The 44731-nt window shown below is 62.9% G+C and carries 45 protein-coding genes and 1 tRNA gene (1 of these 46 cut by a window edge); 21 read left to right on the forward strand and 25 right to left on the reverse strand.

Features of this window, described 5'->3' with window-relative positions; all coding sequences use genetic code 11:
- Window positions 1-416, reverse strand: partial view of a UxaA family hydrolase gene (locus tag NIM87_RS14805; protein WP_254675460.1) — the 5' portion only. The gene continues 1123 nt to the left of window position 1, outside the view; 416 of the gene's 1539 nt are visible here — the first part of the coding sequence; its start codon is at window positions 414-416; the stop codon falls past the left edge of the window.
- A 135-nt stretch (window positions 417-551) separates the two neighbouring features.
- On the opposite strand from NIM87_RS14805, the gene NIM87_RS14810 reads away from it, so the two are divergent.
- From NIM87_RS14810 to NIM87_RS14820, 3 genes are all read left to right on the forward strand, one after another.
- A complete protein-coding gene (locus NIM87_RS14810) occupies window positions 552-1301 on the forward strand; it encodes a GntR family transcriptional regulator (RefSeq protein ID WP_254675461.1) in 750 nt (249 codons plus the stop codon).
- Between the two features lie 20 nt (window positions 1302-1321).
- Window positions 1322-1756 (forward strand): RbsD/FucU family protein, encoded by a 435-nt coding sequence (locus tag NIM87_RS14815; protein WP_254675462.1) that lies wholly within the window; start codon window positions 1322-1324, stop codon window positions 1754-1756.
- A 90-nt stretch (window positions 1757-1846) separates the two neighbouring features.
- A complete protein-coding gene (locus NIM87_RS14820; RefSeq protein WP_254675463.1) occupies window positions 1847-2698 on the forward strand; it encodes a fumarylacetoacetate hydrolase family protein in 852 nt (283 codons plus the stop codon).
- Between the two features lie 43 nt (window positions 2699-2741).
- Here NIM87_RS14820 and NIM87_RS14825 read toward each other — a convergent pair whose 3' ends face one another.
- Both NIM87_RS14825 and NIM87_RS14830 read right to left on the reverse strand, forming a co-directional pair.
- On the reverse strand, window positions 2742-3908 hold the full coding sequence (locus NIM87_RS14825) for an FAD-dependent monooxygenase (RefSeq protein WP_254675464.1): 1167 nt from the start codon (window positions 3906-3908) through the stop codon (window positions 2742-2744).
- Window positions 3905-4480, reverse strand: a complete 576-nt coding sequence (locus NIM87_RS14830; RefSeq protein ID WP_254675465.1) for a TetR/AcrR family transcriptional regulator — start codon at window positions 4478-4480, stop codon at window positions 3905-3907. Before NIM87_RS14830 ends, NIM87_RS14825 begins: the two co-directional genes overlap by 4 nt.
- 157 nt (window positions 4481-4637) lie before the next feature.
- Here NIM87_RS14830 and NIM87_RS14835 point away from each other — a divergent pair, with 157 nt between their 5' ends.
- A complete protein-coding gene (locus tag NIM87_RS14835) occupies window positions 4638-6224 on the forward strand; it encodes an L-aspartate oxidase (protein ID WP_254675466.1) in 1587 nt (528 codons plus the stop codon).
- Here the strand turns inward: NIM87_RS14835 and NIM87_RS14840 are convergent, their stop codons facing one another.
- The 4 genes from NIM87_RS14840 to NIM87_RS14855 form a co-directional block, all read right to left on the reverse strand.
- Window positions 6225-7100 carry a c-type cytochrome gene (locus tag NIM87_RS14840; protein WP_254675467.1) on the reverse strand — a complete coding sequence of 292 codons (876 nt, stop codon included), beginning with the start codon at window positions 7098-7100 and terminating at the stop codon, window positions 6225-6227. It lies immediately after the preceding gene.
- Between the two features lie 69 nt (window positions 7101-7169).
- A complete protein-coding gene (locus NIM87_RS14845) occupies window positions 7170-7580 on the reverse strand; it encodes a thioredoxin family protein (protein ID WP_254675468.1) in 411 nt (136 codons plus the stop codon).
- Window positions 7581-7592: 12 nt separating this feature from the next.
- Window positions 7593-8309 carry a cytochrome c biogenesis CcdA family protein gene (locus NIM87_RS14850; protein WP_254675469.1) on the reverse strand — a complete coding sequence of 239 codons (717 nt, stop codon included), beginning with the start codon at window positions 8307-8309 and terminating at the stop codon, window positions 7593-7595.
- A gap of 85 nt (window positions 8310-8394) precedes the next feature.
- On the reverse strand, window positions 8395-9339 hold the full coding sequence (locus tag NIM87_RS14855) for a carbohydrate kinase family protein (protein ID WP_254675470.1): 945 nt from the start codon (window positions 9337-9339) through the stop codon (window positions 8395-8397).
- Window positions 9340-9601: 262 nt separating this feature from the next.
- Here NIM87_RS14855 and NIM87_RS14860 point away from each other — a divergent pair, with 262 nt between their 5' ends.
- From NIM87_RS14860 to NIM87_RS14870, 3 genes are all read left to right on the forward strand, one after another.
- Complete coding sequence (locus NIM87_RS14860) at window positions 9602-10180, forward strand: TRAP transporter small permease subunit (RefSeq protein WP_254675471.1); 579 nt, start codon at window positions 9602-9604, stop codon at window positions 10178-10180.
- Window positions 10180-11568, forward strand: a complete 1389-nt coding sequence (locus NIM87_RS14865; RefSeq protein ID WP_254675472.1) for a TRAP transporter large permease — start codon at window positions 10180-10182, stop codon at window positions 11566-11568. Before NIM87_RS14860 ends, NIM87_RS14865 begins: the two co-directional genes overlap by 1 nt.
- 201 nt (window positions 11569-11769) lie before the next feature.
- On the forward strand, window positions 11770-13968 hold the full coding sequence (locus NIM87_RS14870) for a putative bifunctional diguanylate cyclase/phosphodiesterase (RefSeq protein WP_254675473.1): 2199 nt from the start codon (window positions 11770-11772) through the stop codon (window positions 13966-13968).
- 12 nt (window positions 13969-13980) lie between these two features.
- On the opposite strand, the gene NIM87_RS14875 is transcribed toward NIM87_RS14870, so the two are convergent.
- Together NIM87_RS14875 and NIM87_RS14880 are read right to left on the reverse strand one after the other, a co-directional pair.
- Window positions 13981-15603 carry an ABC-F family ATP-binding cassette domain-containing protein gene (locus NIM87_RS14875; protein ID WP_254675474.1) on the reverse strand — a complete coding sequence of 541 codons (1623 nt, stop codon included), beginning with the start codon at window positions 15601-15603 and terminating at the stop codon, window positions 13981-13983.
- A 262-nt stretch (window positions 15604-15865) separates the two neighbouring features.
- On the reverse strand, window positions 15866-16966 hold the full coding sequence (locus tag NIM87_RS14880; protein ID WP_254675475.1) for a TRAP transporter substrate-binding protein: 1101 nt from the start codon (window positions 16964-16966) through the stop codon (window positions 15866-15868).
- A gap of 245 nt (window positions 16967-17211) precedes the next feature.
- On the opposite strand from NIM87_RS14880, the gene NIM87_RS14885 reads away from it, so the two are divergent.
- From NIM87_RS14885 to NIM87_RS14895, 3 genes are all read left to right on the forward strand, one after another.
- Window positions 17212-17604 carry a COG4315 family predicted lipoprotein gene (locus tag NIM87_RS14885; protein ID WP_254675476.1) on the forward strand — a complete coding sequence of 131 codons (393 nt, stop codon included), beginning with the start codon at window positions 17212-17214 and terminating at the stop codon, window positions 17602-17604.
- 96 nt (window positions 17605-17700) lie between these two features.
- Window positions 17701-18207 (forward strand): sigma-70 family RNA polymerase sigma factor, encoded by a 507-nt coding sequence (locus tag NIM87_RS14890; RefSeq protein WP_254675517.1) that lies wholly within the window; start codon window positions 17701-17703, stop codon window positions 18205-18207.
- On the forward strand, window positions 18204-19004 hold the full coding sequence (locus tag NIM87_RS14895) for an anti-sigma factor family protein (RefSeq protein ID WP_254675477.1): 801 nt from the start codon (window positions 18204-18206) through the stop codon (window positions 19002-19004). Before NIM87_RS14890 ends, NIM87_RS14895 begins: the two co-directional genes overlap by 4 nt.
- Here the strand turns inward: NIM87_RS14895 and NIM87_RS14900 are convergent.
- The 4 genes from NIM87_RS14900 to eda are packed head-to-tail and all read right to left on the reverse strand — an operon-like array spanning window position 19001 to window position 22267.
- On the reverse strand, window positions 19001-20173 hold the full coding sequence (locus NIM87_RS14900) for an alpha-hydroxy acid oxidase (RefSeq protein ID WP_332017529.1): 1173 nt from the start codon (window positions 20171-20173) through the stop codon (window positions 19001-19003). The genes NIM87_RS14895 and NIM87_RS14900 overlap by 4 nt on opposite strands.
- 56 nt (window positions 20174-20229) lie before the next feature.
- Complete coding sequence (gene modB / locus NIM87_RS14905; RefSeq protein WP_254675479.1) at window positions 20230-20907, reverse strand: molybdate ABC transporter permease subunit; 678 nt, start codon at window positions 20905-20907, stop codon at window positions 20230-20232.
- Window positions 20907-21626, reverse strand: coding sequence for a molybdate ABC transporter substrate-binding protein (modA, locus tag NIM87_RS14910; protein WP_254675480.1), 720 nt, complete (start codon window positions 21624-21626; stop codon window positions 20907-20909). Before modA ends, modB begins: the two co-directional genes overlap by 1 nt.
- A gap of 5 nt (window positions 21627-21631) precedes the next feature.
- Complete coding sequence (eda, locus tag NIM87_RS14915; RefSeq protein WP_254675481.1) at window positions 21632-22267, reverse strand: bifunctional 4-hydroxy-2-oxoglutarate aldolase/2-dehydro-3-deoxy-phosphogluconate aldolase; 636 nt, start codon at window positions 22265-22267, stop codon at window positions 21632-21634.
- Window positions 22268-22441: 174 nt separating this feature from the next.
- Here eda and nadA point away from each other — a divergent pair, with 174 nt between their 5' ends.
- The gene (nadA, locus tag NIM87_RS14920; RefSeq protein ID WP_254675482.1) at window positions 22442-23509 is read left to right on the forward strand and encodes a quinolinate synthase NadA; all 1068 of its coding nucleotides are present in this window, start codon (window positions 22442-22444) and stop codon (window positions 23507-23509) included.
- Between the two features lie 284 nt (window positions 23510-23793).
- Here the strand turns inward: nadA and NIM87_RS14925 are convergent, their stop codons facing one another.
- A complete protein-coding gene (locus tag NIM87_RS14925; RefSeq protein WP_254675518.1) occupies window positions 23794-24180 on the reverse strand; it encodes a RidA family protein in 387 nt (128 codons plus the stop codon).
- A gap of 134 nt (window positions 24181-24314) precedes the next feature.
- On the opposite strand from NIM87_RS14925, the gene NIM87_RS14930 reads away from it, so the two are divergent.
- Both NIM87_RS14930 and NIM87_RS14935 read left to right on the forward strand, forming a co-directional pair.
- Window positions 24315-24884, forward strand: a complete 570-nt coding sequence (locus NIM87_RS14930) for a tetratricopeptide repeat protein (protein WP_254675483.1) — start codon at window positions 24315-24317, stop codon at window positions 24882-24884.
- Between the two features lie 16 nt (window positions 24885-24900).
- A complete protein-coding gene (locus tag NIM87_RS14935; RefSeq protein ID WP_408640083.1) occupies window positions 24901-25203 on the forward strand; it encodes a GNAT family N-acetyltransferase in 303 nt (100 codons plus the stop codon).
- Here the strand turns inward: NIM87_RS14935 and NIM87_RS14940 are convergent.
- The 3 genes from NIM87_RS14940 to NIM87_RS14950 all read right to left on the reverse strand — a co-directional run bounded on the left by NIM87_RS14940 (window position 25200) and on the right by NIM87_RS14950 (window position 28747).
- On the reverse strand, window positions 25200-26246 hold the full coding sequence (locus NIM87_RS14940) for a DUF3298 domain-containing protein (RefSeq protein WP_254675484.1): 1047 nt from the start codon (window positions 26244-26246) through the stop codon (window positions 25200-25202). The two genes, NIM87_RS14935 and NIM87_RS14940, sit on opposite strands and share 4 nt — an antisense overlap.
- A 66-nt stretch (window positions 26247-26312) precedes the next feature.
- A complete protein-coding gene (locus NIM87_RS14945) occupies window positions 26313-28016 on the reverse strand; it encodes a sensor domain-containing diguanylate cyclase (RefSeq protein WP_254675485.1) in 1704 nt (567 codons plus the stop codon).
- Window positions 28017-28153: 137 nt separating this feature from the next.
- Entirely contained in the window at window positions 28154-28747 is a 594-nt protein-coding gene (locus NIM87_RS14950; RefSeq protein ID WP_254675486.1) for an alpha/beta hydrolase, read from the reverse strand.
- Window positions 28748-28886: 139 nt separating this feature from the next.
- On the opposite strand from NIM87_RS14950, the gene NIM87_RS14955 reads away from it, so the two are divergent.
- On the forward strand, window positions 28887-30281 hold the full coding sequence (locus NIM87_RS14955; RefSeq protein WP_254675487.1) for an L-serine ammonia-lyase: 1395 nt from the start codon (window positions 28887-28889) through the stop codon (window positions 30279-30281).
- A gap of 5 nt (window positions 30282-30286) precedes the next feature.
- Here the strand turns inward: NIM87_RS14955 and NIM87_RS14960 are convergent, their stop codons facing one another.
- The 3 genes from NIM87_RS14960 to NIM87_RS14970 form a co-directional block, all read right to left on the reverse strand.
- Entirely contained in the window at window positions 30287-31255 is a 969-nt protein-coding gene (locus NIM87_RS14960; protein ID WP_254675488.1) for a PDR/VanB family oxidoreductase, read from the reverse strand.
- 306 nt (window positions 31256-31561) lie between these two features.
- Entirely contained in the window at window positions 31562-32296 is a 735-nt protein-coding gene (locus NIM87_RS14965; RefSeq protein ID WP_254675489.1) for a GntR family transcriptional regulator, read from the reverse strand.
- A complete protein-coding gene (locus NIM87_RS14970; protein ID WP_254675490.1) occupies window positions 32293-33339 on the reverse strand; it encodes an aromatic ring-hydroxylating dioxygenase subunit alpha in 1047 nt (348 codons plus the stop codon). The genes NIM87_RS14965 and NIM87_RS14970 overlap by 4 nt, the downstream gene beginning before the upstream one ends.
- A gap of 125 nt (window positions 33340-33464) precedes the next feature.
- On the opposite strand from NIM87_RS14970, the gene NIM87_RS14975 reads away from it, so the two are divergent.
- The gene (locus NIM87_RS14975) at window positions 33465-34586 is read left to right on the forward strand and encodes a 5-methyltetrahydropteroyltriglutamate--homocysteine S-methyltransferase (protein WP_254675491.1); all 1122 of its coding nucleotides are present in this window, start codon (window positions 33465-33467) and stop codon (window positions 34584-34586) included.
- A gap of 404 nt (window positions 34587-34990) precedes the next feature.
- On the opposite strand, the gene NIM87_RS14980 is transcribed toward NIM87_RS14975, so the two are convergent.
- Window positions 34991-35067 (reverse strand) — tRNA-Met (locus tag NIM87_RS14980).
- A 245-nt stretch (window positions 35068-35312) separates the two neighbouring features.
- On the opposite strand from NIM87_RS14980, the gene NIM87_RS14985 reads away from it, so the two are divergent.
- The 5 genes from NIM87_RS14985 to NIM87_RS15005 all read left to right on the forward strand — a co-directional run bounded on the left by NIM87_RS14985 (window position 35313) and on the right by NIM87_RS15005 (window position 38640).
- Window positions 35313-36350 (forward strand): aldo/keto reductase, encoded by a 1038-nt coding sequence (locus NIM87_RS14985; RefSeq protein ID WP_254675492.1) that lies wholly within the window; start codon window positions 35313-35315, stop codon window positions 36348-36350.
- A gap of 111 nt (window positions 36351-36461) precedes the next feature.
- Entirely contained in the window at window positions 36462-37154 is a 693-nt protein-coding gene (locus NIM87_RS14990; RefSeq protein ID WP_254675493.1) for a DUF599 domain-containing protein, read from the forward strand.
- 165 nt (window positions 37155-37319) lie between these two features.
- Window positions 37320-37631, forward strand: coding sequence for a (2Fe-2S)-binding protein (locus NIM87_RS14995; protein ID WP_254675520.1), 312 nt, complete (start codon window positions 37320-37322; stop codon window positions 37629-37631).
- Entirely contained in the window at window positions 37597-38082 is a 486-nt protein-coding gene (bfr, locus tag NIM87_RS15000; RefSeq protein ID WP_254675494.1) for a bacterioferritin, read from the forward strand. The genes NIM87_RS14995 and bfr overlap by 35 nt, the downstream gene beginning before the upstream one ends.
- A gap of 144 nt (window positions 38083-38226) precedes the next feature.
- Window positions 38227-38640 (forward strand): VOC family protein, encoded by a 414-nt coding sequence (locus NIM87_RS15005; protein ID WP_254675495.1) that lies wholly within the window; start codon window positions 38227-38229, stop codon window positions 38638-38640.
- 630 nt (window positions 38641-39270) lie between these two features.
- On the opposite strand, the gene NIM87_RS15010 is transcribed toward NIM87_RS15005, so the two are convergent.
- The 4 genes from NIM87_RS15010 to NIM87_RS15025 form a co-directional block, all read right to left on the reverse strand.
- Window positions 39271-40218 (reverse strand): alpha/beta hydrolase, encoded by a 948-nt coding sequence (locus NIM87_RS15010; RefSeq protein ID WP_254675496.1) that lies wholly within the window; start codon window positions 40216-40218, stop codon window positions 39271-39273.
- A 274-nt stretch (window positions 40219-40492) separates the two neighbouring features.
- Window positions 40493-41707, reverse strand: a complete 1215-nt coding sequence (locus tag NIM87_RS15015) for a lytic murein transglycosylase (RefSeq protein WP_254675497.1) — start codon at window positions 41705-41707, stop codon at window positions 40493-40495.
- Between the two features lie 124 nt (window positions 41708-41831).
- On the reverse strand, window positions 41832-44069 hold the full coding sequence (locus tag NIM87_RS15020; protein WP_254675498.1) for a mechanosensitive ion channel domain-containing protein: 2238 nt from the start codon (window positions 44067-44069) through the stop codon (window positions 41832-41834).
- 52 nt (window positions 44070-44121) lie between these two features.
- Complete coding sequence (locus NIM87_RS15025; RefSeq protein WP_254675499.1) at window positions 44122-44436, reverse strand: hypothetical protein; 315 nt, start codon at window positions 44434-44436, stop codon at window positions 44122-44124.
- Between the two features lie 48 nt (window positions 44437-44484).
- On the opposite strand from NIM87_RS15025, the gene NIM87_RS15030 reads away from it, so the two are divergent.
- Window positions 44485-44731 (forward strand): hypothetical protein (locus NIM87_RS15030; RefSeq protein ID WP_254675500.1); only part of this gene is annotated, 247 nt, incomplete at its 3' end.

Consider the following 44731-nt stretch of genomic DNA (forward strand, 5'->3'; position numbering starts at 1 on the left):
CAGTTCACCGATGTCAGGATGCCCACATAGTTGCGCGTGCCCACATCGCCGTTTGCCCGCTTGTACCCCTCGAAGGTCGCGCGCTGGTTTGCCGCCAGCATCTCGACCGGCACCGCGCCTTCGGCAAAGGCATAGTCATGGATCAGCGAGCCATCCTTGCCGCCCATGCCGCAATTGTGCTCATGCACCCAGTCGCCGGGGGCAATGCCGTCCTTGGCAAAGCCGATGATCTGCCCGAATTTCATGACCGCCTCACCGGCGGCAATCGCGCGGGTCGCAAACTTGTGGCCGCGCGGCACCCGCCGGACAATCGCAACACCCTGCGCGGTTTCGGTGCCAATCTCGAGGTTGGCCAGAGCCACCGCAATATTGTCGGCGGCATGGAGCACAAGCGTCTTGCCTTGCGGGCGCGTCATGGTTTCGGTCATCTGCGGGGGGCCTTTGCAGTCGATTTTGGGGCGCTTTACCTTGATGCCGAATACCGCCAGATTGCACCCGCATTGGAGAGAACCGGCATTGTCATTCAGCACCGCACTAACTAACATGTTAGCATGAAAACGGAAGCCAGTCCCTACCAATTTCTGGGTGACGCCGGCGATTTCTCGCGCGGGACGGTGACGCTCGACGTTACCAATGCGCTGCGCCAGGCCATTGTCACCCTGGCCCTGCCCCCGGGTTTCACGCTCGACAAATCGGCAATCTGCACGCAATTGGGGGTGTCGCGCTTCCCGGTCAGCGAAGCCCTGGCGCGCCTGGCCGATGAAGGTCTGGTCGATATTGCCCCCCAGCGCGGCTCCACCGTCTCCCTGGTCAAAATTGCCGATGTCCGCGAATATATGCTGATCCGCAAAGGCCTCGAAAGCGAGGCCTTGCGCGTTCTCATCGGCAAGCACGACCAGGAGGTCATCGAAGCGCTGCACGCCAATATGGCGGCCCAGCGCGAGGCCGCCTCGCGCGACGATGCCGAAACGTTTCATCAGATCGATGTCGATTTCCACGACATCATCTTCCGCGCCATGCGGCTGACCAAGGTCAAGTCGATCATCGACAAGGCCCGGGCCAATCTTGATCGCGCCCGCCGCCTGATCATCACCCCGCGCCGCCTCAACCACACCATTGCCGAGCATCAGGCGATCTTTGACGGCATCCTCGCCGCCAACGCGCCCCAGGCCATTGCCGCCATTCGCGCCCACATCGACGCGGTGATGATCGAGTTGTTCGCCTTCGCCCAGGAGCGCCCCACCCTGTTCGCCGATGGCGCCGAATTCACCGCCCAAGACAACGATTTCCCCTACGGCTGATCTGCCAGAGACCTTGTAGAATGCTCAAGAATATCCCCGCCTTGCTCGGCCCCGATCTGCTCTCGACCTTGCGCGCCATGGGCCATGGCGACGAGATCGTCATTGCCGATGCCAATTTTCCGGCCGAATATCTCGGCCCCGAGGTCATTCGTGCCGACGGCATCTCCGCCACCGACATGCTCGACGCAATACTGACGGTGCTGCCGCTCGATGACTTTGTCGAGGAGGCCGCCATTGGCATGGCCGTGGTGGGTGACCCCAACGCCGTTCCCCCCATTTTCGGGGAATTTGAAGCCATTCTGGCGCGGCATGAACCAGGTCGCCGCTTCTCCACCGTGGAGCGCTTCGCCTTTTACGCGCGCGCCAAATCAGCCGCCGCCGTCATCCAGACCGGCGAGGCGCGACTTTATGGCAATATCATCCTCAAGAAGGGCGTCATCCGTCCCAAAGGCTGACCCCGACCGAACGGATCGCCCGCCAACTGCCCTCGACAGACTAACATGTCAGCGTTTATGACGCGCTCATACCCTCAGAAGGACCCCGCCATGAAACTGCTTCGCGTCGGCGCCAAGGGCGCTGAAAAGCCCGCCATCATCGCCGCAGACGGCTCCATCCGCGATCTTTCGGGCGTGGTCATGGATATTGGCGGCGACACCCTCACTCCTGAGGGGCTGGCGAAAATCCGCGGCACCGACATCGATATGCTGCCCAGGCTGGACGCCGGTCAGCGCATCGGCCCCTGCGTGGCCAATGTCGGCAAGTTCATCTGCATCGGCCTCAACTATGCCGACCACGCCGCCGAAACCGGCGCGAAAATCCCCGAAGAGCCGATCATCTTCATGAAGGCCACCAGCGCCATCATCGGCCCCAATGACGATGTCATCATACCAAAAAACGCTATCAAGCCCGATTGGGAAGTCGAGCTGGCTGTGATCATCGGCAAGGAAGCCCGCTATGTCGATGAAGCCGACGCCATGGATTATGTGGCCGGCTATTGCGTCTGCAACGACGTCTCCGAACGCCATTTCCAGACCGAGCGCGGCGGCACCTGGGACAAGGGCAAGGGCGCCGATACCTTTGGCCCCATCGGCCCGTGGCTGGTGACCAAGGACGAAGTCGCCGATCCGCAGAACCTTTCCATGTGGCTCGAAGTCGATGGGCACCGCTACCAGAACGGCTCCACCAGGACCATGATCTTCGGCGTCGCCAATGTCGTCTCCTATGTCAGCCAGTTCATGAGCCTGCAGCCGGGCGACATCATCACCACTGGCACCCCGCCGGGCGTTGGCATGGGAATCAAGCCCGAACCCGTCTGGCTCAAGCCGGGCAATGTCATGCGTCTGGGCATTGAGGGCCTGGGCGAGCAGACCCAGAATGTGAAGGCTTACAGCGCCTGATACCCCTCTTCTTCCTCTCTCCCTTTGGGGAGAGAGGAAGCCATCACTTCAAAGAAAACCCTTTTGAGCTGACCGCGAAATAACGGCCGATCACCCCGGCAAATGGCGGCCAGTTCATCACCTTTACCGTCACATCCCGCAGCCAGGCGTGGCGTGCGCTGGCTGGAACGAACCAGTCGGCCATGCGTCGACCTGCGGCCTGCTTGTCCGTGACCAATGGGCGCAATTGGGCCTCAAAGTGCTCCAGGGCAAGGTCCACATCATCGGTTCCTGTCAGAACCTGTCCCAGCGCCCGCCCGCCGGCAATGGCCAGCGATGCGCCCTGTCCGGCCACGAGCGAGACCGCGTGGGCCGCGTCGCCGATCAGGACGACTCTGTCCTGATGCCAGCGCGGCATGACGATCTGGGCCACCACATCGTAATAAATCTCCTGAGGGTCAGGCATGGCCGCCAGCACCTCGGGCACCACCCAACCGAGATCACCAAACCGCGCCGCCAGGATCGGCCCGGGATCGCGTGGGCGATCCAGCCCATCGGCGCGCAGCACGAAAAAGGCCATGATCCGGTTTGGCTCTACCTCAAATAGCCCCATCAGCCGTTGCTTGATCGCAATCATCTTGAAGTCGCCCGCAAGCGCCGTCGCGACGACGGGACTGTCGAAGAAATAGGCAGCCGTGTGATGGCCGAGCGGTCGGATGAACTGGCTTTCATCACCGAACACCATCTGCCGCATGGCCGAATGAATACCCTCGGCACCCACCAGCAGGTCCGCCTCCAGTGTCTCGCCACTGTCCAGCGTAACAGTCACACCGTCGCTGCGATTGTTAAGGCTGGCTATCTCGCACGAATAGCGCAAGCCGACCCGGTCCGGCAGCGCCGAATGCAATACCCGCTCGATATCGCCGCGCAGGATTGGAAAGAGCTTGTCTCCCGTCGCTCTTCGGATCTGCTCATAGTCCATGGACGACCCGGCGCGCCCACTTTCATTGACAAAATCGATCTTCCCCACCCTACGGGCGCGCGCCGCCAGCGCATCGATCACGCCCAGGTCCGCCGCGGCGTCAAAGCCGGGGCCGTAAAAGTCCAGCATATAGCCCCCGGCCCTGAGGCCCGGCGCCCGTTCAAGCACCGTCACCGCCCAACCGGCCCGGTCAAGCGCCAAAGCGGCCGACAGCCCGGCAATACCCGCCCCCGAAATGATCGCCCTCATGTCGCAACCTCCCCGGCACAGACCATCTCGACAAATCCGCTCCATGCCGCGGCCTGGGACGCAGCCTGATCGGGAAAGAGGTGTCGATGCAAAGCCAGCCCATCACCGGTCATCAGGATCAGTGCCGCCAGCGCTGCCCGCTCCTCGGGGGCAAAGCGCCGAGGGGCCAACAGGTCCAGTGACGCCTCGAATTGCCTGCGGGCCGCCGCGGCAATTTCGGCCAGCCGTGCGTTCAGTTGCGCGTCCGTCCGTGCCTTGGCGACAAAACCGAAATAGGCCGCTGCCAGGTCTGGCTCGGTATCCATGCTCGCTGTCGTTTCCCGCCCCAAGGCTTGCAGCCAGCTGCGCAGGTCCATGCCCGATTGTGGCTGCATGCTGGGCATGCCCATCACAAACAGCTCGAAGGCTTCGAGCACAATCTCGTCCAGCCGGGGAAAATGGTGGAACACATTGGCCTTGCTGACCCCGGCACGGGCCGCCAGCGCCCCTGCTGTCAACGCTTCGCTCCCGCCCTCGGCCAGCAACTGAATTGCCGCCGCCACGAGATCCTGCCTTTTGCTTGGCTTGGTCATGTTCAATGTCCTTTCGCACCACCCAATATACTAACCGATCGGTCGGTCAGCAAGGACGAAAGGAGGTTTTTTTGCCCTTGCGCAAGCTGAGCGCACCTGTTGGCTTGTCCTGCGCGGGTGGGAACGCTATGGCGCTCATGGGTATGGGAGGACGCACGTGACCACCTTTGACAACACGCTCAATGCCGACGGAGCGCTGATCGTCGGTGCTGGCCTTGCGGGTCTGTTTACGGCCCTCAAGCTTGCGCCACGTCCGGTCACCGTGCTCTCGCCCAAACCGCTGGGCATGGGCGCCTCCTCTGCCTGGGCCCAGGGCGGGGTCGCGGCAGCCATTGGCGCGGGCGACAGCCCGCGTGCTCATGCCCAGGACACCGAAATGGCCGGCGCCGGCATTGTCGATCATGGCACCGCCGAGGGCGTCACTGCCGAAGCCGTCGCGCGCATCGAAGATCTCGCCCGCTGGGGGACGCCCTTTGATCGCGATGATTTCGGCAATTTCGAGCTGGGGCGAGAGGCCGCCCACTCGGCCAATCGTATCGTCAAGGTCGAGGGCGACCGGGCCGGTTGGGCGATCATGCAGGCCATCATCGCCCAGGTGCGCCGCACGCCCTCGATTCGCGTGGTCGAAGGCATCACCGCGCTGAGCCTGGCGCGCGACAATGGCCGCATCGTCGGCATCTACGGGCGCCGCCTGGGCGACCGCTATTCCGAACCCATCTTCATCCGCGCCCGTGCCACCATATTGGCCGCCGGCGGTCTGGGCGGGCTCTATGCCGTCACCACCAATCCCCCGGGCGTGCGCGGTCATGCCATGGGCATGGCGGCCCGCGCCGGCGCCATCATCGCCGATCCCGAATTCGTGCAGTTCCATCCCACTGCCATCGCCACTGGCGCCGATCCGGCGCCCCTTGCCACCGAGGCGCTGCGCGGCGAGGGGGCCATTCTGGTCAATGATCTTGGCGAGCGCTTCATGCCCGCCATCCATCCTGATGCCGAACTGGCGCCCCGCGACATCGTCGCCCGCGCCAATTTCCGCCAGATCCAGTCTGGCCGGCAGGTGTTTCTCGACACCCGTGCCGCACTGGGCGACACTATTCTCAACCGCTTTCCGACCGTTTCCAGATATTGCCGCGAAGCCGGGATCGACCCGGTCAATGGCATGATCCCGGTGACGCCGGCTGCCCATTTCCACATGGGTGGCGTCAAGGTGGACGAACGCGGCCGCTCCTCCCTGCCTGGTCTATGGGTTTGCGGCGAAGCCTCCTGCACCGGCCTCCACGGCGCCAATCGGCTCGCCTCCAATTCCCTGCTCGAAGCCGTGGTTTACGGCGCCCGCATCGCCGAAGACATTGGCGGCCTCGAGCCGCAGCGCGATCTTGCCCCGTTCAAGGGCATTGAATGGAACGAGGCCGAAGGCAACCAGGCCGAGACCGTGTTGCGCAATACCGTTGCCGTACAGGACCTGCGCCGGGTCATGAGTGATCTGGTCGGGGTCGAACGCGATGCTCAAGGGTTGAGGGAAGCGCTCCGGCGCATCGCTCATCTCGAAGTCTCCGCCGAGCAGGTCACCAGCGCCTATCTCAACATGACCACATCGGCCACACTGGTCGCCGCCGCTGCCCTCAAGCGCAACGAAAGCCGCGGCGGCCATTTCCGCACCGACTTCCCCGAGCCCAGTGAGCGCTGGGAACATCACACCGAAATGACCCTGGATGAAGCCCTCGCAATCCGCGCCGGGGCCTGATCACTCTGTTAGAAGATAAGTGGCCAGCGCCGTCAGGTCCTCATCGGTCCAGTGCGAGGTGGAATTGGTAATCACCTCGCCCATTGTGCCGCCCAATACATCGAAGCCGGGCGTGAACCCGTCCTTGAGCGTCTGCACCAGGGTTGCGACGTCGTAGCCTTCTTCCATCAGGGCTGCGGCGGTGATGTCGGGCGCTCGTCCGCCCGTGCCGCCTGGCGAACCGGTCAGGGCCTTGTCCCACTCCAGGGCGCCAAGACCATTACGCGGCGTATGGCAGGCGACACAATGGGCGGGCCCGAAGGCCAGGTATTTTCCGCGATTATACGTGTCCGACTGTCCCACTTCGGGCACGAACCGCTCCGGCGTAAAGAACAGGGTCTGCCAGCCGGCCATGGCGAGGCGAATGTTGAACGGGAAAGGGATCTGGCTCTCGGCCGCCGGCGCGCTGACCGGCTCGGTCGCCATCAGCGCTGCATAGAGATCGACAATCTCCTGGTCGCTCATCAGCGTATAATTTTCGTAGGGGAAGGCCGGATAAAGGTGTCCCTCGGGACCCATGCCATTGCTCATGGCGTCGGAAAATTGCTGCACCGTCCAGGCCCCGATCCCGGCAACCCGATCCGAGGTGATATTGGGCGGCACAAAGGTACCAAAGGGCGTGGCCAGACCGGCGCCACCCGAAAGTTCCGCACGACCGCTCTGGGTATCGGTGTGGCAGGCGACGCATCCGCCCAAGCGAATGAGATCATTCCCCCGCGCGACATCGCCGACCAGGGTCAGGTCACGCTCTGGCCCTGTGACAGGCCTCAAAAAGAAAACCGCTGCGGCGGCGCCGATCACCGTCAGAGCCGCCAGGGCCCACCAGCTCTTCTTCATGCCACCCCCGCATCTGCCTGATTGCCCGACCAGACCAGATGTCATCGCGCGGCGCAATCACCCGCCAAATCAAGAGCTTGCGAGGTCAAGCAATTCAGCAATTCTATCCTTGCCGGTTTCTGCCACCAGGCGCCCCAGTTCCGTTGTGCCGCGCATCAGCACCAGCGTCGAGCGCCGGGGAATAGTCATGTTCCGCGCCAGCTCGCCATTTCCATAAGTGTCCCAATCGACCCGCAGGATCGGAATGGCGCGATAGGCGGCGTTCTCGGCCTGAAGCGCGTCCAGCACCCGCTGCTGGGCAGCGCAGGTTACGCACCAGGTGGCATAAAAATCGATCAGATACGGCGTCCCGCTCTGCGTCAGGCTCTCAAGCTCGGGGCCGGTATAGTCGATGACCTCCAGGCCGAGGCTTGGGCCGGCAAAAAGCCCCAGGGCGCTGATGCCCGCAAGACCGGCCAGCAGATGACGTCGGGGGATCATGGATGGTTTCTCCTAAAGACTGACGGAAAGATCGACGAGCCAGGTCGGCAGGGCGCCAAGGGCCCAGGCTTCAAGCTGGCGATCGATGCGGAAGACAATGGCGATCCCCACCGCAACAAGGCCAAGGCCCAGTACAGTCTTGGCATGCGGCGCGAGTCTCATCAGCAAGGCCCTGCGCCCCGAGAGCGCTGCACGCGTGCCATAGGCCAGCCCCAGCACGACGCTCGCCGCGCCCAGCGCGAAAAAGCTCATGACCAGCCCGGCGTAAAACAGGTCCTCGCCCTGCGCGGCCAGCCCGATGGCGCCACCCAGGGTTGGCCCGATGCAGGGCGACCAGGCCAGGCCCAGGAGCGCCCCGGCTGCCGCCTCGCCCCACAGCCCCCGGCCCTCGACCTGTCCCAGCAGTCGCGTGCTGCCGCTGGCCGTTGCCCCGGCCAGCCGCGAGAACCGCGCCTGTAGCGGTGGGGTCAGCATAATAAGGCCAAAGCCCAACATCGCCCATCCGGCGCCCAGCGTAATGGCGTCCTGCGGCAATCCCAGTGCCCGGGTCAGCGCAAAGGCCCCGAGCCCCGCCAGCGTAAAGCTGATCGCCATCCCCCCGGCCATGGCCAGCGGCGCCAAACGGTGTCGCGCCAGCGCACTGGCGCCGATCAGCGGCAAAAGCGGCAACACGCAGGGATTGATCAGCGTCAACAGACCGGCAGCAAAGGCCAGCGCCAGATCAAGCAAATCCGCCTCCCGAAAATATGCGTTCCATTGCCATACGGCAAAACGCGCTCTTCGGTTACAGCGCGGGGTTCAATTGGGTGTGAATTCAGCCGGCCAGCACGGCGTCAACTTCGGCGCGGCTGGGAGGCTGGCAACCCTTCCGGCCGCAATTGATGCCCGCAACGACGGCTCCAAAGGCCAGCATGTCCTTGAGCTGGCTTTCGTCCAATCCAGCAAGCCCACCAACCTTGAGTGCGCCGGCCTCGCCCAGCCAGGTGAGAATGCCGGCCATCAGGCTGTCGCCTGCACCCACCGTGTCACCAAATACCGGCGGCGAAAAAATCGGCGCCTGCGCAGTGGCGCTGCGCGAAAACGCCCGGCTGCCCTCTTCGCCCAGTGTCACCACAACCAGTTCGCAATTGGGCCGCGCCAGCAGTTCTGCGGCATGGTCTTGGATGCTCATCCCCGGCCGCAGCCATTCGTGGTCCTCTTCGGAAAGCTTGACCAGATGCGCCAGATCGAGAAAGCCCGACAGCCGCGCGCGATAGCCGGCCTCGTCGTCCACCAGCTTGTCGCGGACATTGATGTCGAACGATAGCGTCGCGCCGCGCTGGGCTGCCGCCTTGACCACGTCGGTCCAGATCGCTGCATCCTCGGCCAGGATCGGGCAAAAGCCGCCAATCTGATAGAGCTCGACCGTCTCGGGCAATGCCGCCATCAGGCTCTCTCGGGTAAAGGCCCGGTCGGCGCCCCGCTCGAATATATAGCTCGCCTGCATCTTGGCGTTGAAGCTGACGATGGCCTTGGTGGTGGGCGCAGCGACACGCTCGTCGAGCAATACGGCGACCCCGGCGTCGGCCAGGGGCCTGAGCAGCAGGTCGCCATATTCATCCTGGCTGATTGGACACAAGAATCCGGTGGGGTTTCCAAGCCGTGACAGGGCAATGGCACAATTGAACGGCGAGCCACCCGCATGGGCCACGCGCTCCGCTCCCGGCGCTGCCGAGACCGGCACCAGATCAATAAGGCTCTCCCCCCCGACAACAAACATGCCCAACTCCCTTTGCCTCATGTTTGCCGGTGCATACCACTTTGGTATCAGAAGTCACCACTTTGGTGCGGCAAAGGCCCGCTTTTCCGCCGTATCAAGTTGACCCACCGAACGGATAATGCTCAATCGGTTCATCGAAAAGGCGCGTCAAAGCGCCGACGATGGAGCACTTCGGGAAAACGGTTGCTGGTTTGGTCGTCAGACCTGACCGGGGATCGGAAGCGCAACAACGGGAAAGAGTCTGGAAACGGGGGAGGCGCAGATGCAGGCGCTCGCTGTGCTGGTCCGGTTGATCAGCGCTATCAACTGGCTGGTCGGTCAGGTTCTCAGCTGGCTGGCACTGGCCTGTGTGCTGGTCTGCTTCACCGTGGTGGTGCAGCGCTATGCGTTCAGCACCTCGACCCTGTGGATGCAGGATCTTTATGTGTGGCTGGGCGGCGCCATGTTCACCGGCGTTGCCGGCTTTGCCCTGATGCGCAACGACCATGTGCGCGTCGATGTGTTCTACCGTCCCGCCAGCGTACGCCGCAAAGCCATCTCCGACCTGATCGGCGTTTTCCTCTTCCTGCTGCCCTTCGTCTATGTGGTCTGGACCTATGCCTTTACGGCGGTAGCCCGCTCTTGGGGCTATCACGAGGGCTCGGCCAATATCGGCGGCATGCCGGGCCTGTTCATCCTCAAGAGCTTCATTCTGCTGTTCGCAGTGCTCGTCGGCCTGCAGGGTCTTGCCATGGCGGCTCGTTCCATTCTGGTGCTGGCCGGCAAGGAAGATCTCCTGCCCGCGCACCTGCGCTATGAAAACCCCGACGACAACGATCATCCTGCCGGAGAGATTGCCTGATGGATCCCGTACTTCTTGGCGAGATCCTCTCCGCCGTCATGTTCTTTGGCGTCATCGGCGTGCTCATGCTGGGCTTTCCGGTGGCCTTTTCGCTTGCCGGCACGGCGTTGATCTTCGGTCTCATCGGCTGGTGGCTGGGCGTCTATGATCCCTCCAACTACGGCTCGCTCGCCGGGCGCTATATTGGCCTGATGACCAATGAAGTGCTGGTCGCCGTACCGCTTTTCATCTTCATGGGCGTCATTCTTGAGCGCAGCGGCATTGCCGAGCAATTGCTGCTCACCATGGGCAAGCTCTTCGGCAATCTGCGCGGAGGCCTGGCGCTGTCGGTGATCGTGGTGGGAGCGCTCCTTGCGGCCTCCACCGGCGTCGTCGGCGCCACCGTGGTCACCATGGGCCTGATTTCTTTGCCCGCCATGCTGCGCGCCGGCTACGATCCCAAGCTCGCCACCGGCGTCATCGCGGCCTCCGGCACCCTGGGCCAGATCATTCCACCCTCGACCGTCCTCATTTTCATGGGCGACATGCTGGCCGGCATCAATGCCCAGGTACAGATGGAGAAGGGCAATTTCGCGCCCGAGCCTGTCTCGGTCGGCGCGCTCTTTGCCGGCGCCATTCTGCCCGGGCTGCTGCTGGTCGCCCTCTACGCCATCTTCATCATTTTCAAAGCGATCACCGACCCTGAATCGGCCCCCGCCACGCCGGTACCGGAGGCCGAGAAGGCCGGTCTGCTGCGCGAGGTTTTTGTCGCTCTGGTACCGCCGCTCTTGCTGATCATGGCCGTGCTCGGCTCGATCCTGGGCGGCGTCGCCACGCCCACCGAGGCCGCCTCGGTCGGGTCGGTCGGCGCCATGCTGCTGGCCGTGCTGCGCCGCCGCATCAACTTCTCGATCCTGCGTCAGGCCGTCATTTCCACCGCCACCATCACCTCGATGGTCTTCATCATCCTTTTTGGCGCGGCGGTGTTTTCCATCGTCTTCCGCATGATGGGCGGCGACAATCTGGTGCATGAATTCCTCTCCGCCATGCCGGGCGGCGCCATGGGGGCCATGGTCATCGTCATGCTGATCATGTTCCTCCTCGGCTTCATCCTCGACACCTTTGAGATCATCTTCATCGTCATCCCGATCACCGCCCCGGTGCTCCTGGCGCTCAATGTCGATCCGATCTGGCTCGGTGTCATGGTGGGCGTGAACCTGCAAACCAGCTTCCTCACCCCGCCCTTCGGCTTCGCCCTCTTCTACCTGCGCGGCGTGGCACCCAATTCGGTCTCCACGGGCTCGATCTACCGCGGCGCCGTCCCCTTCGTGATCCTGCAGCTGATTGGCATCGGCATTCTCTTTGTCTTCCCGCAGCTGATCACCTGGCTGCCTGACTTGCTGTACTAGGAACCGCGCGCAAGGCTGCGCTCAGGGGAGCGCGCAGCGCTGAAATGAACGAGGGCCGGATGGAAAACCGTCCGGCCCTCGGCCTTTGAAATAGGCGCAATTGCCGTAAAACTGCGCGGGGACCATTAACCAGGCTCACAGAGCACTTCTTAAGTTCCGCTCGGGCACAATAGGCCAAAGACAGTATTGGCTGGTTGCCCCGTGTTTCAGAAATCGTTCTCACGCCGCCTCAGATCGCTCATCCTGCTGACGACAGTCGTGTTCGTTGCGCTGGTTTTTGCGGTCAGTTTCTGGGCTGCAGGTCGAATTGACGAGAATGCACTGCAACGCCAGGCCCATTTGCTCGCGGCCGGGCTGGAGGAAATCGAAGAACGCATTCCCATTGAACAGGATTCGTCCGCCATCTGGGACGACGCAGTCCTCAACCTGCGCGAAAACAACGATGCCTGGCTTGCCGAGAACCTTGCCGAATGGGTGAGTGAGTACTTTGCCCACGACCGGGTCTATATCCTGGGGCCGAACGATGAACCGATGCGGGCCGTGCGCTATGGGACAAAACAGCCCTTGTCCGCCTTCGAGTTTGACCGCGCTGCCGTTGCCCCGCTGGTCGAAGAACTGCGTGCCGAAATGCAGGCGGCCTCTATCGGCCTAACCGAGTCAACGCCGGCCATCACCGGTCTGGGAATCCTGGACCGCGTGCCGCTTTCCGATGGCTCGGTTGCCATCGTCAGCATCCGCCCCGTGGTTCCCGGCGACGCCACGGCGGTGCCGCAGGCTCCGGGCACCGAATTCCTGCATGTTTCCATCAAGCAGATCGATCAGAGCGTAACCGACGCAATCGCGGAGCATTTCGGCATCGACAATGTTTATTTCGAGACCGCGCCGATCCTGGGCCCCGACCAGGCCAGCATCCCGGTTTTGAACTCTGCGGGCAGCAAGGTCGGCGAATTGGTTTGGACCCCCTTCCGGCCTGCCTTGCAGATGCTGGTTGAAACGCTGCCGGTCATGGTCCTGACCGCCGTATTTATCGTGATTGCATTGACCCTGCTGCTGTTCCGCCTGCAGCGGACCGCGGCACGACTGGAATTGAGCGAAGCCGAGGCCCTCTACCTCGCCTACCATGACCCGCTCTCGCGCATTCCCAATCGCGCCTTGTTCGAGGACCGGCTCGAACGCGCCATCGCCGAACATCGCAAGTCCGGTATCAAACTGGCCTTGCACATGATCGATCTTGATCGTTTCAAGACCATCAACGACACGCTCGGCCACCCCTCGGGCGACGAACTCATCCGAACAGTCGCCATGCGCCTGTCCAGCCTGATTTCGGAAGCCGACACCGTGGCCCGGCTGGGTGGCGACGAGTTTGCCATCATCCAGGTCAATGTGACCCGCATCGAGGATTCGTTGCATCTTGGCGATCTGATTCTGGAAGAACTGAGCCGCCCCTTTGACCTTCATGGGCATGAAGTCTCCATCAGTGCCAGCGTAGGCATTGTTTGCTGCGGCGAGCTCAAGGACGACGCAGCCGACCTGGTGCGCAAGGCCGACATCGCGCTCTACGAGGCCAAGGCCAGCGGCCGCAACCGGGTCGAAGTCTTTGCCGGAGAGCTCGATCAGATCGTGCGGGAACGGCGGAGCATCGAGATTGATCTGCGGACCGCGCTGCACGATGGCACCGGCCTGAACCTGGTCTACCAGCCGATCTTTTCCAGCCAATCGGCACGGATCCTGGGCGCCGAGGCACTGGTGCGTTGGGATCATCCCACCAAGGGCAGATTGTCGCCCGACGTCTTCATCAACATCGCCGAGGAGCGCGGCCTGATCGACAATCTGGGACTTTGGGTGCTGCGCGAGGCCATCGGCTTTGTTAAGCACTCCACCCTGCCCTGGGTCGCGGTCAATGTCTCGCCCGTGCAGTTCCGCGATCCGCGCTTTGCCGATGAAGTGTTCGCCCTGCTCAAGGACCTGGCCGTCACCCCTGAGCGTCTTGAACTCGAAATTACCGAGGGACTGCTGCTGCAGAACTCGCAAAGCGTGCAACACACGCTCCGGCGGCTGCGTCAGCATGGCATCCGCGTCGCCCTGGATGACTTTGGGACCGGCTATTCCTCGATCAGCTATTTGCGCACCTACGGCGTGGACAAGCTCAAGATCGATCAATCCTTCGTGGCGCAGATGGGCATCGATATGGAAGTCGACAGCATAGTGCGCTCGATCATCGATCTGGCCCGGGCGATGCGCATGAAGGTGACCGCCGAGGGCGTCGAAACCGAGCAGCAGCGAACGGCACTGACGGACCTCGCCTGCGATCAGCTCCAGGGCTATCTTCTGTCCCGCCCTGTCACCGCCGACAGGCTTGAGGAATTGATCGAGGAAGCGGACTGGGCCAAGGCGGGCTGATCGGCCCGCTGCCTATCCCCGCAGCCCCGGCGCTTCCTGCCCGGTGGCCTGTACATATTCGGTGTAGCCACCACCATAGGCATGCGGCCCTTCTGGCGTCAGCTCCAGCACGCGATTGGAAAGCGCCGCCAGGAAGTGCCGGTCGTGGCTGACGAACAGCATGGTGCCCTCGAAATTGGAGAGCGCCTCGATCAGCATCTGCTTGGTCTGGATGTCGAGATGGTTGGTCGGCTCGTCCAGCACCAGGAAATTGGGCGGATCGAACAGGATCAGCGCCATGGCCAGTCGCGCCTTTTCGCCCCCCGACAGCACCCGGCACTTCTTTTCGATATCGTCGCCCGAAAAACCGAAGCACCCCGCTAATGCGCGCAGCGGCGCCTGCCCTGCCTGCGGGAAGTGTGTCTCCAGCGTATGGAAAATCGTCTGATCGCCGTCGATGACATCCATGGCATGCTGGGCGAAATAGCCCAGCTTGACGCTTGGCCCGCGTGAAATGCTCCCCGCGTCCGGCTGCGCCGCCCCGGTCACGAGCTTGAGCAGGGTCGATTTTCCGGCGCCATTGACGCCCAGAATGCACCAGCGCTCGCGCCGCCGCACATGGAAGTCGAGCCCGTCATAGATCGAACGGCTGCCATAGGCCTTCTTGACCCCCTCGACCCGCACGATGTCCTCGCCCGAACGCGGCGCCGGGCGGAATTCGAACGCCACGACCTGGCGGCGCTTCGGCGGTTCCACCCGGTCGATCTTGTCGAGCTTCTTCACCCGGCTCTGCACCTGGGCGGCATGGCTGGCGCGCGCCTTGAAGCGCTCGATAAAGGCGATTTCCTTGGCCAGCATCGCCTGCTGCCGCTCGAACTGGGCCTGCTGGTTGCGGTCCGCAATCTCGCGCTGGCCCTGATAGAATTCATAGTCGCCGGTATAGCTGGTGAGCGTGCCGGCATCGATCTCGATGATCTTGTTGACGATGCGGTTCATGAAGGCGCGGTCATGCGACGTCATCAACAATGCGCCCGTATAGGCGCCGAGGAAATTTTCCAGCCAGATCAGGCTTTCAAGGTCCAGATGGTTGCTCGGTTCGTCGAGCAGCAGCACATCGGGCTTCATCAGCAGGATCCGCGCCAGCGCCACCCGCATTTTCCAGCCGCCCGAGAGCGCGCCCACGTCGCCATCCATCATCTCGGCTGAAAAGCCGAGACCCGCCAGCACTTCGCGCGCCCGCCCATCCAGCGAATAGCCGTCCAGCTCCTGGAAACGCCCCTGCACCTCGCCATAGCGCTCGATGATGGCGTCCATCTCGTCGGCCTTGTCCGGGTCGGCCATGGCCGCTTCCAGTTCGGCCATTTCAGCCATCATCTCGCTGACCGGGCCGGCCCCGTTCATCACCTCATTGACCACCGGGCGCCCGTGCATATCGCCGACGTCCTGGCTGAAATAGCCAATGGAAACGCCGCGATCGACCGAAACCTGGCCCTCATCGGGGGCTTCCTCGCCCGTCATCATCCGAAAAAGCGTCGTCTTGCCGGCCCCGTTCGGGCCTACCAGACCAATCTTTTCGCCCTTTTGCAGCGACGCAGACGCTTCAATAAAGACAATCTGCTTGCCGTTCTGCTTGGAGATATTGTCGAGCTTGATCATGGGGGAGGACGTCTCTCAGTCACATCATGGCACCGCACGTTGGGCACCTGCGTCTTCCTCCCCTTGCAGGGAGGGATTGAGGATGGGGGATGCCGATCACGATGATGCGATGGATCGACAGGATGCGCTCCTAAAGCATTCCCAGCCGCGCGCGGCAAGCCGCCTCACCGCCAGGCAGCCATGCCTCAAGCAAAAAGCCCCACCGCCGAAGCGATGGGGCCCTGAGAGCGTAGATCAAAGGGCGGTAATCTGCCCGGCGCGATTATTCGTACTTGATGTACTTTTCGCGAGCCACCAGGAACGGCATGTCCGTGCCCTCGGTGCGGGTGCGCAGCAGGTTGAGCGCGGAAATGAAGCTCTCGGCGGTTTCCTTGGTGAGAGCGTCGCCGCCTTCACGGATTTCCGAAATCAGCTCCATCGACGCCTTGGCGCCGGCTTCGATGATTTCCTCCGGGAACTGGCGCACATTGACGCCGTGCTCGGAAACAAGGGCCTGCAGCGCGCGCGGGTCGTTGGCATACATGTCCGAGGACACGTCGTCATACGAGGCCTGGGCGGCGATACGGACGATTTCCTGCAGATCTTCGGGCAGCTCGGCCAGCTTGGCCTTGTCGACCACCACTTCGGTGGCCAGACCCGGCTCGACGAAGCTTGGGAAGTAGTAGTTCTTGGCAACCTGGTGGAAGCCCAGGGCCAGATCGTTATAGGGGCCAACGAATTCGGCAGCGTCGAGCGTACCCGACTGCAGCGCCGCAAAGATTTCGCCCGCGGCAAGATTGGTCACCGAAGCGCCCAGCTTTGCCCACACCTGGCCACCAAGGCCGGGGGTGCGGAAGCGCAGGCCCTGCACATCGGCCACGCCGGTCAGCTCGTTCTTGAACCAGCCGCCGGCCTGAGTGCCGGTATCACCCGAGAGGAAACCCTGCAGGCCGAACTGGTCATAAATCTTGTCCCAGATTTCCTGGCCGCCGAGATAGCGCACCCAGGCGCCCAGCTCACGGTTGGTCATGCCGAAGGGCACGCCGGTAAAGAACGAGAGCGCCTGGCTCTTGTTCTGCCAGTAATAGGCGGCGCCATGGCTCATTTCGGCCGAACCGTCGATGACGGCGTCGAGGGCCTGCAGGCCCGGCACCATTTCGCCAGCGGCAAACACCTGCACGGTCAGACGACCGCCCGAAGCCTTGGTGATGCGATCAGCCAACTTCTGGGCGCCAACGCCCAGGCCCGGAAAGTTCTTGGGCCAGGTGGTGACCATGCGCCAGGTGATATTGCCCTGGGCAATCGCAGGCGTGGCCAGCGTTGCCGCAGCGGCGGCGCCGATGGTAGCAACCGATGCCTGCTTGAAGAACTCGCGTCTTTTCATTGGGTATCCTCCCGATAGACTGACAAAATATTGTTTCACCAGGGGCTCTGGCACGAGCTCAAGGCGCTTGGGCGCTAACAAATCAATCCGCGTCCCATCTGTCCAGCATGTTGTTGCGCGCCATAGCAATTTCCCGAACATCACGCTGACAGGAAAATATTCGCCGCCCTCGGGATTAATCGCCGCCCGGCGGTGTTTGTCCTTCCGAGGCCGCAATCGTGGCCCGCAACAGGAGGGACTACCCCATGCATTTCCGTTCGCTTCTCGCTGGCGCCGCTGCGCTCGCTTTGCTCGCCACCCCGGCCCTGTCCGCCGAATATCTGGGCGGCGATGTCGTGTCGACCGACATCGGTGGTCAGATGGTGCTCACCGATTTCAACGGCATGACGCTCTACATCTTCGACAAGGACACCGCCGGCGTCTCCAATTGCTATGACGCCTGCGCCGAAAAATGGCCGCCGCTGTTTGCCGATGCCGATGCCGTGGCCGAGGGTGACTTCTCCGTGGTCGAGCGCACCGATGGCACCAAGATGTGGGCCTATAAGTCCATGCCGCTCTACTACTGGGTCGAGGATGCAGCCCCCGGCGACATCAAGGGTGACGGCGTCGGCGGTGTCTGGCATCTTGCCATTGAATAGTGAGACGCGTCTCGCAGTGAGAAACGGTCCGCTGGACCGTTTCTAGCGCCGAACGCCCGCAGAGCTACGCTCGAAGGGCCAATGCCGAGTGATCTCGTGGCCGATTTTCTGGATGAGCTCGAAACCTGTGTACCGGCCCTGCGCCGCTACGCTCGCGCGCTCACCCGCAATATCGACCGCGCCGATGATCTGGTTCAGGATTGCCTGGAGCGCGCCATTTCGAGGCGGGGGCTGTTTCGCCCCACCGGCCCGATGCGCTCCTGGCTCTTCACCATCCTGACCAATCTGCACCGCAATGCGCGTCGCAGCGAGTACCGCCGCGGCGAGACCCTGGATCTTGATGCCCTGCCCGAGCTGGGTACGCCCGCACCGCAGCCGGGCTATGTTGCCCTGGCCGAGCTGTCGCGCGCCATCGACACCTTGCCGCTTGAACAGAAGGAAGTGCTCCTGCTGATCACTCTTGAAGGCCTCGCCTATGCCGAGGCTGCCACTATTCTCGATATTCCCCTCGGCACGCTGATGAGCCGGTTGGGGCGTGCTCGTGCCACCCTGCGGCAATTGACGGGCGCAGCCCAGGAACCGCATCTGAGGTCGGTCAAATGATGGAAATCACCCGCGACACATTGATGGCATTTGCCGATGGCCAACTCGATGCCGATGCCAGCGCCCGGGTAGAAGCCTATCTGGCCGCCAACCCGGAGGCGGCAGCCGAACTGGCCCAGTTGCAGCGCCAGAACAGTGCCATCCAGGCTCTGTTCGCACCAGCCGCTGCCGAGCCCGTCCCGTCCCGGCTCGATCCGCACCGCCTGGCGCTGGCGCAATCTCGCAACCGCTGGCAGACCGCCACGCGCGCCGCCATGATTGTGGGTGTGCTTGGCATCGGAATGGCCGCCGGCTGGCTGCTGCGCCCGGTAACCGACAATCCCGCACTCTACAATCGCCTCATCGCCGATGCGGTCAGCGCCCACACCGTTTTCGTGGCCGAAAACCGCCATGCCGTGGAAGTGAGCGGGGACGAGACCGAACATCTCTCGAGCTGGTTGTCCAATCGCCTCGGGACAGGCCTTGCCATGCCCGATCTGGCCACCGCCGGCTTCAGTTTCCTGGGTGGGCGGCTCTTGCCGGCGCCCGCCATTCCCGGCGGCCGCGCTGCGCAGCTCATGTATGAGGATGCTTCGGGTGAGCGGGTAACGCTCTACATCACGCCCGCCACCGGCGTCGATGGGCCGGCGCTGGAACTGGTGCGGCTGGGCGACGACAATGCGCTTTATTGGGCCAGCGCCATCATCACCTGCACCATTGTCGGCCCGCAGCCGGCCGAATCGCTCAAGGCCATGGCCAATGTGGTCTTCGCGCAGTTGACGCCCGCGTCCCCGGCGCCGGTCTATCGCGAGCTTTAGCCGCGCCTGGGTGCGTTCCGCGGCGGCAGGTCGTTGGAATAGATATTGTGCAGCCCGACATCGAGAATGTCGCGCTCGCCGCAGAGCGCCATGGTCGTATCGATCTCCTTGCGGATGATCTCGAGCACCCGGGTCACCCCCGCCTCGCCGCCAGCGCCCAGGCCATAAAGCATGGGCCGGCCGATAAAGGTCGATTTCGCCCCATAGGCCAGCGCCTTGATCACATCCTGGCCCATGCGAATGCCGCTATCGAGATAGACCTCGGTTTTATTGCCCACCCGGTCGACAATCTCTGGCAACACCCGAATGGTCGACGGCGCCCCGTCGAGCTGCCGCCCACCATGATTGGAAACCACGATAGCGTCGGCCCCATTGTCAACCGCTGCCTGCGCGTCATCGGCGTCGAGCACGCCCTTGACGATCACCGGGCCGCCAAAGCGCTCCTTGATCCATTTGACGTCGGCCCAGTTGAGCGTCGGATCGAACTGGCTGGCCGTCCAGGCCGAGAGCGAGGCGAGGTCGTGATCACCACTGACATGCCCAACGATATTGCGGAACGTGTGGCGCTTGGTGCCCAGCATGCGCATGCACCAGAGCGGATGCTGCATCATCTGCCAGACGGAATAGGGCGTGAACTTGGGCGGGGTGGAAAGCCCGTTCTTGATGTCCTTATGCCGCTGCCCGAGGATTTGCAGATCCATGGTCAGCACCAGCGCCGAACACTTTGCCGCCTTGGCCCGGTCGATCAGCCGGTTGATGAAGTCGCGGTCGCGCATCACGTAAAGCTGGAACCAGAACGGCGCGCTGGTGTTCTCGGCAATGTCTTCGATCGAGCAGACGCTCATGGTCGAAAGCGTAAACGGGATACCGAATTTCTCGGACGCTTTTGCCGCCTTGATCTCGCCATCGGCCGTCTGCATGCCGCCGGTCGCCGCCGGGGCAATGGCCACCGGCATGGCGATTTCCTGACCCAGCATCTTGACCTTGAGATTGCGGCCCTCAAGGTTCACCGCCACCTTCTGGTTGAGCTTGATCTTGGAAAAATCGCTCTCGTTCTCCCGATAGGTCCCCTCGGTGTAGGACCCGCTATCGGCATATTCGAAGAACATCTTGGGCACCCGCCGCCGAGCCAGGCGCATCATTTCCTCAACGGTGAGAACTTTGTCGATGGCAGTCATTGCGGGCGCTCCGGGGCTATCTGCGGACTGCTCTAGCAACTAACATGTTAGTGGTCAATGCGGCGATCTCGCCCGACCACGAGCGTCGCGAACACCACCACAAACCCCAGCAACACCATGCCACCGGCCAGCACATGGGCCTTGTCCCATTCAAGCCGCTCGACAAAGTCGTAGATGGCAATGGACAGCACCTTGGTCTGGCCAGGGATATTGCCCCCGATCATCAGCACCACGCCGAATTCGCCCATCGTATGCGCAAAACTCATGATTGCGCCGACCAGATAGCCGGGCCGCGCCAGCGGCAGGGCGATCCGCCAGAAGCGTTGCAGCCATGACGCCCCCAAGGTCGCTGCCCCCTCCAGCACCTCGGTCTCGATGGCCCCAAAAGCGTTGCGCAATGGCTGCACCATGAAGGGTAGCGAGGCAATCGCCCCGCCAATCACCAGCCCGGCAAAGGAAAACGCCAGCGTCCGCGCACCCGACAGCCCAGCCAGCCAGCCGCCCGGCCCGCTCGGCCCCAGCGCCAGAAGCAGGTAAAAACCCAGCACCGTCGGCGGCAACACCAGCGGCAGCGTCACCAAAGCGCCGATCACCTCCCGCCCCCTGCTGCGCCCCTGTGCCAGCCACCAGGCAATCGGCGTCGCCACGACCACAAGGATCACCGTGACACACAGTGCCATCGCCAAAGTCAGCAGGATTGGAGAGAGGAGCGGGCCGATATCCATCAGGGCACCCCATATCCCGCCGCCTCGATCACCGCCACCGCCGCGTCGCTGCGCAGGAACGCCAGAAACGCCAAAGCCGCTCGATTGCCCTCGCCTGCCTTGAGCAGCACCGCCCCCTGCGCGATGGGCGCATGCAACTCGCCTGGCACCAGCCATTGATCGGCCTTGCCCATCACCTGGCTTGCGGCCACCAGCCCCAGTTCGGCGTTGCCGCTGTCGACAAATTGCAGGGTCTGCGAAATGGTCTCGCCTCGTACCAGCCTGGGTTCTATGGCGTCATAAAGCCCCAGCGCCTTGAGCGTCTCCACCGCCGCCACGCCATAGGGCGCTGCCCCCGGATCGGCGATCGCGAGCTTGTCATAGTCGCCGCCCAGCGCCACCTTTCCGTCTCCCAGATCGCGCCCTGGCCCATAAAGCGCCAGCCGCCCCTGGGCATAGACGAAAAAGCTCCCCTCGACCGCCAACCCCTCGGCAATCGCCCTTTCGGGGCGCTCGGTGTCGGCCGCCAGAAACACCCCGAACGGCGCCGCCTGGCTGATCTGGGCATAGAGCTGACCGGTCGAACCGAAGCTCAAAACCACTTCATGCCCACTCGAGGCCGCGAACGTCTCGGCCAGTTGCTCCGACACGGCCGTGAAATTGGCGGCCACCGCGACATTGACCATCTCGGCCACGGCCGGCGCTGGCACCAGGGCCAGCAGCGCAACTAGCCGCAGCATGGGGATCACCCCCTGAGCGCACTCGCTTCCTTGGCCAGCGCTTCGATGCGCGCGAAATCGCCGCTCGCCAGCGAGTCCGCCGGCATGATCCACGATCCGCCCACGCAGATCACATTGGGCAGGCCGAGATAGACCTTGGCCTTTTCCGGGTCGATGCCGCCGGTCGGGCAGAAGGTGATGTCCGGCAGCGGCGAAGCAAAGGCTTTCAGCACCGGCGCGCCGCCCAGGGCCTCGGCCGGGAAGAATTTCAGGAACGAATAGCCCCGCTCGGCAGCGGCCATGGCCTCGGTCGGGGTGCCGATACCGGGAAGCAGCGGAATGGCCACGTCCTCAGCCGCATCGAGCAGGCGCGGCGAAGCACCGGGCGACACCATGAAGCGGCAGCCGGCATCCACCGAACTTTTCATATGCGCGCCATTGCGCACCGTGCCCGAGCCGACGATGGCGCCGCTCACCTTGGCCATTTCTTCCATCACCTTGAGCGCATTGGGCGTGCGCAAAGTCACTTCCAGCACGGGCAGGCCACCGGCCACCAGCGCTTCGGCCAGCGGCCGCGCCTGCGCTACATCGTCCAGGATGATGACCGGCACCACCGGAGCGAGCGAAAGAATGGAGCGGATGGCGTTGGCGTCCTGCGGCATGGCTTTGTCTCTTGGCTATGGCGAATTCGCTGAAGGGTTAGGCGTCCGACCAATTTCCTGCAAGCTCCTTCATTGAATTAGGGCGAGAAAATACCTAGGTTCCGCCCGCTGGAGCGTTGACCATCCACCGCTTCACGGAGCCAGCAGGTCGGATGGGGGGCAGAGGGATAGCCGATGGTACAGACGATCAACGCGGTGACCCCGCTTGCCGAGGCCCGCGCCATCCTGGCCGACAGTTTCGATCTCAAGTTTTCCAAGGCGGTGGAGCGTGCCACCGACAAGGTCTTTGATCGGGTCAAGGACAAGATTCCCCAGATCGAATGGCCCTTCTATGCGCCGCTGATTTTCCAGATCAACCGGCTCAAGGCGGAAAAGGACGCGGTCATCCTCGCCCACAATTATCAGACACCGCAGATTTATCACGGGGTCGCTGATGTGGTGGGCGACAGCCTGCAACTGGCCATTGAGGCCACGCGGGTCAAGCAATCGGTCATCGTCCAGTGTGGCGTCCATTTCATGGCCGAGACCTCAAAGCTGCTGAACCCCGACAAGACCGTCCTCATCCCCGACAGCCGCGCCGGCTGTTCGCTGTCCGAAAGCATCACCGCCGAGGATATCCTGGCCATGCGTGCCAAATATCCCGGCGTGCCGGTCGTCACCTATGTGAACACCTCGGCTGCGGTGAAGGCCGTCACCGACGTTTGCTGCACCTCGTCCAACGCGCTCGACATCGTCAATCGCGTCGAAGGCGACAGCGTCATCATGATCCCCGATCAATATCTGGCGCAGAACACCGCCAAGAAGACGCACAAGAAGGTCATCACCTGGGCCGGCGCCTGCGAGGTCCACGAAACCTTCACCGCCGAAGACATTTCCGAGCTGCGCCACGCCTATCCGACGGCCAAGATCATCGCCCATCCCGAATGCCCGCCCGAGGTCATCGACGCCGTCGATTTTGCCGGCTCCACCGCCGCCATGATCGACTGGGTCAAGACCAACAAGCCGCCGCGTGTGGTGATGGTCACCGAATGCTCGATGTCGGACAATGTCGCCTCCGAAACCACCGGCGTCGACTTCCTGCGCGGCTGCAACATCTGCCCGCACATGAAGCGCATCAATCTCGAAAACGTCCTCTGGTCGCTGCACACCATGACCGAGGAAGTCACCATCCCCGCCGATATCATTGCCCCCGCCCGCCTCGCGGTCGAACGCATGATCGAATTAAGCCGCAAGGGCGACTAGACCGTTTCACGTTTAGCTGAACGCGCTGCCCTTTTTCCTCCCTCCCCCTAGCGACGCTAGGCCGACAGGCCCAGGCAAAGCTGGGGTGGGGGTGACGCGACCTCCAAAGACACCGAGCCAGTGTACATGCCGACACCCCCACCCTCGGTCCTTCTCTCCTCAAACCTCTCCACCGGAGAGGTTTGCCCTTCGGGAAGGGTCGAAGCCCACAAGGGGGAGGGAGGCGATGGAACCGCGTCAGCCTGAGTGTGAAATGATCTAACCACTAGCAGGCACGATGCCCATCACGGCCGCTTCACCACCAGATCAATCTCCACCAGCGCCCCCACGGCCAGCGCCGTCACCCCCACAGTGGTGCGGGCAGGCAGCTTTCCAGCTTCAAAATAGGTCGGCCAGATAGCGTTGAACGCCGCATAGTCGCGCTCAAACTGAGTGAGATAGATCCGCGCCATGGCAACATGTTCGAGCCCCAGCCCGATTCCGTCCAGCACGATCTCAAGGTTTGCCATTACCCGCCGGGTCTGCGCTTCGATCCCTTCGGGCAGCGGCGCATCCGGCGCTTCGGGATCCGTCGGCATCTGCCCGGTGACGAACACAAAGCCATTGGTCTCCACCGCATGGCTGAAGGGCGCGACCGGACGGGGGCCGGATGAAATCATGTGATGGAGCAAGTCGCTCATGCCGGGATAGTCTCCAATAGAACCAGGCTCCAACCCACATGCCGCCGCGCGCCCTGTCAACCGCTCGTGAGCGGGCGCGAATGCGCTTGCCGGGCGCCCATTATCGGGTCAGACTTGCTTTCGAGATGCACAAATTGACTGCTCTGGTGATCGCTGCTCTGCTGCTGGCCGCTGTGCCCGCACCCATGGTTCTTGCACAGCCCTATACCCGCGGCGCGGCCCAGTCCGCCGAGCTCGACCGTCTCTTTGCCCAGCTGACGGCCGCCACCGATGAGCCTGCGGCCCGCGCCATTGCCGTCCAGATATGGACCATCTGGACCCAGCCCGACGATCCCGTTATCGCCGCCCGCGTCGCCCAGATCATGAGCGCTGGGGGATTGTCCGGCCCGGCCAGCCAATTGCCGCTGATCGACGCATTGATCGAGGATTTCCCCGACTATGCCGAAGGCTGGAACCTCCGGGCCACCGCACAGTTCCTCAATGGTGCCTATGAAGAGTCACTGGCCGACATCGAACAAACGCTCCTGCGCGAGCCACGCCATTTTGGCGCCATGGCCGGGCGGGCGCTGATCCTGCACACGCAAGGCAAACGGGAAGAGGCGCTCGAGGCGATGAAGGAGGCTCTCAAGATCCATCCATTCCTGCCCGAACGCGCCCTCTTCCCCGAGCTGGTGCCGCCACCAATCCGCAGTTGAACGCCTAAGGAAATGCATGACCATGGTCGAAGACGACTACAAGATCACCCGTGAGGAAGGTCCGACCCGTGGCCGCTATGTCATTCGCCTCGCCCCCGGCGCCGAGGCGGAAATGACCTATCGCAAGTCAGGCGACGGCCCCATGATCATCGACCACACCGGCGTGCCGCCGGCCTTTGAGGGCCGCGGCATTGCCCTGCAACTGGTCAAGGCCGCCATCGCCGACGCCCGCGCGCAAGGCTTCAAGATCACGCCGGTCTGCCCCTATGTCGTGGTGCAGTTCCGCCGCCACCCCGAGTGGAATGACCTGCTGGGCTAATAGCCGTAGCGATATTTGTCGGCTGTCTCGGCCAGGATTGGGGCCAGCGCCTCCCAGCTCACCCGGGCCGTCGGCGCGCCATAGGCATAGGCCGAAATCTCGTAGGGCTGGAACTGGATCAGCAGGCCATAGGCATCGGAAAGATCCCAGCGCTCGGGGTCCGTAACCACTTCCGTCAGGTCGCCCAGATCATCGGGCCAAAGCGCGTCGCCATGCTCGATCCTGGCCGCCTCCACCGCCAGCTCGAGCAGTTTCTTCTGCCAACCCTTTCCGGCAAAGATGTCCCGCGCCTCCAGCCAGCGGTCTTCCGCCTGCAGGTAATGCCGGAACGAGATGGAATAGTTTCCATGCGCCGCGCCGTGCCCATACCAATAGGTTTCAACCCGCAGGGTGGCGCGATTGCCCGACACGTCATCAAGGGTTATCGCGTAATTGGTGTCGCTGCTGTCGTCGCTCGACACCTCTTCGGATCCCTCCGCCGAAACGCCCGCCAGGTCATCCGCCTCGGCCCTCACGGCCGCATTGAATGCCGCGGCAAGGGCGTCATCGCCATCAATCTGCACAATGGACATTTCATGCTGGGCCACCGGCCAGTATGACTCTGGATTGTCCGCCTCATAGGGGTCAGGGCGGGCCGAATAGCGCCCGAGCGGATAGACCCTGATCCCGTTCAGCATCCGCGAGGTTTCCAGCGCCCGGCTCCGGCTGTTGAACAGGTCGACAAGGCACGATGTTCCGCGCGCATCATAGCGGCCACTGGACAGCGGCTCCGCCGTACGGGTGCAGGCGCGTCGCGCAAAGCCGAGCCAATCACGTTGGCTCGTCCGAATTGCGCCGAGTGCCTTTTCCGACAAGCCGCCAACGGCCGTCGCATAAGTCCGCGCCAACCGGTCATCGGCGGCCGACAGTTCTGGCGTGTCGCAGATCGCATGCTCGAACGGCGTGCCGGCCTTGGTGCAGTCAAAACTGGCGGCAAGGGCCGGCGAGCTGGCCGTCGCCATCCCACCCAGAAACAGCACCGCACCAAATATCAGTCGGATCATCGCCCACCCCCAAAAAGCCTGTAACCCTGGGACGATAGCGCGCCGCAACCGGTCCGTCACCCGGCCTCAGTCCTTGGCATTGCGCGCGCTCACCATCAGGTCGGCGTCAAATACCACCACCATATTGCGCCCCTGCGACTTGGCCATATAGAGCGCGGTGTCCGCCATATCGGTTGCGACGTCGAGGCTATCCCCCGCATCGGCAAGGCAGGCACCAACGCTCACTGACGTCACGATAGACCCGTCTTCTTTATCAAGACCAATCGGGCGCTCGTCGATTGCGGCCATGACCCGCGCTGCGATCGTGCGCAACTGCTCGGGCGTGCATTGGGGCAGGAGCACTATGAATTCGTCGCCGCCCCATCGCGCACACCGATCCCCGCTCCTGATGGCCGCGCTGATGCGGCGGGCCACTTCAAGCACCACGGCGTCGCCTGCGGCATGCCCATAGCGGTCGTTGATGGATTTGAACCGGTCGATATCGACCAGCAGCAGTCCATACCCCGCCGAAACCACCACCTCGGCATGCGCGGCGATAAAGCCGCGCCGGTTGAGAATGCCGGTCTGTCCATCCTTGAAGGCCAATTGCTCGAGTTCGCTGGTGCGCTCGCGCACCCGAGCCTCGAGCAGACGCGTATTGTCGTCAACCGCCGCCGCCATTTCGGTGAACGAAGCGGCCAGCCGCCCGATTTCATCCTGTTGACCGCTGCCCATCCCGATGGCCGGTCTGTAATCGCCTTGGCGCGCGCTGCGCACCACGCCCTCCAGCGCCGCAACCCGGTCCAGCACCGCCCGCTTGAACACCAGCATCAGCAACACCGCGACCAGCACCATGACGGCCAGCAGCAACAGCCCGATGGGCAGGAATAGCCGCCGGTCGATGATCGCGTCGAGGTCCATCAGCGTGACATTGAACCACCCGAGCTTGTCGAGATAGCCGACGCCCACCAGCGTCTGCTGGCCGCCAACCGAGACAAAGGCCGATCGTGCCAGCGCGCCGCCCGCGGCCACACTGGTCATCAATTGCTGCAAGGTTTCTTGGTCGGCCGGGGTATCGACCAGCGAATAGACCGTGCGCTTGTCGCGCATGTCCGAGGACAGGCTGGCCAGATTGACCAGGTTTTCGTCGCGATGCGCCTGCACCTGCCCCTGGCGGTCAACGAACATCGAGGTCACCCCGACCTGGGGGATATTGACCACTTCCTGGATGAACGCCGACAGATCAATGCCCGTGCCCAAAACACCGAGCACATGGCGCCCCTCGCGGATGACGCAGTTCATCCAGACCTTGGTCACCCGCAGATTGGCGTCGTTGTCGACATTGAGGTGGCACCCTTCGCCCAGCGCCTTGGTGGAAAAATACCAGGCGTCGCGGGGATTGCCGGGAGAGACGGCATAGCGCAGTTGATCCCCCGCATAGCCGTTTGCAGCGTCATTGAAATAATAATTGCCGCTTTGGTCGATGACGAAGAAATAGGAATGATCGGCAAAGCTCTGCCGATAGTGCTCCAGCTCCGCGATACCGCGCTGCTTCAGCGCCAAATTGCTCTCATCGAGCGCCCAGTCGCGGATCGCCTGACTGCCCGCCAGCGTCTCGGCCAGCGACACCTCGCGCAGGAGCGCCTCAAGCCCACGGTGCCGGTCGTAGAGCACCTGCTTTTCAGCAAACAGCGTTCCAAGCTGGATGACGGTGGAATTGACCACCCAATTGAGCGCAACAAAAGCCGGCGCGGCCACGGCGGCAAAGCCGAGCAGCACAAACAGCAACACCCTCAGGGACAGGGTATCGGCAATGCGACGACCAATCTTGAGAATGATCGACCCTTCCTCAACCAGCGCAAAGTCTGCTCCAACCCTGCCCGCTAACGCCTCAAGATCGTCTTAACGGATCCGCCGGTTTTTCGCCCTCACACGAACCGCTGCAAGGCCAGCAATTCTTCATTGCGCACCTCGTGGCCGCCCTCATGCCAGGCCAGTTCCGTCGTGGCGCCATGGGCCGTGAAATAATCCGCCAGCGCTTGCGTGGCCCCGGCCGGAGCAATCGGATCACGCCGCCCCGCCGTGATCAGCACCTTGCGACCGGAAAAATCGGCAGTTGGCGGCGCAAACGGGATCAGCGGGTGCATCAGCATGGTCGCATCAAACAGCTCGGGCGCAGCAAACTGCACCGACGCCAGGATATTGGCGCCGTTGGAATAGCCCAGTCCCAGCACCCGCGCCGGCCTTTCGGCCCCGATCTGCTGGCGCACGAAGTCCGTCATCGCCTTGGTTCGTTGCGCCAGGTCGGCCATGTCGTAGACGCCCTCCCCCGTCCGCTTGAAATAGCGCAAGGCCCCATGCTCGCTGACATCGCCCCGCGGTGCCACCCGCCGCGCGCCCGGCAGCAACTGACCGGCCAGATCGAAAAACTGGTTCTCGTCACCACCGGTGCCGTGGAAGAGAAAGATCACCGCTGCGCTGGCATCGCCAAGCGGATCGGCGCGAAACTGATAATGGGACATGGCGGAAACTCCTTTGCCCCGATATTGGCCGTTTGCCGCTTTAGGGCAACCGGCCGCCCACGCCACACACTGTTGCCCATTGCGAAACAGTGACCGCCACCCCCGATTGCGCAAAACCGGGTTCGGGTTAGTATGGCCCATGTTTTTGTCCGTCTTTGACGTCTTCAAGATCGGCATCGGCCCGTCCAGTTCCCACACCATGGGACCGATGACGGCTGCCCGGCGCTTTCTCGATGATCTGGCCCGGGGCACCTGGCCACGCGCCGCCCGGGCCCGCCCTGCCGCCATCACGGCGAGCCTGCACGGCTCGCTCGCCTTTACCGGCATTGGCCATGGCAGCGACCGGGCGGTCATCCTCGGCCTTGCGGGCCAGGACCCGCAAACGGTCGACCCCGACGCCATGGACGCCATCATCACAAAGGTGCGCGAAACCGGCCATGTCACGCCGCCGGGCCACCCCGCCTATCGCTTCCGCCCGGCGGTTGACCTCGTGCTCGACAAGGCGACGCCCCTGCCCGGCCACCCCAATGGGTTGCAGTTCTGCGCCTATGACACCGACGGCCAATTGCTGCTCCGCCGCATCTATTATTCCATCGGCGGCGGCTTTGTCGTGACCGCCGAGGAGCTCGACGCCTTGCGCCATGCCTCGCCCGCCGACGCCGATGTGCCCTGGCCCTTCGCTGACGCCGCCGAAATGCTCGACATGGCCAAGCGCTCGGGCCTTTCCATTGCCGCCATGAAGCGCGCCAACGAGGAAGCAAGGCTGTCCCCGGCCCAGCTCAACCAAAAGCTCGACGCCATCTGGCAGGTCATGTCGGGCTGCATCGACCGCGGCCTCGAGCAGCGCGGCGAATTGCCCGGCGGCCTCAAGGTCAAGCGCCGCGCTGCCGCCATCCATGCCCAGCTGGCCGAAAAATGGCAGCGCAACGAGCTCGACCCCTTGATGGCCAATGATTGGCTCTCGGTCTTCGCCATGGCCGTCAACGAGGAGAACGCCGCCGGCGGCCGTGTTGTCACCGCCCCCACCAATGGCGCCGCCGGAGTCATCCCCGCCGTCATGCGCTATGCGATCCAGTTCAATGCCGGCACCGGCGACGCCGCCATCCGTGATTTCCTGCTGACCTCTGCCGCCATTGGCGGCATCATCAAGCATCGCGCCTCGATTTCGGGAGCCGAAGTCGGCTGCCAGGGCGAGGTCGGCTCCGCCTCGGCCATGGCCGCCGCCGGCCTTTGCGCCATCATGGGCGGCACACCGGCCCAGGTGGAAAACGCCGCCGAAATCGCCCTCGAACACCATTTGGGCATGACCTGCGACCCGGTTGGCGGTCTGGTGCAGATCCCCTGCATCGAGCGCAATGCCTTTGGCGCGGTCAAGGCCGTCACCGCCGCCTCCCTGGCATTGAAGGGCGACGGCACCCACGCCGTGCCGCTCGACGCCTGTATCGAAACCATGCGTCAGACCGGCCATGACATGAGCGAGAAATACAAGGAAACCAGCCTTGGCGGCCTCGCCGTCAATGTCGTGGCCTGCTGATCAGCTCAGGCCCGATACCCCACATCGATCACCGCATGCCCCTCGCTCAAGCGCGAAACACAGGCGCACATCCGCTGCCCCTCGGCCTTTTCCTCATCGCTGAAGAAAACGTCACGATGGTCGAGCTGGCCATCCCGGTCCAGCACCCGCACCGCGCAAAGCCCGCACTCGCCTCGCCGGCAATCCGAGATCATCTCGACCCCTGCCGCGCTCAGCGCATCGAGCAGCGACTGGTCCGAGCGCACCGGCACCGTCACGCCCCGATTGAGCACTTCCACCGTGAACGGCTTTTCGGCGAACAGCCCGCTGTCCCCGAACACCTCATAGCGCAACCGGCTGACCGGGCGGCCGCTTTCGGCCCAGGCCCGCTTGGCCGCTTCAAGCATGCCGATAGGGCCACAGAGATAGCATTCGGCATTGGCCGGCAGCGCCGCGAATTCAGCCTCCAGATCGACATGCTGGCCCTGCGCATTGTCGCGCAGGATCAAGCGATCTCCCAGCAGCGACTGCAATTCCTCGGTAAAGGCCATCAGCCCGCGTGAGCGCGCGCCATAGACCAGCCGCACCGATGCGCCGCGCGCTGCCAGCGCCCGCGCCATGCCATAGATCGGGGTAATTCCGATGCCGCCCGCCAGCAGCAGATAATGCTCCGCCCGCCAGCTCAGCTCAAACCGGTTCTCCGGCAGCGTCAGCCGTACCGCATCGCCGGCTTCCAGCCCCCACATGTAGCGCGAGCCGCCCCGGCTTTGCGGATGGAGCTTCACCGCCACCGCAATCTGCCCGACCGGCGCCGGGATCACCGTATAGGTGCGCGTTGCCGCCTCACCCTCGATCTCCACCCGGAAATTGCTATGCGATCCGGGATCGAACCGCGGCACCGCGCCATCCACGGCAAAACTGATCTGGCGCACGTCCTCGGCAATCTGCCGCACCTCGGCGACGCGCGCGTCCCGCCATTCCACCCGATTGCGCATGTTCTTCTTCTCCAAATCATCCCGGCCGGCTCAGGGGCACTGGCGCCAGTGTTCATCGTCTCCCTCCCCCTTGTGGGCTTCGACCCGTCCCGAAGGGCAAACCTCTCCGGTGGAGAGGTTTGAGGAGAGAGGGACCAAGGGTGGGGGTGCTTCGGACGCCCACCACCGAGGATGGTGCAGACCGGTCCAGCCGGGCGACTACCCCACCACCAGAGACAGCGCCGGAACGCGGCGAATNGGGACCAAGGGTGGGGGTGCTTCGGACGCCCACCACCGAGGATGGTGCAGACCGGTCCAGCCGGGCGACTACCCCACCACCAGAGACAGCGCCGGAACGCGGCGAATGAGGCTGCGGTCCTGGTCCAGCACGAATTCCAGGTTCTGCCGCGCCAGTCGCGCATGTTCGCGTGCCAGCGCTTCCGCCCGCGTCCCCTCGCGCAGCGCAATGGCAGAGACCATGGCGCGATGCTGTGCCTGCGCTCCATAGAGCGAGCGGCGGAATTCGAGCACCCCGGCCTGCTTGTCGAGAAAGGCGCTGGGCGAGGCAAAGGGCAGGCTCGTCACCCTCTCGATCTCGCGCCGAATGGTCTGGCTGGCGAGGCCCCAGAGCTTTTCGTGGAACGTCGCATTCAGATCCACATAGCGGTCGAAATCCATGTCCTCGACATCGCCGCGCAGCGCCTCGTCAATGCCATCGAGCAGGCGCACCAATTCGCCCATGCGCGCCGGGGCCACGCCACGCTCCGCTGCCAGTCGCAGCGCCAGCCCTTCGAGCACGCCGCGCAATTCGATGGCGTCGATCACGTCCTCGCGTGAAAAGCTGCGCACCGCATAGCCGCCCGAGGGAATGGCCTCCACCAGCCCCTCCTGCCCCAGCTGCGCCAGCGCCGCGCGCAGGGGCGTGCGTGAAATCCCCAGGCGCTCAACCAGGGCCAGTTCGGAAAGGCGCGAGCCGGCGCGGATTTCGCCGGAAATGATCAGGTCGCGCACCCCCATCAGGGCTCGCTGAGATTGGGCGGCGCGTGCTGACTTCCCGCTCATTCCGCCGCCTCCTGCATGGCGTTTTCCTCGGCCACCATCCGCTCGATCAGCCGCCGCGCCCACATCGAACCGGCATCGATATTGAGGTTGTAGATGACGTGGTCGGGGTTATCGTCGATGGCCTTCTGCTGGGCTTCCAGAATGCGCTCATCCTCGCGGAAGATCGAGGAGACGCCCTCGCGCAGGTCATGGGTGCGCGCCTGCTCGTCAATCTTGTAATTGCGCGCAAAGGCCCAGAAATAGTGGCAGGTCTTGTCGGTTTCGGGCGTCATCGTATTGAGCACGAAACCATTGACCCCCTGGCTGCGGTCCCCTTCGGGCGCGCCGGTGCCGGCGGGCGCAACGCCCACATCAATGGCAATGGTCGATGGCGCCTGGAAATTGATGATCTGCCAGCGGTCGACATTGCCCGGCTTGCCCAGCTGCCCGCGCCAGAACGGTGGCGCATCGATGTCACGCATCCAGCGCGTGATGGTGGCGGTCTTGTCGGTATGGGTGGCCTCGAAGGGCGCTTCCGCCACCGCCCGATTGCCGATGGACGAGCCATGCACATAGGTCTCGTGCGTCAGGTCCATCAGATTGTCGACCACCAGGCGATAGTCGCATTTGGCGTGGATATATTTGCCGTCGGCGGCCCAGTTCGGATCATTGTTCCAATGCAGGTCCGGCACCAGCGCCGGATCGGCCAGCGAGGGTTCGCCCATCCACAGCCAGATGAAGCGATGCCGCTCCACCAGCGGATACGACTTGACGCAAGCCGAGGGATTTATCGTGTCCTGTGAGGGCATGTATACACAGCGCCCGGTGTCGTCGAATTCCAGCCCGTGATAGCCGCAGATGACATTGTCGCCATAGAGCTCGCCCATCGACAGCGGTAACAGCCGGTGCCAGCAGGCGTCGGCCAGCGCCGCGGCCGTTCCATCCTGCTTTCGATAGAGAACCACGGGCTTGTTACAGATGGTGCGGGCCAGCAGCTCGCGCTTCACCTCGACATCCCAGGCAATCGCATACCAGGCATTCAGCGGAAATGTGGGTTCGCCCATGGTCTCGATCCTCCTTCTCGACAGGGGCCACTAAATACAAGTTGTATACATTTTACAAGCCCACGATTGCCAAGCGCGCTGGTTCGGGCCATCACTCGCTCCAACCGGAAACGAGGAGAATTTCCATGGCCGTTGCGAAACCGCCCTATCACGCTGATGTCGTTGGCAGCTTTCTGCGCCCCGATTCGATCAAGCAGGCCCGCAAGGCGCGCTTTGAGGACAAGTCCATCAGCGCCGAAGAGCTCAAGGCCATCGAGGACGAGGCCATTATCGAGGTCATCCGCATGCAGGAAGACGCCGGCCTCAAGGCCGTGACCGATGGTGAATTCCGCCGCGCCTGGTGGCATTTCGATTTCATGGGCATGCTCAATGGGCTCGACATCATCCAGCGCGAAGGCGGCGGCATCCAGTTCCATGGCGTCCACACCAAGCAGGACGTGCCCGTGATCTCGGACAAGCTCAGCTTCCCCGCCGATCACCCCATGCTCGAGCACTACAAGTTCGTCGCCGCCAATTCCAAGGTGACACCCAAGATTTCCATCCCCGGCCCCAGCGCCATCCACTTCCGCATCGCCGACGACGATATTGCCGTCAGCGAATACAAGCACGATGCCGAAGCCTATTTTGAAGCCATCACCGCAACCTACAAGGACGCAGTGAACGCCTTCTACGCCGCCGGCTGCCGCTATCTGCAGATGGACGACATTTTCTTTGCCTATCTCTGCGACGCAAAAATCCGCGCCGAGCGCAAGGCCCGCGGCGAGGACCCCGATTGGCTGATCGGCCGCTACGCCAAGATGATGCACGACGCCATCGTTGACCGCCCCGATGACATGCTGATCGGCATGCACATGTGCCGCGGCAATTTCAAATCCACCTGGGTGGCCGATGGCGCCTATGACCCGGCGGCCGACGCCATCTTCAACCAGACCGATGTCGACATCTATTTCATGGAATATGACGACGAACGCTCCGGCGGCCTCGAACCGCTCCGCCTCCTGCCCAAGGGCACCAAGCGCGTGCTGCCCGGCTTCATCACCACCAAGACGCCAGAGCTCGAAGACCTCGACGATCTCAAGCGCAAGTTCGAGGCGGCCTCAAAATATGCCGATCTCGACCAGCTCGGCATCGCCCCGCAATGCGGCTTCGCCTCCACCGAGGAAGGCAATGACCTGACCATGGACGAACAACGCCGCAAGCTCGACCTCTTGGTCAAGACAGCGGAAGCGATCTGGGGCGAGGTGTAAGAACCTCACCCCGATGAGCCAAACGGCGCGTGCCCGTTGTGGGCATGCGCCGGCCTCGTCACCAACGAGAGCGGACAGTTTTCTTTAACCATCAGGCGCGAGTCCGCCGGGGCCTCGCAACCTTGCCGCCGCCAATACGTAATTGCCTCTATGGACACCGGCCCCGAAACTTCCTGCCAGCCCTATGAGCTATTCATGTTTGCGCGCAAGCACGCAATTCCAGTCGAACGCGCCCGCGCGATCCTGGCACGCCGCGGCGCCGACCGGCATGCTGCCGATCTGGACGCCAGGAACGTCAACCTGGCGCAGCGGCCCCATCATGCCCCCGGCCAAGAGGATTGCTTGACTTGCGCCGCGCCCCAAAAGGAAAACCCCAGCAACTCGGATGAGTTACTGGGGTTCTTTGGTTGCGGGAGCAGGATTTGAACCTGCGACCTTCAGGTTATGAGCCTGACGAGCTACCGGGCTGCTCCATCCCGCGTCAAACACTGGCCTTGCGGCGCGGTGTGACGGCTATATAGGGGGTGAGCGCCCAGACCTCAACCCCTCCCGCACATTCCATGACGGTTTTTTGACCCTGGCATCAAAACCGCCCCAAAAGGGCGCCCCGCCCTGTGGATAAGCCCGTCCATCGGCAAATGCCGCTGAACGGCTTCCATACCAGGTCGAGCTGGTTTAGGGTCCGGCCCAACCCGCCTCACACACGCTTCCAACGGAAAATTCTTCATGCAATTCAAGACGCTTGGCCGCACCGACCTCAAGGTCACCGATATTTGCCTGGGCACCATGACCTGGGGTAGCCAGAACAGTGAAGCCGAGGGCCACGCCCAGATCGCCATGGCGCGCGACGCGGGCATCAATTTCATGGACACTGCCGAACTCTACGCCGTTCCCGGCAGCCGCGAGACCAGCGGCCGCACCGAGGAAATCATCGGCAATTGGTTCGCGGCCCAGGGGGATCGCGACAAATGGGTGCTGGCCAGCAAGATCGGCGGCGGCGGCAGTGCCCATATCCGCAATGGCTCCCGCCCCGGCGCCAAAACGGTGCGCGAAGCCCTTGAGGCCAGCCTCAAGCGTCTCAAGACCGATTATCTCGACCTCTACCAGATCCATTGGGCCAGCCGCGGCCACTATCATTTCGAAAATTACTGGACCTACCGCCCGGACAAGCAGGACACCGCCGACACTCTCGCCAATATGCACGACGTGCTCGGCACCATGGGCGACCTGGTGCGCGAGGGCAAGATTCGCCATTTCGGCCTCTCCAACGAGACCACCTGGGGCATCAGCCAATGGCTCAGGCTCTCCGAACAACATGGCCTGCCCCGCGTCGCCTCGGTGCAGAATGAGTACAACCTCATCCGCCGCATTTTCGACCATGACCTGGCCGAGCTGAGCCACAATGAGGACGTTGGCCTGCTCGCCTATTCACCCCTCGCAGGGGGGCTGCTCACCGGCAAATATTTCGACGGCGCCACGCCCAAGGGCAGCCGCAAGGATTATCAGAAGGGCTTCTGGCGGCTCAACGAGCATTCCGAGCGCGCCACCCGCGCTTATCATGAGGTCGCCGCCCGCCATGGCCTCGATCCGGTGCAGATGGCCATCGCCTTTTGCCGCAGTCGCCCCTTCATGGCCGCGACCATTATCGGCGCCACCAGCACCGGCCAGTTGGCTCAGGTCCTTGGCGCCATGGATCTGACCCTCTCGCCCCAAGTGCTGGCCGATATCGATGCCACCTACCGGCAGCACCCGCGCCCGATTTAACTGTCGCGCAGGCGGCCGGCACCACGCCCGGCCGTCCCGCCATCTCCGGCATGGCTATCCACGAAGGCGGCGCTATAGTGCGCTCACTTTTGCGTCGCCCGGAGCCGTGTCGTGACCGCGCTTTTCACCTCTGTCTTTCCGTTGCTGGCCTATCTTGGCTACAACATCATCGTGCCGCAGGTGGAAAAGCTGCGCCCGTCGCTCTCGGTGATCATGAACATGCAGCGCCGCCGCTGGGTCGCCAATGCGGCGCGGCGCGAAAGCCCGTTCGACGCTATCCTTTCGGGCAATATCATGGGTTCGGTCAGTTTCCTGGCCTCCACAGCCGTGCTGCTGGTCCTGGCCGTCTTCGCCGTCTTCGGACAATTGCCCACCGTGATGGAAGCGCTCGATTCTCTTTCGCTGGACCGGATCTACACTGTGGTGGATGTGCAGCTGCATCTGGTCATCATGCTGACCATGTTCGTAATGGCCTTTTTCGCCTTTACCCTGTCGCTGCGCCAGTTCAATCACTTCTGCATCATGCTCGGGGCGCTCGACCATGATCGCGTCACCACGGACGAGGAAGTCGACGCCATCGCGCGCATGAATGCCCTTGGCGCCAAGAACTTCAACAGTGGTATTCGCGCCTATTACTTCTCGGTCTCGGCCGCGGCTTGGTTCGTCTCGGAATGGCTGGCCGTGGCGGCCTGCCTTGTGACCGTGCTGGTGCTGGCCCATCGCGAGTTCTTCTCCTCGGCGCACCGCACCGCCGCATCCGCCGCGGTCATTGCCGCCCGGCTTCGGAAGGATGCAGCGTCCTGAGGTCAGCCGGGCCGCCGGTTCGGTTACCGCAGCCGAAAAATCCGCGCCCTCGCGCAAAGGCGCGGCACTTTTCCGCGGACCCGCCGCGCGACAATTTATGACGTTGACATTCAGGAATGAGCGGCGTTTATTCCGCGCCGTTGAGAACCTTTTGTGGCCCCCGCCATGCTTGTCTGCCAGTGCAACATGATTACCTCCCGCGAGATTGAGGACATCGTTCTCGATCTGCTCAAGGCCGATCCGTGGCAGCTGGTGGTTCCCGCCAAGGTCTATGCCGAACTCAACCGTCGCGCGAAATGCTCGGGCTGCGTGCCGAATGTGGTGGACATTATCGTCCGCGTCACCGAAAATTATCACGCACAGCAAGCCCATCAGCCTGCGGAGCTTATCGAGCTCCAGTCAGGGCTGGACAAGCTCAAGAAGCAACGGAACGGAGTACGTCGTGAAAGGCGAAGCACAAGTCATCGAGCGGCTTAACGAGGCCCTTTTCCTCGAGCTCGGCGCGGTCAACCAATATTGGGTGCACTACCGCCTGTTGGACGATTGGGGCTACAAGCGCCTCGCCGCCAAGGAGCGCGCCGAATCCATCGAAGAGATGCACCACGCCGATAAGCTCATCGAGCGTATCATCTTCCTTGAAGGCCACCCCAATCTGCAGCGCGTTGCGCCGCTGCGCATCGGCCAGACCATCAAGGAAGTGCTCGAAGCCGACCTTGCCGGCGAATACGACGCCCGCGCCGCCTACAAGGCCAGCCGCGAACTCTGCGAAGAGCTTGGCGACTATGTCTCCAAGAACCTGTTCGAGGCCCTGCTGACCGACGAGGAAGGCCATATCGACTTCCTCGAAACCCAGCTCGAACTGCTCGAAAAGATCGGGCCGGAAAAATACGGCCAGCTCAATTCGGCCCCGGCCGACGAAGCCGAGTAGGTTTGGAGCGTTTCCAGCAAAAGTGGCAACGGTTTTGCGGTTCGGAAAACGCGACCACCAGGAATTCAACTGCCAGCAATTGTCCAGCCGCCCGGTCAATCTCCGGGCGGTTTTGTTTTGTCCAAAAGAGCAAGAGGACCTCGCATGCAATTTCACACCGGCCGTTTGATCGATCACGTGCACCTGCGCGCCCGCAACATCGCCAATACCCGCTATTTTTATGAGAAGTGCCTGGCGGTCCTGGGCATTCCCATCACCGCCAAGGGCAATGGGTGGTTTCAGATCGACGAACTCTTCGTCGATGCCGCCGATGCCAAAACCATCCCCAGCCACGTTCATCTGGCCTTCCAGGCCAGGGACCCGCAGATGGTCGACGCCTTCTACAAGGCCGCCCTCGCCGCCGGCGGCACCGACAATGGCGCCCCCGGCCCCCGCGACTATCACCCCGGCTATTATGCCTGCTTCGTCCTCGACCCCGATGGCAACAATATCGAAGCCGTCTTCCACGGCCCCAACACCCGCTCCGCCCCCTCGGTGGTCATAGAGCCGACATCCTGAGCCGCCTCTCGTTCCACCTTCGGGAAGGGTAGCCGGCCTAACCACAATCGCCGCGTGGATCGAGGCTGCGCTGTGCGCAGCACCACGCCGTTTGGACATAGAGAGTAAAGCGCCGCTCTTTTCAGCACTCAGCCTGAAGCGCCCCGAAGGGACCCCGTCGAACAAGGGCGTATCACGCCTCGACAACCCCACTTATCCCCGCGGCAAAATCTTGTGCCACAATGCACCCGTCCTCACCGACAACACGCGATGCCGACGAAGCATCGGGTGAGGAGACGGGCTGGTTGGGGTCGCCTAGCCGGATGCGTGTATGCTGACCACCGGCCGCTCAGCCGAAGCGACTGGCGACAGGCGGCGATGGATGTCAAAAAACATACGGGCCAAAGGTATGCGCCGACTGCCAAGGGGATGGGCAACCGCAAAACGGGGCCGCTCGATGCATGCGCAAGAAATCCCGGTCGTGGAAAGCGGCTTTCGCCTCTTTCTAAAAATTTCAATCGGGGCGAAAGCCGCTTTTCACCGTGCAACCGCGACGCCTTCGGGCCGGGCGGCGCGTCAGCATGCCTGCGCTGATGGCGTCAGCAGACCCGGGAGCATCTCAGAAGGACCGCGAGAGCTTTGCGAAAGCTATCACTCCTCGATCGGCTGGAACATGGCGTTGAGCTGGCTGACGATCTGGTCAATCGGCGCAATCGAGTCGGGCAGCATCTGCGGCGGTTCCGGCGCCACGGCCAGATAGGGCACGCCACTGGGGAAGGCGCCAAAGCGCTGGAAAAACCCGACCATGTCGTCCAGCACCGGCATGCGCCAACGCCACATGGCACCCATGGCCAGTACCGGCTCCATATGGCCAAAGCCATCGTAATATTGCGTCGTCACCCATACGCCCTGCGCCCGCAATCGGTCTGCAAACCGTTCCGAATTCTGCACCCGAACAATCGGGTCCGTCGTTCCCGAGGCCAGATACATGGGCGGGGACTCGGACGTGATCAGGTTGATCGGTTGCGTGCCTTCGGGGCTCACGGCCTGGCCAAAGACGTCGCGCACCTCATTATATTCGAAGGGATAAAAGTCATAGGGTCCCGACAGCGCCCCGACCGCCAGGATCGGCATGGTTACCCCATACTCCTCGCGGAACGAAGGATCGAGCGCCTGCATCACCGCATTATAGGCACCGGCCGAATGACCGGACAGAAAGAGCCGGTTAGGGTCACCCCCATAGTTTGCGATATTGTCCTGCACCCAGCGCAGCGCCCGCGCACCGTCCTCCAGAAAGCTCGGATACTGCACCTCGGGATAAAGCCGGTAGTCGGCAATGACCACGACGAAGCCTCGCGAAGCCAAAGCCCGGCCCACAAACTCATACTCGCCCCGCTCGCCCCGGCTCCAGCCCCCGCCATAGATGAAAAACACCACCGGCCTGGGCTCACCGCGCTGTTCGGGCGCATAGACGTCCAGCTTGTTGCGCAGGCCATCGGCATAGGCAATGCCGTCGCCCACCTTGGCCGTACCGCCATCCATGGCGGCTGGCAGGTTGAACGGGTCCATCACCGAAACCGCCAGGGCAGGATTAGGCAAAATCAGCGCCAAGGACATAAGCGCGCCAAGGAGAGTTCGAACGAAAGGCATCTGCAAAAATTCTGGAGGTTTGAGGGAAAGCGATCCCGCCCCTATGCGGCAGGAAACCGGGGACAATGTGGCAGTCACAACCATTTGCGGCCCGCCATGACGTCAGGACTGATGCGATGGAAATGGGCGAGGGCAGGCGCGCCGGTGTCCGGTCGCGGGCCTGCCCTCTACTTAAGCGCGAAAATTTTGCGCCGAGTTTGTTAACAGGTCATTAATGCAAGACTCAGCGCTTCAACCGATCCAGCAACAGCCCGGACACATGTCCGTCCGCCGGCAATCCGCGCGCTTGCTGATAGGCGATGACGCCGGCCCGGGTCTTGGGTCCAACGACCCCATCGGGCGTGCCGACATCAAAACCGGCCCGGCCCAGCAGCGCCTGCATTTCGGTCCTCTGGTCCTTGTTGAGCGCATAGTCTCCTGCAGGCCAGGGGGTCACGAAGCCGCCGCCGCCCAGGATGCGGTCGGCCAAGTGCCCCACCGCCAGGGCGTAGCTGTCCGAATTATTGTAGCGCTTGATCACATCGAAATTGGGCAGCAGCAGAAAGGCCGGCCCGCTGGCACCGGCCGGCATATAGAGCCGGCCGATATCTTCAGGTCGCGGAAATGCCCGGCCCGATGCCCGCGTCACGCCCATGGACTGCCACTGGCTGAGGGGTGCCTTGCCCATTTCGCGCGCTGCGGCAAAGTTGAAGCCCGAGGGCAGTTTGATCTCATAGCCCCAGGTCTCGCCGGGTTGCCAGCCAAAGCTCTTGAGATAATTGGCGGTCGAGCCAAGCGCATCAGGCACCGAATTCCAGATATCCTTGCGCCCATCGCCATTATAGTCGACCGCATAGCGCATGAAGCTCGATGGCATGAACTGGGTGTGGCCCATGGCCCCCGCCCAGGAGCCGACCATGGCATTGGGGGCAACATGCCCGTCCGAGACAATGCGCAGCGCCGTCACCAGTTCGGATCGGAAGAAATCGGCCCGATAGCCTTTCTCGGTCAGCGTCGCGAGCGCATGAATGGTGTTGTTCCCACCCATGAATCCACCGAAATTGGTCTCCATGCCCCAGATCGCGAGGACAATTTCCGATTGAACGCCATAGCGCTGCTGCGCTCCGGCCAGCGTCTGCGCCCACTCGCCGCGCATCGACTGGCCCTTGCTGGCCTGCGCGGCAGTCACGCGCTTTTCGACATATTGCTGCACTGTCTGGCTGAATTCCGGCTGCTTCCGCGTCAGCTCGATCACCTGCGGAATGGGATTGTAGCTGGCAAACGACGCCTCGAAGGCCTGGCGGCTGACGCCCGCCTGCTGCGCTTCGGGCCAGAGACTGCGCACGAAATCGGCACTATTGGCCTGCGCCGCAACCGGCATGGCCAACAGGGCCACAAGACTAAGCGCCCGGCCCCAAGGCCGCAGGCGTGAAAGGGTTATACCACTGGATCGGGTCATCATCGGCCTCGTGATACGCTGGACAAAAAGTCACGACCGCGCCGCAACTGCGCGTGTATCAAACTATTAACGCACCCGATTAAGATGACCTTAAGGCAAACCGACCGCCCCGATCACATCGCTGTCAGTCGACATCGCCGTCCGGACCATTGTCCGCAGGCTCTGCTGGCAGCCGGCCCTTGGCGCTGCCGCCGGCGGGGACATAGGTGACATGAGGATAGGGAATCTCGATCCCGTGCTGGGCAAACACGGTCTTGACCAATTCGCTATACTTGCGCCCCGCCCCCCACTGCTTGCCCGGCAGCGTCTTGATGCGGGCCCGCACGGTTATGGCCGAGTCACCAAAGGCAGTTATCCCCTGCATGTCCAATTCGTCTAGAATCTCGTCCTTGTGCTCGGTCTGCATCAACAGCTCAAAGGCTTCATGCATTGCCGCCTTTACCGCATCGATATCGCTGTCATAGGCCACCCCGATTTCGGCCACATGGTAGGAGAAGCCGCGCATCATGTTGCTGACCTGGTCCACCGAGGAGAACGGGATCAGATGCACCGTGCCCGAGAGGTCGCGAATGGTCACCGAGCGGATGGTGAGCTTTTCGACCACCCCCGACCAACTGCCCACGGCCACCACGTCGCCTTCGTTCATGATGTTCTCGAACTGGATGAAAATACCGGTGATGATGTCCTGCACCAGCTTCTGGGCGCCAAAGCCGATAGCCAGACCCACGACACCGGCACCGGCCAGCAGCGGAGCGATGTTCACGCCGATCTGGGCCAGGGCGAGCATGGTTCCAAACACCACAAGGGCAATGGTGAAGGCATTTTTGAACAGGTTGAGCAGGGTCTTTTCGCGCGACGTCGGCACCCGGCCGAAATTGACGTTGAGCCGATATTCCACCCAGGAGGCAACCACGACATGGAGCACTATGGCGGCAAGGATAATCAATGCCGCCGAAACCACCGACCCGGCCACGGCCAGCCCCTCATCGCTGCCAATCCAGGCGGCGAAGTTGAACAGGGCCCAGGCCTGGCCAATCGCCAGAACGACGGCGGCAATGATGATCCATCGGACCACCCGCATCACCGCCGGTACAAAGGACTTGAGACGGGTTTCCAGGAGCGGCAGACGCTGCCGCACATCGTCCGGCAGGCTCAACCCGGCACTGACGAAACGGGTGATGAACCCGATGACCAGAGAGCCGATGAGAATAGCGAACGCGGATTGGACCGTCGCGCCGATCATGAACGGCAGTGCCGTTTCCGGGTTTGCGAACCAGACCACCAACAGAGCGACAAGATAAACAATGACCAGCACATGCCATTGCCGGCCGACGGCCGCCAGGGCGCGTCCCAATCCATCGTTGTCGCGGCGAACCGAGATTTCCTGCAGCCAGGCGCGGACGTCGTCCTTGTTCTGCAGCACGATGATAATGCCAATCGTTACCGCCGTCGCCATCGCCAACACCTGTATGGCGCTACCCGCGGCACGCGACACAAGGCTATTGAGCATGGGCGAAACAAAAAGGAACGTATAGCCGAGAAGGGAAATGATCCGCCCCAACCAGAACGACCAATAAGCGGCATTGCCATCGGTTACCGGCAGCAAACGCAGCGCCGGGAATCGCGGCACCAGCACCAGCCGCACCAGCAGCTTGACCGCCTCAACAATCAGAAAGGCATTGAGCAATAGCGACTGGTTGATCCCCATCTGCCCATTGGGCGTGGTGCCAAAATTGAGCGCCAGCCCATACCCCAGCCCCCAGGCCAGAACCACGCTCCCGGCATCGACGAGGATCAGGCCAACCAGGCCCATGAGGCGCCGAATGAGGCCGCCGCCTGCCGCTCTGGCGGCAATGCCCCTGCCCAACCCATTGGCAATCAGGCGCAATACGAAGAACCCACCGAAAAGGGCAACAACCAGCAGGCCGATATTAATGGCAAATTCGCGCAAGGCGCCGCTGTCGGCACTCATCGAGCCGCTGAACACCTGCTGCAGATTGCCGATCGCCGTACCCACCGACCGTACCGTGGCCGAGGCTCCCTCGGCGACACCCCTGGTATATTCGGCCAATTGCCTCGCAATGCTGAGGTCCGGCGCCGCCGCCTCCGCCTCATTCGCCACTGGGTCAGGCGCCGCCTGCTGCAAGCGCTCGATCAGCACTGCCCGCGCGGCATCGTCCTCAAGGATTCGGATCAGATCATCAACCGCCGCAGAACTGGTGTCTGGCTCCGCGACACTCGTCACCTGACCCGTCAGAATGTCCTGGGCGGAAGCGGGAAAGGTCAGCAGCAGGGACAGAAAAATAAAACGGATCAGGACCATAGGGCTCGACTGCATGACGGAATACGATATCGCCAGCATGGCGTTTGCTCGGTCTGGGTCAACCCCTTAGCTGCTGACGCGGCCCCTCGCCTCACTCCGCCGGGGCGGCAAGGCTGGCGGCCAGACCTCTGAGAAAACTCTTGCCCTCTCCCAGGACGACCTGGGCAGTCGCGGTCACATCATCGGCCCGGCTATCTGCCTCGCCGCCAACACGCTCAAGTAGTACGCGCCGCTGCTCATGTTGATGGGGCGAAATATCAAGGCCTGCCGCGGTCTCGAGTGCCTGTCGCAATTCCTGCAGCAACAGCAATTGCGAGAACCGCGCATAGAGGCGCCGCGCCACGGCGGGATCCCGCTGCCAGTTGAGGGCGGCAAAGGCCGCGCTGGCCCGCTGTCCGGCACCCATGCAATCAAAGGCATCGCACCCACCATAGCCCAAATCCTCAAGCCGTTCGTGAATGCGACAACGAAAATCCGATTGCAGGTATTGGCAGGGCTGGCCCGCAGCCTTGTCGTGGCCAAACTGCTTGGACCGTTCAAACGACAAGGCCGTGCAGCACAGGCCAAAACACTTCTCGCAATCGGCGGTAAAAGTGATGTCGTCCACGCTGCACCTGTGGCTGTCATTTCGGGGTCGAATGGATCGCAAGATAAACAAAAGCCCCCGCTTTTTGGGCGGGGGCTTTTTGTGATTTGGTTCG

Source organism: Devosia ureilytica (assembly GCF_024273195.1).
Classification (GTDB): domain Bacteria; phylum Pseudomonadota; class Alphaproteobacteria; order Rhizobiales; family Devosiaceae; genus Devosia; species Devosia ureilytica.

Coding starts and splice junctions, on each gene's coding strand:
- NIM87_RS14930 (WP_254675483.1), top strand. CDS start 24,315: ATGCACAAATTGACTGCTCTGGTGATCGCTGCTCTGCTGCTGGCCGCT.
- modB (WP_254675479.1), bottom strand. CDS start 20,907: ATGGATATCGGCCCGCTCCTCTCTCCAATCCTGCTGACTTTGGCGATG.
- NIM87_RS14820 (WP_254675463.1), top strand. CDS start 1,847: ATGAAACTGCTTCGCGTCGGCGCCAAGGGCGCTGAAAAGCCCGCCATC.
- modA (WP_254675480.1), bottom strand. CDS start 21,626: ATGCTGCGGCTAGTTGCGCTGCTGGCCCTGGTGCCAGCGCCGGCCGTG.
- NIM87_RS14825 (WP_254675464.1), bottom strand. CDS start 3,908: ATGAGGGCGATCATTTCGGGGGCGGGTATTGCCGGGCTGTCGGCCGCT.
- NIM87_RS14830 (WP_254675465.1), bottom strand. CDS start 4,480: ATGACCAAGCCAAGCAAAAGGCAGGATCTCGTGGCGGCGGCAATTCAG.
- NIM87_RS14985 (WP_254675492.1), top strand. CDS start 35,313: ATGCAATTCAAGACGCTTGGCCGCACCGACCTCAAGGTCACCGATATT.
- NIM87_RS14815 (WP_254675462.1), top strand. CDS start 1,322: ATGCTCAAGAATATCCCCGCCTTGCTCGGCCCCGATCTGCTCTCGACC.
- NIM87_RS14865 (WP_254675472.1), top strand. CDS start 10,180: ATGGATCCCGTACTTCTTGGCGAGATCCTCTCCGCCGTCATGTTCTTT.
- NIM87_RS14975 (WP_254675491.1), top strand. CDS start 33,465: ATGGCCGTTGCGAAACCGCCCTATCACGCTGATGTCGTTGGCAGCTTT.
- eda (WP_254675481.1), bottom strand. CDS start 22,267: ATGCCGCAGGACGCCAACGCCATCCGCTCCATTCTTTCGCTCGCTCCG.
- NIM87_RS15025 (WP_254675499.1), bottom strand. CDS start 44,436: ATGGGTGCCGGACAGCGGGCCAGCGCGGCCTTTGCCGCCCTCAACTGG.
- NIM87_RS14935 (WP_408640083.1), top strand. CDS start 24,901: ATGACCATGGTCGAAGACGACTACAAGATCACCCGTGAGGAAGGTCCG.
- NIM87_RS14860 (WP_254675471.1), top strand. CDS start 9,602: ATGCAGGCGCTCGCTGTGCTGGTCCGGTTGATCAGCGCTATCAACTGG.
- NIM87_RS14895 (WP_254675477.1), top strand. CDS start 18,204: ATGATGGAAATCACCCGCGACACATTGATGGCATTTGCCGATGGCCAA.
- NIM87_RS14955 (WP_254675487.1), top strand. CDS start 28,887: ATGTTTTTGTCCGTCTTTGACGTCTTCAAGATCGGCATCGGCCCGTCC.
- NIM87_RS14950 (WP_254675486.1), bottom strand. CDS start 28,747: ATGTCCCATTATCAGTTTCGCGCCGATCCGCTTGGCGATGCCAGCGCA.
- NIM87_RS14810 (WP_254675461.1), top strand. CDS start 552: ATGAAAACGGAAGCCAGTCCCTACCAATTTCTGGGTGACGCCGGCGAT.
- NIM87_RS14875 (WP_254675474.1), bottom strand. CDS start 15,603: ATGATCAAGCTCGACAATATCTCCAAGCAGAACGGCAAGCAGATTGTC.
- NIM87_RS14840 (WP_254675467.1), bottom strand. CDS start 7,100: ATGAAGAAGAGCTGGTGGGCCCTGGCGGCTCTGACGGTGATCGGCGCC.
- NIM87_RS14960 (WP_254675488.1), bottom strand. CDS start 31,255: ATGCGCAATCGGGTGGAATGGCGGGACGCGCGCGTCGCCGAGGTGCGG.
- NIM87_RS14845 (WP_254675468.1), bottom strand. CDS start 7,580: ATGATCCCCCGACGTCATCTGCTGGCCGGTCTTGCGGGCATCAGCGCC.
- NIM87_RS14885 (WP_254675476.1), top strand. CDS start 17,212: ATGCATTTCCGTTCGCTTCTCGCTGGCGCCGCTGCGCTCGCTTTGCTC.
- NIM87_RS15015 (WP_254675497.1), bottom strand. CDS start 41,707: ATGACCCGATCCAGTGGTATAACCCTTTCACGCCTGCGGCCTTGGGGC.
- NIM87_RS14940 (WP_254675484.1), bottom strand. CDS start 26,246: ATGATCCGACTGATATTTGGTGCGGTGCTGTTTCTGGGTGGGATGGCG.
- nadA (WP_254675482.1), top strand. CDS start 22,442: ATGGTACAGACGATCAACGCGGTGACCCCGCTTGCCGAGGCCCGCGCC.
- NIM87_RS14995 (WP_254675520.1), top strand. CDS start 37,320: ATGCTTGTCTGCCAGTGCAACATGATTACCTCCCGCGAGATTGAGGAC.
- NIM87_RS14970 (WP_254675490.1), bottom strand. CDS start 33,339: ATGGGCGAACCCACATTTCCGCTGAATGCCTGGTATGCGATTGCCTGG.
- NIM87_RS14880 (WP_254675475.1), bottom strand. CDS start 16,966: ATGAAAAGACGCGAGTTCTTCAAGCAGGCATCGGTTGCTACCATCGGC.
- NIM87_RS15020 (WP_254675498.1), bottom strand. CDS start 44,069: ATGCTGGCGATATCGTATTCCGTCATGCAGTCGAGCCCTATGGTCCTG.
- NIM87_RS14965 (WP_254675489.1), bottom strand. CDS start 32,296: ATGAGCGGGAAGTCAGCACGCGCCGCCCAATCTCAGCGAGCCCTGATG.
- NIM87_RS14855 (WP_254675470.1), bottom strand. CDS start 9,339: ATGTTTGTTGTCGGGGGGGAGAGCCTTATTGATCTGGTGCCGGTCTCG.
- NIM87_RS15005 (WP_254675495.1), top strand. CDS start 38,227: ATGCAATTTCACACCGGCCGTTTGATCGATCACGTGCACCTGCGCGCC.